Here is a 57,671-nt window from a genome sequence, read left to right as displayed (position 1 = left end):
ATCTGCTCCACCAGAAGCTTATTACGATATGGTTCCGGAGAGAGTGGGACATATTGATGAAGATATTAAAAAACTTCAGGAGTTAGGCATCCTTATTGATCATGATGAAGAAGGGTATTTACTACAGATCTTTACAAAACCTGTGGAAGACCGCCCTACTCTTTTCTTTGAAATTATTGAAAGACACGGTGCACAAAGCTTTGGCGCCGGAAACTTCAAAGCTTTATTCGAAGCATTGGAAAGAGAGCAGGAAAGAAGAGGAAATCTTTAAATTTAATAATAATATAAAGTTTTGTCAGGATGCACAATCCTGGCAAAACTTTTTTTTAAACACATCATTATGAGAAAAACATTTTTGGGAATTTTATTTGTCGGAGCAGTATTCGGAGTAAAAGCACAATACGGAACAATGGATATGATTCTCACCAGGCTTGAAGAAAAGTCCGGGATCAATCAGAATCTAGAATCTGTGAATATTGACAACAAGAAATTTGTTTTCATCAAAGATGAGGCAGACCACACAGAAAGGGATTTTATCGTCATTAAAGGAAACAAGGCTACTTACGTGGAAGTATTTGACGATAAGCAAACAGGACAAAGCAGTTCGAATGTATTCTCAGGAGATATTATCAGAAAAAAGAATATGATTTCGTTGAGAGCCGATATGCTTGAGAATAAAAAAATTCCAGTCCCTCTTACCAAAAACTTACTTTTAACCAGACAGGACAATATTTTGTACCTGATCGATGTCAATACCAAAGCCAGATGGATCGACGAAGATGCCATTAACAAGGCTAAGGCTAAAGCTAAAAAGTAATTTTTAGTTTAAATTAAAATCATAAATATCTCTCACAATTTAACTGTCCAATATTATATGCTCATCCCATAGATATCGGTTGAATTGTGTTTACATCTTACAAAATTAAATACTAAAATTATGAAATCATTTGTAGAATATTCAGCAGATTCAGATTTTTCAATACATAATATCCCTTTCGGTGTCGCCGTTTTCAACAAAGAATATATTGGCTGCTGTACGAGAATCGGGGATCAGGTTGTAGACCTTGCCACGCTTTACGACTACGGTTATTTTGAAGAAATCGAAGGCCTGATCGACAACGTATTTGAAGCATATACTTTAAACGAGTTTATCGAACTGGGAAAACCGGTAACCAATGCTGTCCGATTGAAAATTCAAGAACTGTTACAGGAAGATTCTATACTTTCCAAAGATGAAAAGACTATTGAAGAAGCCTTTTATGATCTGGATAAAGTAAAAATGATGATGCCGGTACACATCCCGAATTACACAGATTTCTACAGCAGCATTGAACATGCTACCAACGTAGGAAAAATGTTCAGAGATCCTGCCAATGCTTTATTGCCAAACTGGAAACATCTTCCTGTCGGCTACCATGGAAGAGCGTCATCGATCGTAGTTTCAGGAACGGAGATCAACCGTCCTAAAGGCCAGATGAAACCTGCAGATGTTGAAAAACCTGTTTTCGGACCTTGTAAACAACTGGATTTTGAACTGGAAATGGCGTTCATCATTAACAAAAATACAGAGATGGGCGAAAGTATTTCCACTAAAGATGCAGAAGATGCCATCTTCGGAATGGTCGTTTTCAATGACTGGTCTGCAAGAGATATCCAATCATGGGAATATGTACCATTAGGACCTTTTCTCGCTAAAAACTTTGGCTCATCCGTTTCACCATGGGTCGTTACCCTGGAAGCATTAGAGCCGTTCAGAACAGCTTCTCCAATACAGGATCCTGAAGTGTTGGAATATTTAAAATTCGAAGGAGATAAAAATTACGATATCAACCTCGAAGTTTACATTCAACCTGAAAATGGTGAACAAAACCTTATTTGTGAAAGCAATTACAAGCATATGTATTGGAATATGACCCAACAGTTGGCACATCATACCGTAAACGGATGCAACGTTGAAGTTGGAGATATGTATGCGAGTGGAACGATCTCAGGAAGTGATCCGAAGTCATTCGGTTCTATGCTCGAATTAACCTGGAGAGGCCAAAATCCTATCAAACTAAATAACGGAGAAGAAAGAAAATTCATTGACGACAACGATACCGTAACCATGAAAGCATGGGCTGAAAAAGACGGAATTCGTGTTGGCTTCGGTGAAGTTTCTGGTAAAATTATTCCAGCAAAATAGCTAAAACAATATTAAATTAACGCATAAGTCACATAGAGAATTTATTTAAGTACGTTTAAAAGAACACATGAGATAGAAAATCAAAGATTTTCATTTTTTAAACACAAACAGATGAAAAAACTTACAAAACAGTATATTAATGAACTTACATATAAAATAATCGGAGCTTGTATAGAGGTTCACAAATTGTTGGTCCAGGTCTTTATGAGGATACTTATCATAAATGTCTGAAAAGAGAATTCCAGTTATTAGGTATACAGTATCAAAGTGAACTTGAAATTCCTCTTATTTATAAGGATGTAAAGATTGACTGTATGGTTAAATGTGATTTTTTAATTGAAAACGCTATAGTTTTAGAAATAAAATCAGTTGCAGAAATCCACAATATCCACAGAGCACAAGCTCTGAATTATATGAATCTCTTAAAAATTCCAAAGGCAATATTGATAAACTTTAATGTTTATAACTTGTATAAAGAAGGAACCGAGACATTTGTAAGCAAAATTTTTGAAAAACTTGAATAATGAAAATCTTTGATTTTCTATCTAATGTGTTTTAAAATATTTTCAACATTTAATAATCTAAAATCTAATGTGACTCATGTGTTAAAAGAATAGAAAAATGAAAACACTCATCCCATCCGAAATAACTCCCGTACAGCTGCAGACTGTAATGCAGACCGCGATCTCACCGAGGCCAATTGCATTGGCGTCAACGGTTGATAAAAATGGCAACAGCAATTTGTCGCCGTTCAGTTTTTTTAATATGTTCAGCACAGTGCCGCCGATTTTGATTTTTTCACCGTCGAGAAGAGTACGCGACAATACGACAAAGCATACCTTAGAAAACATTCTGGAGATTCCTGAAGTCGTTATAGGAACTGTAAATTTCCCAATTGTACAGCAGATTTCATTAGCTTCTACGGAATATGGCGACGGCGTTAATGAATTCATCAAATCGGGGCTGACCATGAAAGATGCTGATCTTATTAAGCCTAAATTAATCGAAGAATGCCCTGTAAATTTTGAATGTAAAGTTTTAGAAGTAAAACCATTAGGCGATCAGGGCGGTGCAGGAAATCTAGTGATTTGTGAAGTGCAGAAAATTCATATCAGAGAAGAATACCTGAACGAAGACGAAAATCTGGATCAGGCAAAACTTGATATGGTCGCGCGCCTCGGAAGCAATTGGTATTCAAGAAATAATGAAAATAATCTTTTTGAAGTTCCCAAACCGTTAGTAACAAAAGGTATCGGATTCGATCTTCTTCCAGATAAGATTAAATATAGCAAAGTATTCACAGGAAATGATCTGGGAATGTTGGCCAATATTGAAGTACTGCCTGAAGGAGATTTTTATGCCGACGAAATTGTTCATCAGAGCGCACAAAAATTACTTCTTGAAAGCAAAATTGAAGAAGCCTGGAAGATTTTAATAAAATAAAAGTAAAGGAGCGAAAAATTTCGCTCCTTTATAATATCAAAGTTTTTAATAACAACATTGCCAACGTCCGTTAGCATCTTTGCTTTCTGTACCAAAATTAGGTGATGTACATGGAGGTACAATACATCTGCCTGATCCGTCACTCAGATAGTTTCTGTGACAGCCCGTTGCACATACAAAAATCAAATCTCCTCCAAGAATTTGTTTTTGAGATTCTCTGCTTAATTTCTGAGCATTTTTTAAATTTGAATTTTTCATAATAATTGATTTTTAGTGATTTATATTAATCACTAAGTTATGAAAAATATTATAAAAACATCTTTTCTTTAATAAAATTAATACATTTTTCTGTAACCTCTTTAAGATATATTGGTAATTCATCGTCTTCCCAAGGTTCTTTTGCTCCAAAGGTATGGTCTGCATTTTCTATTAAATAAAGCTCGGAATTCGGGTGTAAAAGATGAAGATGCTCTGCATTTTTCACACTTACGCTTTCATCATGCGTTCCATGAATAATGAGAAAATGGGCTTTGGCCATTTCCGTCGCTCTCTCGACATCAAAACGATGAATGTCCTTTTCATAATCTTCATAAAACTGATAATAATGGGGCATCTCCTGCTTCGTTCGTCCATTAACAACATAATAGACTCCTTCCTTTTTCCATTGCTCAAAAGCTTCATTTTTAGGAAAACGATCAAGAGAATCAACGCTTGCCAGTGTTATCAGGCCATTAATCCTCTCATCTTCGTACGTTTTAATGATAGAAATTCCACCTCCTCTGCTGTGTCCGATTACAATGATTTTATGATCATCAACTTTCTCGTGCTGACTAAAATGGTCAATCACTACACCAAGATCAGAAAGCTCTATTGAATAATTATTGCATCCGAATGCCTCCAGATCAGCAAAACTATTAGGCTCCGCTATCGTTGTTCCGTTGTGTGAAAAATTAAATTTAACAAAGAAAAATTCGGCTTCTGCAAATTTCTCTGCCATAAGGTTCCATGCTCCCCAGTCTTTATATCCTTTATAACCGTGGACAAAAATAACAAGAGGTAACTTTTCTCCTTCTTTAGGATAAAAAGCATCAGCAAGAAAATTTTTAGTTTCAGGGTTTGAAATGATAATATTTTGTTTTCTGATGATATTCATATTTACTTTTATTTAAAATCAAATCGATTTTAACTTAAAAATATCAAAAATAGAAATAAACACAAAGTAAAATCTTATTTTTGCTCTATGTTGGATTTAAGAACAGTAACTGTAATGCGTTACATTCTGCCCCTTCGTGAGGGAGGTTCTCTTCCTGCGCTGGCAGAGGCTGATGATGATTTTAAATATGTTTTAAAATTCCGTGGTGCCGGTCATGGAGTTAAAATGCTGATCTCTGAACTTTTAGGTGGAAAAATCGCCGAAGCTTTAGGATTAAAAATTCCTGAGCTGGTTTTTGTAAATCTTGATGTCGATTTCGGGAGAACTGAGGCCGATGAAGAAATCCAGGACCTGCTGAAATTTTCAGAAGGTTTGAATCTAGGGTTGCATTACCTTTCCGGATCAATTGCTTATGATCCGAGTGTAAAGATCGATCCGCTGCTGGCATCAAAAATTGTATGGCTGGATGCGTTTATCACCAATATTGACCGTACTTTTAAGAATACTAATCTTCTCATGTGGCACAAAGAATTGTGGATCATCGACAATGGAGCTTCATTCTACTTCCATCATTCGTGGCAAAATTTTGACACTGCTGCAAAAACGCCTTTCAAATATGTAAAAGACCATGTTCTTCTTCCGCAGGCTGCAAAGCTGGATGAAGCCGACCAATTTGCAAAAGAAGTTTTAAATGAAAATATTTTCAGGGAAATTGTTAACCTGATTCCCGAAGACTGGTTGCACTGGAACGATGCTGATGAAAACCCGCAAGAAATTCGCGACATCTATTTTAATTTCCTGAAAACAAGACTGGAAAATTCTGAAATCTTTTTAAACGAAGCCAAAAATGCAAGAGGATAAAATTTACGAATACGCTGTGATACGCTTGGTACCAAAGGTGGAAAGAGAAGAATTCTTCAACATCGGGCTGGTGATGTTTTCAAAGAAAGAAAAATTTATCAAAGTAGCTTTTTATTTGTGTCCTGATAAATTTAAGCTCATGAGGAGCAAGCTTGATTACGATGACATTATCCAGAATCTTGAAAGCTTTCAGAAAATTGCAAATGGCGATAAAGATGGTGGCCCCATTGCTCAGCTTGAAATTCCTGAACGTTTCCGTTGGCTTACTGCAGTCAGAAGTTCTGTGGTACAGACTTCCAGACCTCATCCGGGAAAATCGAAAGATCTGGAGAAAACTTTTGATAAGCTGTTTGAAGAGCTTATTCTTTAACCAATATAGAATGATCTGGGTTTGGTAAAGTTTTTGAGGGGTTTGAAAATGAAACTCAGCAAAAATTTATTTTATGAAATTTTCTACGAACAATAAATTAATGGACAGGTTTATGATAAACCTGTTTTTTGTTTTCTTTTTAAGCATTTATCATTTTGGATATTCCCAGGAATTACCGGAGATGAAGCTTCCCGTCAGTACACTGCTTCCGGAAAAAACAGCTTTTTCTGAAAATATTATTTATAAAACCAATTCAGCAGGCAGTCCGGTAAGACTGGATGTTTATAAACCTAAAAATTCCGTTGACGGAAAACTGCCGGTTGTCGTTTATGTTCATGGCGGAGCATGGGCTAAAGGCGATAAAACAGTAAGAGCCAATAATTATATTGAAAGTTTCATATTAAAATTAGTCGAAAAAAACTTCGCCGTCATCAGTATTGACTATACATTGGTCAGTGATAAAATTCATTTTCCATTGCCGATTGAAGACACCAAAGATGCCGTACGATGGGTACGTAAAAATGCAGAAAAATATAATTTTGATCCCAATAATATCGGATATTTCGGTGTTTCGTCGGGCGCCCACCTTTCGCTTCTTGCTGCGTATACGGGCGATAGCGAATATAAAGGAAGTCCGGATCTTTCCGCATATTCGGCTAAAGTAAACTATGTGGTAGATAATTTTGGACCGACGGATCTTAATAAACTTCTGCATACCAGACTAGGAAAAGTTCCGGTAGCAGTTGTCGGACTGTTCTTTAAACCTATCGTAGAGATCAGGGAAAAGCTGGTTTTCGGAGTTTCAGGCTACAGCATCAAAACAGAGAAAAGAAAAGCGATTGATTATCTTGAAACGGTTTCTCCCATCAATGATGTGGAAAATGGTGTTCCTACTTTTATTCTGCATGGAAATAAGGATAAAGTTGCGCCTTTAAAACATTCAAAAAAACTGGCAAGAAAACTCAAGAAAGAAAATGTAGAAGCAACATTAGTGGTTGTTGAAGACGGTACACATGGCTTCGGAACGACAGATAAGACATATTTAAATCAGCTGACTGATGAAATGGTAAATTTTATCATCTCAAAAAAGAAATAACCATTAATTATAAAGCCGATTCCATCATGCAGAATCGGCTTTTATGGTAAACAATTTTAATTAAAATTTATTTTTTTTAATTTCTCTACTCTTTTAATTTCATTGAGTAGTAATGGAAACGCAGGCTGTGCCATTCCACCATGATCGAAACCCTGAAGCTCGTACAACGTTGTATCTTTATGCCCTTTCAGCTTCATCATTCGGGCCATATAGGCATTTTCTTCATATCTTCCCAACAGTTCTTTTTCCCGATCCCCGGTAATTAATAACAATGGTGGAGCATCTGCTCTTATAAAATGAAGAGGTGCCATATCATCGATTCTTGCATCCAGCTCATCAATTCCTTTTTCCTTCCTTGCCGTAAAATGGGAAATCATCTGTCCGCTGAAAGGTACAATACCAGCCAATTGATTGGCATCGATTCCGTATTTTTTAAGGTACATTTTATTTAAACCAACCATAATTGCAAGATAACCTCCCGCAGAATGACCCGAAATAAATATCTTATTTTCATCTCCGCCGTATTTTTTAATATTGTTAAAAGCCCAGGCCGTAGCTGCTGCTGCATCTTCAATATATTTCGGGGCGTTTACTTTTGGAGAGAGTCTGTAATTAACGCCAATTACTGCAACACCTTTATTTTTTAAAGCCTCCGGAATTTCTTTTTGTCCACCCGTCAGGCCGCCACCATGAAACCAGATCACTGTCGGAAAATTCTTCACATTTTTTGGTACGTACATATCCAGAACACATCTTTCGTTAATGTAAGCATCTGATTTATTTGTCTTTTCATCGTAATAATGAATATTTTGGATGGTATTGTACTCCTGAGAAAATAATGGTAACGAGAATAATGTGATGATTAAAAATATGAGAATCCTTTTCATTGTAAAAACTTTTGCTTAAAGATACGAAATCTATATTTTCTCACGGATTACACGGATTTCACAGATCAGAATACAAAAATCGGCTCAATCTCCAAAATCTGCAAGCGTAAAAAGAACTCTCGCAGATTGTGCTAATGACGCAGATCAGATGCAAATCTGAAGGCTGCCTGTAAGAACCTTAAATCTTCGTCAGTTTAGCATATTTAAGAATGAGATTCTTTTCTCCTTCATGCTGGAAAACAACTTTCGCTTTGATATTCTGCGGATCGGTACCATCCAGAAAAGTCACTTCACCAACGCCGAAACGGTCGTGTCTCACTTTATCGCCCACTTCAATATCCTGCGAAGAAGCTCCGCTTGGATTAATGATTTTTGCCGTACTTACCGGTTTTAGCTTTCTTGGCTCGGCAATAGGTTTGGAATCTGAACCTCTTTCAATGGTTTTCTTTTCAACCTTTTTGAAGCTTCTCATTTCAGACGGATGTTCGTCGAAAATATTTGACTTTAATCCTGCATTATTAATAAAACGTTTTTCGATCGCAGGGTTTACAAATTCGATATATTGATCATCGATTTCACTTAAGAATCTTGATGGTTCTGCATCGGTAATTTTCCCCCACTGGAACCGTGAAATTGCATAGGAGAAAAATGCCTGCTTTTCGGCTCTCGTCAGCGCTACATAGAACAAACGTCTTTCTTCTTCAAGATCTTCTCTTGTAGCAGAACTCATAAAGCTCGGGAAAAGATTTTCTTCAAGTCCAACAAGATGTACAACCGGAAATTCAAGTCCTTTTGAAAGGTGAATGGTCATCAAAGAAACCATATCTTCCTCATTATTCTTGTCCTGTGTATCTGCCGAAAGCGCAATATTTTCAAGAAAGTTCGGTAAACTCGGATCTCCGTCTTCCAGCTGCATCTGCTCTTCAATAAATCCCTGCATCGAGTTCATTAATTCCTGAACGTTCTCTACACGGGAAATACCTTCCGGAGTCTGATCATCTTTTAAAAACTTAATCAACCCACTTCTTTTTGCCACTTCCATGGCTACATTATAAGCAGTTTCCGTTTTCAGCAATACCTGGAATGCCTTGATCATCGACCAGAAGTCATTCAATTTGTTTAAAACTCCATTGTTAAAGCCTAAATGAGGCGAATACATCGGAAGATTGTCTAATACTTTAGAAACCGAAACATTCTGAGTGTCGGCAAATACCACTAGCTTGTTCTGAGTTGTCTCTCCGATTCCTCTTGCAGGATAATTGATAATCCGCATCAGGGCTTCCGAATCGTTTTCATTCACCAAAAGTCGGAGGTAGGCGATCAGATCCTTTACTTCTTTTCTTTGATAGAAAGATAAACCTCCGTAAACTTTATACGGAATATTTTTTCTTCTTAATGCGTCTTCAAAGGCACGCGTTTGTGAGTTAGTTCGGTACAGAATCGCGAAATCACTATATTTTCTCTGTTCACGGTTTCTGGTTTCCCAGATATTTCCGGCGACAAAGTTGGCTTCATCTGCATCAGAAAGGGAACGGTAAACTTTGATCTTGTCCCCTTCTTCATTCTCACTGAAAACATTTTTCTTAAACTGCTGAAGGTTTTTTGCGATCACTACATTGGCCGCATTCACAATATTCTGTGTAGAACGGTAGTTTTGTTCCAGCGAAACCGTTACCGCATCCGGATAATCCTTTTTGAAATTTAAGATATTGTAAATATTGGCACCACGGAAAGAGTAGATCGATTGTGCATCATCTCCCACCACGCATATATTTTCAAATTTTGAAGCTAAAGCCTTTACAATAAGATACTGCGAATGGTTGGTATCCTGATACTCATCCACCAGAATATATCTGAATCGGTCCTGATATTTAGCCAGCACCTCAGGGAATCTGGTTAATAATTCATTGGTCTTTAACAACAAATCATCGAAATCCATAGATCCGTTTTTGAAGCACTGCTCGACGTACCGCTGGTAAATCTGCCCAATGAATTTCATATTGGCCTTTTCGTCGGCCTCCATAAGTTCCGGATTGGCATAATATGCCTTTACGGTAATGAGATTATTTTTATAGGTGGAAATTCTTGCCTGAACTTTTTTGGGTTTATAAAGGTCAGCATCGATATTCATGTCTTTCAGCACCTTTTTAATAACATTCAGGGCATCTTGCTGATCGTAGATCGTAAAATTGGAAGGATATCCCAGATAATGGGCCTCACTTCTGAGAATTCTTGCAAAAACCGAGTGAAAAGTTCCCATCCAAAGGCTTCTTGCATTGCTTTGCCCCACCACTTTAGCGATACGCTCCTTCATTTCTTTTGCCGCCTTGTTGGTAAAGGTTAAGGCTAAAATATTAAAAGGATCCACACCGTTTGTAATGAGGTGCGCGATACGCATGGTAAGTACACGTGTCTTCCCGGAACCCGCTCCTGCAAGAACCATTAATGGCCCCTGTAATGTGGTAACGGCTTCAAATTGTGATTCATTCAGTCCTTTCAAATAATCCTCCATGCTGCAAAAATTTTTGGGAACACAAAATTAGTGTATTATATGGAGAATTCAAACTTTGGTTTGCGTTGTTTGCTATTAAACAGTTTGTAGCTTCCCAGAAAGCTTCTCGCACCCCTGCAATGAGTTTTCTGGTAACCAAGAAAAGTCGTCGCACCCGTGCAACAGACTTTCTGGTGTTCCGGAAAGTTTGTTGCACCCTAGTAAATAAGTTTCCGGAAAGCAGGAAAAGTTGTTGCACCCTAGCATGAAGTTTTCCCGGAAAATATCTGTCTATTCTTAAAATAAAAAGAACCGGCAGAAAACTACCGGTTTATGTAAGATTATTTCAAATAATGCCTGATTCGATCAACCATATGCCCCAGATCAAAGGGTTTGGCGATAAACTCGTTTGCTCCGGCATCGAGTGCCGATTGCTCCAGTCCGCGACTCGCCGACATGATCAGTACAGGAATATCCTGAAAGTTTTCGTGCGCTTTGATGAGTTTGCAGAAATCTCTGCCGTCTTCACCGGAAAGCCACATATCCATTAATATAACATCAGGTTTCATATTGGGGTCCAGTGCACTATACATTTCTGAACCTTTATAAAATTTGGCAACTTCAAATCCCTCAAAATCCAACATCATTTCAATAGAATCAACAATCGCGGGACTGTCATCCACTACCATAATTTTTGCAGCATTAGACATGGTAAACTAATTATTTTTTATTCTTGGGGATTCTGAAGCAAAAATCAGACCCTTCTCCTTCTACAGACGTAACAAAAATTTTTCCGCCTGTTCTTTTTATGATTTCGGACGAGATGTACAAGCCCAGACCGAGCCCCGGAAAAGTATAGTCTCTGGATGCACTGATGCGGTAATACTGATCAAAAACTTTTGATTGCTGATCTTCCGGAATTCCAATGCCAAAATCTTTTACATTGAACCGGGCGTCATTCCCATCCAGACAGGTAGAAATATGTACCTGATCTGCTTCCGGTGAATATTTGATCGCATTGCTGATAAGATTGGCCATCACCTGCGAGATCCTGTGACGGTCTGCAAAAACTTCACCTACCTTATTGATTCTGCTTACAAAAAGTTTGTGCCTCGCCGTCATCTGCTGCTCTTCAACCACTTCATCTACCAGCTTATCAAAATCAAAGTACGATTCATTCAGCTGAATCTGGCCTTTCTGTATTTTGGTAACATCCAGCAGCTCGCTGATAAGACCTGTAAGAAGATCAATCTGGTAATCCATTCTTCTGGCAACTTCTGCATTTTTGGGATCACTTGCTTTCTCAAGATTTGTTTTGATGAACTGTGTATATAATTTAAGGCTGGTAAGCGGTGTTTTTAATTCATGGCTGGCAATTCCAAGGAAATTATCTTTTTGTGCTTCAAGCTGCTTGAATTCGTCGATATCGGTAAAAGTTCCTGTCCATTGTTTCACTTCTCCGTTTTCTGAAAAATTTGGTATGGCTCTTCCGAGAAACCAGCGATAATTTCCTTTGTGATGAGGATCTTCAAGCTCATATTCCATCACAAAAGGATTGTTTGTTCTGATACATTCATTCCACATGCTGTTAACGTTTTCGACAGCTTCCGGCCGCATCATCTTTTTAATAATTTCAGTTTGATTCTCACCTGCCGTTGTGCCTGTGTATTTGTACCAACTGTCATTCATATAGGTAATTTCTCCTTTATCATCACAAGTCCAGACAAACTGAGGCATTGAATTTGCGAGGTCACGAAATTTCTTTTCTCTTTCCTGAATTTCTTTCCTGGCGATCACAAGATCTGTAACGTCCACAGCCATATTGAGGATAGCATATACCTGACCATCAGAATTTTTAAGGGGTTTGTATGAAAAATTATAGTAGAAGGTCTGAAGCTTTCCGTCTACAACAAGATCTGCTCTATCTTCTTTTGCAGCATAAGTTTCACCGGTTTTAAAAATATTTTTAAGGATACCTATAAACGGCTGTCCCTCCAGCTCAGGAAGCGCATCTTCAAGTTTCATATTGATTACTGAAGCATTTTTACCCCATGTTTTCAGCATCTTTTCATTGGCAAATTCTATATAAAGGTCTTCTGTACGGTATATTGCAATAGAGTAGTCTGATTTTTTAATAAGATCTTCAAAACGGTATTCACTGTCTTTCCATCTTTTTTCTGAAACGATCTGATCCGTAACTTCAGTGGCCACAATACTTATTCCGATGATCTTTTTATCATCATTGTAAACAGGAGCATAAATAAAATTAAAGAAATGCTCTTCATAGTTGCCATATTTTTCAAGAAATACAGGCCATTTATTTCCTTTAAAAATTTCTCCGTCTTGATAAACCTTTTTAAAAATATCTAAAAAGCCCTGAGAAGTTATTTCAGGAATCACCTCAAACAGAGGCTTTCCGATAATGGAAGCATCCCTTCCCCAAAGTTCAAGCATTTGCGGATTGGCACTGTGAATGCGGTAATCATCACCAATAAGCAAAGAAACGGCTACAGGCGCCTGGCTAAAAAGAGTGATAAGAGAATCGTGGGAAATGTTTTGCTCTAAAAAGCTTTTCATTCTTTATTGTTTTATCATGTAAAAATAATTCATATTCCGAACAGAATAAAATTAAATAATACCACACAAACGGTATTTTCAATTAAATATACGACTTTTCATTTCGAAAAAAATTATGCTGAAGATTGTAACAATTAAAGTAAATTTGGCACTAATTGACAAAAACAATTTCTACTTTATGAAAAAGCGACTTCTTTCTGTTGCTGCAGCAGCTTTCTTCGGAATGGCACTGAATGCGCAACAAATTAAATTTGAAGAGTATGACTTACCAAACGGTCTTCACGTAATCCTTCATCAGGATAATTCAGCACCGGTTGTAACGACAGGGGTAATGTACCACGTTGGTGCGAAGGATGAGGTAAAGGGCAGAACCGGTTTCGCCCACTTCTTCGAACACCTTTTATTTGAAGGGACACCGAACATTAAAAGAGGTGACTGGTTTAAGATAGTTTCTTCAAACGGAGGACAAAATAATGCCAACACTACAAACGACAGAACGTATTATTATGAAACTTTCCCTTCTAATAATGAGCAGCTGGGACTTTGGATGGAAGCTGAAAGAATGCGTCATGCAGTAATCAATCAAGTTGGGGTTGATACTCAGAGAGAGGTTGTAAAAGAGGAGAAAAGATTAAGAATGGACAACCAGCCTTACGGAAATCTTTTTACTACTATTCAAAAGAATTTATTCACGAATCACCCGTACAACTGGCCTACGATCGGTTCTATGGAAGATCTGAACTCTGCAAAATTAGAAGAGTTCCAGGCTTTTTATAAAAAATATTACGTTCCGAACAACGCTACATTAGTGGTAGCAGGAGACATCAAGCCTGAGCAGACTAAGAAATGGATTCAGGAATATTACGGAGGAATTCCAAAAGGAACAGTGTATCCTAAAAATTTCCCGAAAGATGCTCCTATCACTCAGGAAAAAGAAGTAACGGCAACAGATCCGAACATTCAGCTTCCTGCTTATGTTTTTGCGTACAGAACTCCGGGTAACAAGGAGAAAGACGCTTATATTCTTGATATGCTTTCTTCTTACCTGAGCAACGGAAAATCATCTGTTTTATACAAAAAATTAGTAGATCAGGAGAAAAAAGCATTGCAGGTAGCAGCTTTCAACCAAGGTCTTGAAGATTACGGAATTTTTGCATTCTTCGCTATTCCGATGGGACAGACTACAAAAGCAACTTTACAGGCTGATATCGATGCTGAGATCAAGAAACTTCAGACTACTCTGATTTCTGAAGAAGATTATCAGAAACTTCAAAACCAGTTTGAAAACCAGTTTGTAAACTCGAACTCAAGCATCCAGGGAATCGCCGCATCATTGGCAACTAACCACGTGTTGATGGGTAATACAAATCTTATTAACAAGGAAATCGACATTTACAGATCTATCACAAGACAGGATCTTCAGAATGCTGCTAAAAAGTATCTTAATTCCAACCAAAGAATAATCATCAATTACGTACCTGAAAAAAAGTAAATAGCTGATCTTAGGTTATCATATTGATTATTAAAATTAAATTTTTACAAATGAAAAAGCAATTAACATATATAGCTGCAGCGTTTTTATTCGCAGGAACGATTTCAGCACAGAAAATTGACCTTAATGCAATGCCGAAACCGGGACCTACTCCGGCTATCAACATTGCAAAGCCAAAAACTTTCCAACTGAGCAACGGCCTTACCGTAATGGTTGTAGAAAACAACAAACTGCCAAGAGTAAGTGCAAACCTTACCATGGACAGACCTCCTTACTATGAAGGTCCTGTAGCAGGGGTAAGCGAAATCATGGCAGAACAGTTTGAAAACGGAACGACCAATATGAGCAAAGATGAATTCAACAAAAAAGTGGATTATCTTGGGGCTAATCTTGGATTCTCTTCAAACGGAGCTTCGGCAAATACCCTTTCGAAATATTTCCCACAGGTTTTAAATTTAATGGCTGATGCTATCATCAACCCTAAATTTTCCGCTAAAGAAATTGAAGATTCCAAGGAAAGAGCAATCGAAGGTTTAAAGTCTGAAGAAAAAAATGCATCTGCTATCGCATCAAGAGTTTCAAACGCTTTGATGTATGGTAAAAATACGTCAAGAGGAGAATTTGAAACCGTTGAATCTATCAGCAAAATCCAATTAGCTGATGTTCAAAATACATATAAAAAATACTACGCTCCTGACAATGCTTATCTGGTAATCGTAGGAGATGTAAAATTCGATAAGGTAAAACCTATGATCGAAAAAGCGTTCGGCGGATGGAAAAAAGCCAACACACCGATTACTCCTCTTGAGCCTGCTAATAATGTAGCTGCTACAGAAATTGACGTGGTAGACGTGCCTTCAGCTGTACAATCTGTTGTTTCCGTAAACAACCTGAATACTTTGAAAATGAAGGATCCGAACTACTTCCCTGCAACTATTGCCAACTACATCCTTGGAGGTGGTGGTGAAGCCAGACTTTTCATGAATCTTCGTGAGAAAAACGGATTTACATACGGTGCTTATTCCAGCATGGTAGCAAGCAAATATTCTCCGCAGTTCTCTGCAAGTGCAAGCGTAAGAAATGAGGTAACGGATAAAGCGGTTAAAGAATTTATGAACGAGCTTAATTCCATTTCTACCGTAAAACCTGAAGAGCTGGAAAATGCTAAAGCTAAACTGAAAGGATCTTTCATTATGTCTCTTGAGCAGCCTGCTACGATTGCAAGATTTGCATTAAATCAGAAAGTTCAGGATCTTCCGGATGATTTCTATACCAACTATCTTAAATCGATCGATAAAGTAACAGCCGCTGATGTTTCAAGTGCTGTAAGCTCTACCATTTATCCTACCAAGAGCAGAATTTTCATCGCCGGTAAAGCGTCTGACATTTCTGAAGGATTGGAAAAACTGGGTTATCCTGTAAAATATTACGATAAAGATGCAAATCCGGTAGCAAAACCGACTGCTCAGAAAGTAGACGCCAGCGTAACGGTAGCTTCTATCGCAGATAAATACATCAATGCCATCGGAGGAAAAGCCAATGTTGACAAGATCTCTTCTTACACAATGACAGCTTCAATGTCAATGCAGGGTCAGAATATCGATTTTAAAATCATAAAAGCTCAGGGTGGAAAGGAATTAACTACCGTTACCGCTATGGGACAAGTGGTTCAGAAGCAGGTATTTGATGGAAAAACAGGATATTCTGAGCAAATGGGGCAAAAAGTACCTATGAAAGCAGATGAGATTGCCGATAAACAAAAAAATACACAGCTTTTTGAAGAATTAGATTTTGCCAAGTCACCAGAATATAAACTTGCAGGAATTGAAAAAGTAGGTGGTGAAGATTCTTATGTGATAAAAGGAGGAGATACGACTTACTATTACAGCGTAAAAACAGGATTGAAAACCGGAGAAACAGAAACAATTAAGGCTCAGGGACAGGAAATGACGGTTCCTACCGTATATTCAGATTATAAAGATGTGGCAGGTGTGAAAATGCCTTACACCATCTCTGTAAACCAAATGGGAATGGATATGACCATGAAAGTGAAATCTTATGAAGTAAATCAGGCTAAAGATGCCGATTTTAAATAAGACTTTGTTACTTTATAAAGAAAACGGCAACAAAAGTTGTCGTTTTTTATTTTTATCAAATATTTGATGATGTCTTTCTTTGCCGTTCGGTAAAAAAAGATTAAATTTGCCCATTCAAAAAGATATCAAATTAATGGATTCTATATTTATACTATTGATGGTTCTTATTATGATCGCCAGTATCCTTCTGGTAATCATCGTTATGGCTCAAAATCCAAAAGGAGGAGGTCTTTCCAGTACATTCGGAGGTGCATCTTCTGCTCAGTTTGGGGTACAGAGAACCAATGACTTCATGGAAAAAGCAACATGGACTTTAGGGGGAACAATTATCGTTCTTATTCTTTTGAGTGTTGTTATTACAGGTAAACCTTCTGCGGCACCAGTACCGGTTCCTGCATCTAAAGAAGCACCGGCTAAGCAATCTGCTGCACCTGCGAATACCACAGTGCCTGCAACTACACCGGTTCAGACTCCTGCTCCGACAAAATAAGCAAATAATATTTTTACATAATGAAAAGCAGCTCAACATTGAGTTGCTTTTTTATTTTATCTATTCGTAAATGATGATTTGAATTTTATTGTTGTTTTCTGAATGAATTCCAGTATTCGTCCTGCGCATCGCCGAAAAGACATTCAATAAAAGAATCCAGGGACATTTTGTATAAAGTATCGGGATCTATTTTTTGAAAATCTGTTTTAAAAAAGCCCAGATCAAGATGTATGTTTTCCCGGTCGATTAATAAAACATTCTCAGGAGAATAAAAAGGATAATTAATAATATCCGAATTCGTAGTAATAAGTTTCCTTCCCGAAGCTAAAACCTCAAAAGTCCTGATCGTAAGTCCGTTTTGAAAGGGCTTGTTGATATCAATCACAGACTTTGCCTTTCTGTAAAAATCAATAATCTGCTGATGATTCAGTTTCTCGAAACTTACCTTAGCAAGATCAAACTGCTTCAGGTTTTTATCAATGATCTTTTTCAATCTGAAAGCTATTTTACCCATCGCATAATAATAAAAATAAGACCTCAGCATAAGCTTATCTGCAACAGCACGGATCTTCTCCCCCACGATATAGCGATCTGTATGGGCACTTCCGATAAATACCATATCGTAGAACTGTGGTTCAGAATTCTTATTCAGACTTTTATACTCATCAAGATAAAACAAAGGCCGGAAGCCCATATTATAAGTAAGTGAATCACTATATTCAAACGTAAACTTTTTATCAAAATATTTAAGATGATCTACCAGGCAGGGATATTCCGTCAGAGGATCAAAATTGTAATAGATCATCACTATTTCCGGATTAGTTTCTCTGATATTTTCCAGAAAAAAAGAAGGAGTAGCCTCACCTTTGATCAGGAAAAAATAATCATATTTTTTATTCCCGATTTCTTGTAAAATACGTTTGTAGTAAGTATTTATTTTAAAATGATAAAACTTTTTATTGAGGCGCACGATACCTTTTGAAAGATTGGAGTTGGAAGGCCTTTCATCATAAAAATCAACCTCAGCACCGAGATCAGAAAGTCTTTTTGCTATGGCTTTTTCATAATTAAAAAAACTTACTGATAAGAAAAGTATTTTTTTACCATTTAAATCGATCATTTTAAAAGTCCTTTTACTTTCATTTCATCCAGAGATTCTTTGAACTTCACATCCTGAATATTCTGCTGTAGTACCCAATTGGTAAATTTTGACATTCCTTCTTCAAAAGATATCCTCGGTCTGAAGTTCAGTTTTGATTTAATCTTACTGATATCCGCGAAATTATGCCTGATATCTCCCAGACGAAACTGCCCTGAGACATTGATCTCAAAATCTATATTATAAAACTTTTTCAGATTTTCTGCTACCGTTGTTACCGATGTTGAAACCCCTGTTCCTACATTGAAAATTTCTCCGTTTGCAGCATCACTTTCAATACACTTCACCGTAGCTTCCACCGCATCATCGACGTGAATAAAATCCCTGGATTCATTTCCGTCCTCGAAAACATTGATGTCATTTCCATTGAGAATCTGTGAGGAAAAAATTGACAAAATACCAGTGTAAGGATTCAACAGCGACTGTCCCTCGCCGTACACATTCTGAAATCTCACAGCAACCGGTGCAACGCCCATCGAAGAGCAGGCCGTCATTACCATTTGCTCCTGTGCATATTTTGTAATTCCGTAGATTGACGTAGGGTGTATTTTTGATTCTTCATCGGTCGGCAAAGCACGAAGCATCTGCCCGTCGGGATAAATGATCTCGAAAATACCATTGCGCATTTCTTCTACATTTCTTGGTTTAGGATAAATAAGTCCCAATTCCGGATGAAGATATTTCCCTTCACCATACACAGCCCGGGAAGAGGCAATCACCACTTTTTTCACGCTGTGCGGCTTATTTACGAGAAGATCAAGCATCATCGCCGTTCCGGAAACATTCACTTCTGTGTACTTTTCGATCTGGTACATCGATTGTCCCGTTCCCGTTTCGGCAGCAAGATGTACGATCACTTCCTGTCCTTCAATTGCTTTTTCCCAGTCCTGGAAATTGACAACATCACCTTTGATAAAATTTACCTTACCTAAAATACTTCTGTACAAGGGAGAGTCTTCTTCAGGATTGTCGCCGTGAATCTGGCAGGAGAGATTGTCCATGACCGTCACCTCATATCCTTTTCTTTTCAGTTCCAAAGACAATTTACTGCCGATAAACCCGGCTCCTCCCGTGATAAGTATTTTCATTTGATTTGTGGAAAATTATTTTTTTGTTGTGTACAAATTATGACAAAAAGTTCGGAAAAGCAAAAGTAAATATTTTGCTTTGTAAAAAAGCCTGAATGAAATATATTGGGATAAATTTATTCTTCCGGCATCATACATTTCTTTGAGATTTTTTTTAAATCCTTTAGCCATTTCAGGAAGGTTGGAAGAAAGGCCTGATACTCCGAAGCTTCTTTTGCCCTGTCCCATTATAATAAGACTTTCGTTGAGAATATACATCTTATTTTGCAGTGAGACTTTCATCCAATAATTTACATCTTCTGCATAACGCTGGTTATTATCGAAGTACCCAGTGTTCTCAATTACTTTCCTTCTGAACATTACTGTGGAAGGCTGAGCCTCATTTCTGATCAACAGCTTGGAAAAGGTAATTTCTGCAAGACCGTTTTTTATGTTATAAGGATAAAGAATTTTGTTATTATTTCTTGCTGTTGCCAGAAAGTCGATCTGTAGATTTCTGTTTTCAAAATACTGCATTTGCCGCTCGATCTTTTCCGGAGACCATTCATCATCAGCGTCAAGAAGAGCGATAAACTCTCCCTTTGCAATCTTCATCCCTGCATTTCTGGCAGCTGAAACGCCACCGTTATCCTGATTGATAATTTTTATATTAAGTCCAGAGTATGTATCCCTGTAGTTTTCCGCCAATGCTTTACTATTATCCGTTGAACCGTCATTAATGATGATAATCTCAAACTGCTTCAGATCGTAATCCTGATTTCTCACAGAATCCAAAGCTTTGATTATCGTATTTTCGGCATTAAACATGGGTATTATTACAGAGATCATATCAGAAGGCATCAGGATTTTTCTTCATTATAAGGCAGCCTGTTTACAATCGATCTTCCCAGAGATATTTCGTCGGCATATTCAAGTTCATCTCCTACGGAAATTCCTCTCGCTATGCTGGAAAAGCTGATATCAAAGTTTTTAAATTTCTTGTAAATATAATACGCCGTTGTATCCCCTTCCATTGTAGCACTTAGGGCAAAGATGAATTCCTTCACTCTGCCGTCATTAATTTTCTTTTCAATACTTGGGATATTGAGTTGGGCAGGACCAATACCTTCCATCGGGGAAATTTTCCCACCTAAGATCAGGTATTTTCCGGTATATTTTCCGGTATTTTCGATGGCGATCACGTCACGGACATCTTCTACGATACAGATCAGTTCATCATGTCTTTTCGGATTACTGCAGATCTCGCAGACCTCAAAGTCTGAAAAATTATGACATTCTTTACAGTATTTAATATCATTCACGAGGCTGATCAGGGAATTTCCAAGGCTCACAGCTCTGGAGGCCGGCTGCTTTAATAAATGCAATGCCAAACGCAACGCCGTTTTTCTTCCTATTCCCGGCAATCCGGAAATTTCATCTACCGCTTTTGCCAAAACTTTACTTGGGTAATCCATAACACAAAAATAAACAAAAAGATGCGGATTCAGAATATTTTTAAGAAGCTCCCAGAAGTTGAGATACCGATCGGAATATCTTTTCCGGAAAGTTTGTCGCACGGGTGTGAGAGACTTTCCTGGCTCCGGGAAAAGTTGTTACTAGGGTGCATGAAGCTTTCCCGGTCACCGGAAAGCTTGTTGCAAGGGTGCAGGAGACTTTCCCGCTATCGGGAAAACTTGTTGCGGGGGTGCAAGGAACTTTCTCTGTGTTGAAATAATTTAATTCTTAAATGTTCATAAAAACCTTACTTTTAGCTCAAATTGAAGTTAAGGTACCCTGTATTTTAAAACAAATAATATTATCTTTGAACCACTAAATATTAACTTGAAAAAATAAACTAAAATGGTACTTAACAATTTAAATTATCCTCTGGATTTTAAATTTAAGATTACAACATTAGCCAGTGATTTCAACATCACGGATAAAAACGGCAACTATGTGGCGTATGTGCGTCAGAAAATGTTTAAGCTGAAAGAAGACGTTATTGTCTTTAACGATGAAAGCAAATCCAAAGAACTTTTCAGAATCAAAGCCAACCAGTGGATCGATTTCAACGCTTCTTATTCTTTAACTGAAGTTGCTACGGGCAGAAATTTTGGAAGAATGGCCAGAAAAGGCATGCGTTCGATCTGGAAGGCCAGCTACGACATTCTGGATGCCAACGATCAGCCCAAATTCAAAATTCAGGAAGACAATGCCTGGGTACGTTTTTTTGACGGAATGGTCGGCGAGATTCCACTTATCGGGATGTTTACCGGATATTTCCTGAATCCTTCCTACACGGTGACCGGATTAGATGGAAAGGCCTATTTTAAACTAAAAAAAATGCCGTCATTCTTCGGAAGAAGATTCCAGCTTGACCGCCTCATCGATATTGATGATGAAGAGGAGAGCCTTGTAATCCTTTCGCTACTAATGATGACTCTGCTTGAAAGAGCAAGAGGATAACCCTTTAACAAACCATAACCCATGAGATACCTTATCATTTTCTTTTCTGCTTTTCTGCTGGTTGCCTGCAAAAAGGAACAACAGACCGCTCAGACTTCTGCTCCGGCAGATTCTGCTAAAATCGTTCAGGATACTGTAACAGCAACTGATATTCCTTCAGGAAAAATTGCCGTTGATACATTTCCCTTTCCGACAGAAATCAAGGAATGTTCGTGCTATTTTGCCAAAACTAAAGCAGACTTCCTTGCTGAGAAATATATTTATGCTGACGATGCGGGTAAAACTGCTTACATGAAACTCGACGGAAAAAGAATGGCTTTAAACCTGATTTCTTCCAGTGATATGGAAGCCGATGAAGAGCTGAGCAAAGAAATAGAAAATGATAATTATAAAATTTCCGTAAAAGGTAAAAAAATAAAAGGTGAAGAAGCCCTGTTGTTTGAAGGCACTTTAACGATCGAAAAGCCCGACGGAAGTATCGTAAAAATGCCAATCTACGGCGAATGTGGTTGTTAAACAGTTACTGGCTACTGCCAAAATTACTGCTTCCTGATTATCGGAAGCATTTTTTATTTTGTAATTTTGAGAAAAATAAATTTCAATGGAACTATCGAATATAGAACCGCAGATTATCTGGAAGAATTTTTCCAGACTTAATGCTGTTCCTAGACCGTCAAAAAAAGAAGAAAAAGTAATCGCATTCATTAAAGAATTCGGTGAAAATTTAGGATTGGAAACTACGGTTGATGAAGTAGGTAATGTTATCATCAAAAAACCGGCAACCCCTGGAATGGAAAACCGTAAATCGGTGGTGCTCCAGTCGCATCTTGATATGGTTTGCCAAAAGAACAACGATGTCAATTTCGATTTTGAAACGGAAGGCATCAAAATGGAAGTGGATGGTGATTGGGTAAAAGCGAAAGGCACAACCCTGGGAGCTGACAACGGTTTGGGAGTGGCTACAATCATGTCAATTTTAGAAAGCACCGATATTCCGCATCCTGATCTGGAAGCACTTTTCACCATCGATGAAGAAACCGGAATGACAGGTGCGTTAGGTTTAAAACCCGGACAGCTTACCGGACAGATCCTTCTTAATCTCGACACGGAAGAGGATGATGAAATCGATATCGGCTGTGCCGGCGGGATTGATGTAACCATTTCGCAGGATTATAATACGGAAGTGGCGAAAGGACAGATCATCAGGATCGAAGTTAAAGGCCTGCAGGGCGGTCATTCGGGAATGGATATCCATAAAGGCTTCGGAAATGCCAATGTGATTCTGGGCAGAATACTTTATAAAGGTTTGGAAAAGGAAAATATTCAGTTGATTTCTATCGATGGTGGCGGATTGAGAAATGCCATTCCAAGAGAAGGAGTTGCTGTAGTTTCTGTACGAAACGCTCAGGAATTCATTGACGAGGTAACAAACGGACTTAAAAAAGATATCCTGGAAGAGTTTGCAACAATAGAACCTAATCTTCATATCAATATTGAAAGTTCTACCACTTCAGAGAAAGCACTTTCCGAAGAAGATTCGAGAAAAATCATTCTTACCTTGAAATCTCTTCACAATGGTGTTTACAGAATGAGTCCTGATGTAAAAGATCTTGTGGAATCTTCCAATAATGTTGCAAGAGTAGAATTAAAAGAGGGGGAATTAAAAATTTTAAATCTTTCAAGATCGTCTGTAGAATCGTCAAAAGATTCTGTAGCAGAGCAATTAAAATCTGTAGCAGAATTGGCAGGAATGAAAACAGTTTTCAGTGGTTCTTACCCTGGCTGGAAACCGAAACCCGGTTCTGAAATTGTAAAGCTGATGGAAAATCTTTATACCGAGAAATTTGGTGATAGCCCCCATGTAGTAGCCTGCCACGCCGGTCTGGAATGCGGAATTATCGGAGCAAACTATCCGGAAATGGAAATGGTTAGCTTTGGACCAACAATCCGTGGTGCCCACTCACCGGATGAAAAGGCCAATATTCCTTCTACCCAAAAGTTCTGGAGCTTTACGAAGGATATTTTAGCGAATATTCCTTCAAAATAGGATTATAAAATAAATTATATGAGTATCCAAAATCGTTTTGATTTTGGATATTTTTTGTTTTTGAATCTTTGCACATTGTTATATAAAATTATAAATTTGAATAAATAATACCAGTTATGAATACACAGACTCTCAATGAAAAACTTGAATTAATTCAATGGTTATCCACATTGGAGGATGCTTCTATCATTAAAAAACTGATTCAATTCAGGAAAGAGGAAACCAAAGACTGGTGGAATTCAATTTCTGAAGAAGAAAAAAAATCGATTGAAAAGGGAATATCACAAGCGGATAATGAAGAACTAAAGCCACATTCCGAAGCCAGACGGTTATATGGAAAGTGGTTATAAAATTTTTTGGTCAAAATAATTTTACAGATAAAGAGATCAGAAAACTTGTTCATAAAATTGAAAATTCAATAGAAATTATATCTCAAAATCCTTTTATATTTCCTGTATCCGAAAGCAAAGATGTTCACAAGGCAATTATTCTGCAATTTAACACTATGTATTATCGTGTAAATGATAGCAATGTGGAAATTTTATCTTTCTTTTCAAACAGACAATCCCCTCAAAAAAGAAAAATTTAATTCTAATTTAATCGTGAAAAGCATCACCGTATTCTGCGGATCAAGTTTCGGTTCGGAAGACATTTATAAAGAACAGGCAATACTGCTTGGTCAAACATTGGCAAAAAATAATATACAATTGATTTATGGCGGCGCAGACGTTGGTTTAATGGGAGCTGTAGCAGATGAAGCCTTACATGCAGGCGGAAAAGTAATTGGTGTCCTTCCCTACTTTTTACAGTCAAAAGAGATTGCCCATAAGCAACTGACAGAATTAATTCTGGTGCAAACCATGCATGAAAGAAAAACCAAAATGAATGAGCTCTGCGATGGTGTCATCGTACTTCCGGGAGGTTATGGAACACTGGAAGAATTCTTTGAAATGATTACATGGGCTCAACTCGGGCTTCATCAAAAACCGATTGGCATTCTGAATATTGACGGATTTTATAATGATTTGATTAAACTGGTTCAAACAATGGTTGACAAAGGTTTTTTAAAGCAAATTAACCGTGATATGTTGTTGATAAGTAATGATATTGATGATCTTCTGGAGATGATGAAAAATTATGAAGCTCCGACGGTTGGGAAGTGGATTTCGAAGGATGGAGTCTAATTGATTTATAACAATTATATTTATCACATGGAAGATTACATTTATCATTACACTTCAATTGAAACTCTCGCATTAATTCTTCAAAGCAAAAAAATCAGATTTAATAGTTTGAAAAATGTTGATGATATTAATGAAACTCAATTCTCGATGAAAACGATTTAAATTTATCATCATATAAACTAGTTTCTTGTTGGACAAGCAATCAAGATGAAAATTTAGCATTTTGGAATATGTATACACCTAATATGAGAGCAGTAAGAATTAAAATTTCACGTAATTTATTTCAACTATATAGTTTTATGAGTGATGAAGTTGTAGGAATTGATGAAAATAGTTTTATTGAAAATTCCTTAGTTCCTAAAGACGAATGTTTTCATGAAAAATATTGGATATTACCATTCACAGAGCATTTTCATAAAATAGAATATACGGATGATGAAAGTTTGTTAAAAACGAAAATTTTTCGAACCGAAAACGAAAATTTCACAATTAAAATAGGTGAAATTGGGAAATATAAATCTAGAATTTGGGAATTTCAGCAAGAAGTCAGATTTACATTTTTCGTTCTTCCAACGAAAGATATCTATGGAAAAACACTTCACCCATTAAATGATTTTCAAAAAATTTTCACAAAAAAGATTCCTGTTCCAATTGAAAATTATTTTATGCCAATTAGTGATTTTGCATTCGAAAATATGGAACTAACTTTAGGACCTAAATGTACTTTTGCAGAAGAAATTATCGTTGAATCACTAGTCCAAAAATATAATCCAAAAGCAAAAATTTTAAAGAATCCATTTACGGGATTAATTAGATAGTCTACAAAACAACTCCCGAAGAAAATCTTCGGGAGTTGTTATATTTCGGATTAAAATTTAATTTTCTAAGGATAAGGAGCAATTTCCACTTCAAGTCCTTCCATTTCAGGAACAATATGCAACTGGCATCCCAGCCTGCTGTTATCCTGCACATGGAAAGCTTCTCCAAGCATGGCATCTTCTTCGGCACCCATTTCTTCAAGTCCGGGATCATTAACCACATAAACCTGACAGGAAGCGCACATGGCCATTCCTCCGCACACCCCGATGGTGCCTTCTTCTGCCAGTTCATATGAACGAATGATTTCCATTAAGTTCATAGACATATCCGTAGGGGCTACAATATCGTGGGTTACACCTTCTCTGTCGGTGATTTTTATATTTATATCGCTCATATTAGTTGATCGTTCTTTTGTTGAGGTTGATAGTGATCCATCGTTTTCAAACAACAGACCGGCAACCGGCAACTAAATTAGTCAATTTTTTTCACAACCGCCTTCTCAGCTTCTTTTCTGCTTCCGTCGAATCCGTCTACTCCACTTACTGTTGTGTATTTTAAGACATATTTTTTTCCAGGATTCAATCGGTTGTAAACGCTTTGACACATAAGCGTTGCTTCGTGGAATCCACAAAGGATAAGCTTAAGCTTTCCGGGATATGTATTGATATCTCCGATGGCGTAGATTCCTTCGATATTGGTCTGATAATCCAGCGCATTGTTTACCACAATTGCATTTTTGTCGATATTCAGTCCCCAGTTTCCGATTTCACCCAGTTTTGGCGTCAATCCGAATAATGGAATAAAATAATCTGTTTCAATATCATAAGGATCTTCACCGTCTACAGCTACTGTAATGGCTTCTACTTTTCCGTCACCTTTGATAGCGGTAACTTCAGCAGGGGTAATCAATTTAATTTTCCCTTCGTTTTTAAGATCCTGAACTTTTTCTACTGAATCTAACGCACCACGGAATTCATTTCTTCTGTGGATTAACGTCACTTCACTTGCAACATTAGAAAGGAAAATACTCCAATCCAGCGCAGAATCTCCCCCACCAGCAATGGCCACCTTCTTATTTCTGAAATGCTCAGGCTCTTTCACGAAATATTCAAGCCCTTTTTCTTCGTAATCAGCAATGTTATCAATGGTTGGTTTTCTTGGCTCAAAAGTTCCCAAACCTCCTGCGATCGCAATGGCTTTGGCTCTGTGAACTGTTCCTTTATTGGTAATTACCTCAAACCATTCGTCATCAACTTTGGTGTATGAAACGGCGGTTTCTCCCAGCGTAAAGCCAGGCTGAAACTGCTTGATCTGTTCCATAAGGTTATCGATAAGCTCTCCGGCATTTACAGACGGATAACCCGGAATATCGAAAATAGGTTTTTTAGGATAAAGCTCAGCCAATTGTCCTCCCGGTTGAGGAAGTGCATCAATAATATGACACTTCATTTTTAGTAAACCTGCTTCAAATACAGCAAAAAGCCCGGTTGGCCCGGCTCCTATGATCAATATATCGGTCGTTATCATAATAATAAGATAATTTAATTATACTTGTGGTTGCAAATTTACTAATTTTAACGCGAAGCATATTTAATTCGGTCTAAATAAAAAACTGAGATTTATCAAATATCCACCAAATTTTGAAGTTATAATATTTGGCAACGTTTTTGTAAAATTTTGATTATGAAGAAATTTTTAAGTTCATTTCTGCTGTTTCTGTTTACGTTAAGTTTCAGTCAGATTACCAATATTTCAGATGGTGAGTCTATCACATTAAGAATTCATTATGGGTTTCTTAATGCCGGGACAGCCAATTTAACAGCAAAAAAAACGACGTACAAAGGCGTTCCCCATTTATATGTAAAAGGAACCGGACAAACTACAGGGGCTGTAAGAGCATTTTTTAAAGTTGATGATCTTTATGAAAGTTATATCAATATGAATACTGAGCTTCCCAGCTTCTATGTAAGGAATGTAAGAGAAGGAAGTTATACGCAACATCTTGAAACAGTCTTTAATCATGACAATAATACTTTAGTTCTGACAGATAAAAAAACTCCTGCTAATGGTTCTAAAGTAATAAAATCGGTAAAAGGTGTCCAGGATATGCTTTCGTGCTTTTATTATTTAAGAAGTAAAAGTCCGGCAGAGCTTCGGGTAGGGACTGTAATTAATATGAATGTCTGGATTGACGATGAAATGTTTCCTTTTCAGCTTAAAGTAACCGGAACCGAAAATCTCAAGACAAAATTTGGGACAATAAATTGTCTAAAAATAATCCCTTCTGTAAAAAGCGGAAGAGTTTTTAAAGAAAAGGAAGGTGTTACGATGTGGGTATCTAATGATGCCAATCATGTACCGATGCTTTTGAAAGCAGAACTGGCAGTAGGATCTTTAAAAGCCAGTATCGATGGATATCAAAACGTGAAATATCCTTTGAAATTTTCAAAATAATTAAATATTATCAATAATAGAAAGTCTGTAGGTTTACAGACTTTTTGCTTTTTATGTAATGAACGGATAAGTATAATTGTCTTTTAAATAGACGCTGAAAGGAAACCGTTGTAAATTTATATCATCGTTTTTAATTACGTTTTGTTTCTAGGTCAGTAATTAAAAACAAAAAACCTCCGAAAATTTCGGAGGTTTAATTTTGCAATCTCAGATCTTTTGTAAGTAGATTCTGCTTCCCCAGTATGCCCCTCACTTATAATATCGTCGATTGCGTTTTTTTTGATCTTTGACTCTTTTTTATATTCATCATTTGTGTTCTTAGAATCAAAGATCGTTTTTTAATCGGGGCTATAATAATTAATTATTATGGTACAAAGATATTGCTCTATGAATATAAAATCATCACGAATATTGTAGATATATATCGACAGAGTTGTAGATATTTATCTACAAGAACTACGAATTATTTTTAAGTAATTCAACCAATTCTAATAAATTATCAATTTTCAGCTTTTTAAATATCCTTTTTTTTATGGTGCTGATTGTATTTTGCTTAACACTTAAAACATTGGCAATTTCCAGATTTCCATAACCTTCAGCATACATTTGGGCAATCTCAAGTTCCCTTTCTGTCAAAGAAAACAATGGATTAAGGAGATCTCTGTTTTTCAAAGAATTCATTAATAAACTTTTTGTTACTGAAGAAGTATATTCTCCTTCTTTTATGATGGAATAGAGCGCTTTTTGTATCTCTTCCTCTTCATTAAGTTTGCTTAAGAAACCGTCAGCTCCTGCATTCAGGAACTTTAAAGAATGTATATTTTCATCAATTCCGGAAAAAATAAGAATTTTAATTTCTGGTTGGCATTTTTTGATATCAGGTATAAGCTGAAGGCTGCTTCCTTCAGGAAAGTAAGCATCTACAATGGCGATATCTATAAGATGGGAATTTATGCATTCCATGATCTGCTGAAAATTTGATGCATGAAAAGCTTGATAATTAATACCCATATCATCCAGGATAAAAATCATTCCCTGACGGATAAGACTATGATCATCTGCCAATAAAAAATAAAACTGCTCGTCGTCTTTATACTTCATTATTAATTTTTAAGTTAAGATAAAAACTAACTGTTGTTCCTTTTCTTATCTCGCTCTGTACAGATATTTCTCCGTCATATAACGCTATCAGCTCTTTACATAAGCTGAGGCCCAACCCCGCGCCGATATTTTCTACATCTTCTGATAAAACACCCTGATAATAAGGCTCAAAAATCTTTTTAAGATCAGATTCTTTGATCCCAAGCCCGGTGTCACTGATCTCAGTAATTAACGTAACTGTTTCAGAATCTTTTTTTTCTGTTTTTATTTTGACTGTTATTTGTCCGTTTTCCGTAAACTTATTAGCATTTCCCAAAATATTCATAAAAATCTGATTGATCTTTGCGTTATCCGAAAAAACTACCAAGGCTGGATCTATTTCAATTTCAACAATCAATTTATTATTTCTTGTTTTTATATACGTTTCGATAGAATTCAGTATCGATTGGATCTGATTATTAAGATTGAAACTGACAGGAATTAATTTATTTTTAACTTTTTGATTTTTGGCATATTCTAATATCTGGTTAGACTGTATCAGTAAAGCATTACTTGTAAAATCAAATGATTTCAGATATTCTTTTATTTCATCATCATTAGTTTTTTCCCTGATTCTGTTAATAAGTATGCCCATAATTTTCAACGGAGATCTCATTTCATGGCTTAACATACCTAAAATCCTGTTTTTAAATTCAAGGTTAGCAACCGCCTGACTGTTAGCTGTTTTCAGTTTTTTCTCGTAGGAAAAAGCTATTCTTGTGAGCATCATGATTAATATAGATATGACAAGCATAATAATCATTGCGCCAAAAATAAGATTCATCCTAATTCTGTTGTTGATTGAATTTTGCTTGTAGTATTCTTTTTCAAGATCGGCTCGGGAGTCCTTGATTGCATATTCATAAATATTCAAAACGCTGTTTCCATACATCAGCAGATTACTGAAGATCTTGTAGAATGAAGTTTTGTCATTCTGTCTTTGAGTAACATTAACCTGTATTTTCCTGATTTGTCCGGTATAATGATTATTAACAACATTCAATATACTGTCAAACTCTGCTTTTATAAAAGCTGTATCAGGAATTTTGCCTTGCTTTACAGTAACGATCGTGCTTTCTTTACGTACATTTTCCCTCCCGGATATTGCATCACCCAGACGACCGAAAAGTCCTTTTTTCTTTATCTTATCAGTGAACGTTTTAGTTTCAATATCAAACTTATTGAAATTATAATCAAGATTGTATTTTTTGAGCTTGGGAAAATCGTTTTTAGTTGTCAAATTCGTTTTTGTAGAATATTCATAGGTAGAATCAATAAGAGATTTTAACTTTCTTACTTCTTTCGGATTATCATTCTCTAAAATTTCAACCTGTTTTAATCTCGGATATTTATTTTCATATTTTCCAATACGAATGAGATTCTTATCAAGTTCACTTAAAGATTCAAAGTATGATTTCAGATATTTTTTATCATTATTTAAAAGATATTTCCTAAAATCAACCTGTGCATTTATCAGGTGTTTTTTAGATTCGTCTGTAAGATTTTCCAATGAATGAATCTCTTTCAGCTGTCCTTCAATAAATTTTAAATTTTTCTTGGTAACGAACTCGTTGTAAAAAAATCCTCCAATCAAAAATTGTATCAGTAGTATGCATACAATTAATGAATAATGAACAATTCTCCTTGACCTAAAACTTAATTTTTCAAACATTAGTGTAAATTAGAATGTAAAATTAATAAAAAATCCTGTAAAATAATTTACAGGATTTTTCAAATTTTGTTTAATATATTAAATAATTACAGACTTTTGAATTGCTCAAGCGTTCTGATATCATTTTCAAAAAACATTCTGATATCACTCATCTGATAAAGAAGCATTACGATTCTTTCAATTCCCATCCCAAAAGCATACCCTGAATATTTTTCAGCATCAATACTTACATTTTTAAGAACTGCCGGATCAACCATTCCACAGCCCATAATTTCAAGCCATCCGGTGCCTTTCGTAATTCGGTAATCCGTTTCGGAGTTTAAACCCCAATAAACATCGATCTCAGCACTAGGCTCCGTGAAAGGAAAATAAGAAGGTCTTAATCTGATTTTAGACTTTCCGAAAAGTTCCGTAGTGAAAAACTGAATGGTCTGTTTAAGGTCTGCAAAACTCACATTTTCATCAATATACAAACCTTCGATCTGGTGGAAAATACAGTGTGAACGTGAAGATACAGCCTCATTTCTAAAAACTCTTCCAGGAGAAAGGATTCTGATAGGTGGTTGATTTTCCTCCATGTAACGGATTTGTACCGAAGAGGTGTGTGTTCTCAACAAAATATCAGGATTCTGCTCAATGAAAAAGGTATCCTGCATGTCCCTTGCCGGGTGGTATTCCGGAAGATTCAATGCAGTGAAGTTGTGCCAGTCGTCCTCGATTTCAGGTCCGTCTGCCACGGCAAAACCAATAGATTTAAAAATCTCAATGATTCTGTTTTTTACCAGATTGATAGGATGTCTTGACCCCAGTTCCAGAGGAAATGCAGGCCTTGTAAGATCTTCTTTTTCCACTATAACAGAAGACGCTGAAGCATTTTTCAAATCCTCCAGTTTTACGTTAACTGCCTGCTTTAGAGTATTGATCTTCTGTCCGAAATCTTTCTTCTGGTCGTTAGGAACTTCTTTAAACTTTTCAAAAAAATCATTCAGAATTCCTTTTTTTCCATTATACTTGATACGGAAGTTTTCAATCTCCTCTTTTGATGTGGCATTGAAGCTGTTTACCTCAACCAGTAACTCTTCTATCTTTTCTATCATTGTTTTACCCTTTCAAAATGTTTTGCAAAAATACGGTTTTTCAGCGAAATATTTTTCCTTAAATTGTTAAAAAAATCTGCCCCGTGCGGAGGCAGACTTCAATCACTTATTTCACTTAAATAAAAAAATTATTTTTTCTCTAAAGCTTTAACGTTGATCTGGAGTGTTATTTCATCCTTGATCACTCCATTTTCGACCGGGCTCTGGAATGTAACGCCGAATTCTTCCCTGCTGATATCTTTAGGCTCTGTAGCAATGCTTACCACACCATCATTTACAGAAACATTAGCTTTGAACTGAACAGGTTTTGTAATTCCTTTTATCGTCAAATTACCATCCAGAATTGTATTATAATCACCTTCAGCAGAAGGAGTTACCTTTGTAATTTCAAAAGATGCCGTCGGGAATTTTTCAACTTCAAAAAAATCATTGCTTTTCAGATGATGATTAAGTTTTTCGAGCTGAGAAGCATTATTTTTAAGGTCTTCTGAAGTAAGGGAAGCCATATCTGCAACAAATTTCCCGCTTTCCAACCTGGAATCTTTCACGGTAACGTCGCCGCTTTCAAATTTAATGGTTCCGAAGTGGCCGGTATTTTCAGATTTAAAAATTTTATATCCCTTCCACTCTACCTTGCTGTTTAAAGTATCTACTGTAAATTGGGTGCCATCTTTAGAAGTAACGGCTTCGTCACTTCCGCCGGAAACAGGTTTCTCCTTTTTACAGGAAATCATGACCAATGCCCCCAAAAACATAGAAAAAACTATCGAAAATAGCCTTTTTTTCATAATTTTTAAATTTTTAATACTTCTGCTAAAATAATAAAAAAAACGGTTCTTTCCTAAAAACATTTCAATTCATTACATTTGTAATATGCTATTAGAAATAAACAATTTATACTTTTCATATTCCAAGGAAAAACCTTTATTTGAGAACCTTAACCTAAGGTTTGAAGAAGGTAAGATTATTGCACTTGCCGGAGAAAGCGGCTGCGGGAAGTCGACTTTGTTAAGCCTTATTTACGGGCTTCTCGACTGGCAGAGTGGCGATATTATTTTTGACGGTGAAAAATTGCTTGGTCCGAAAGGAAATCTTGTTCCCGGGGAAGCCAAAATGAAATTCGTCGCTCAGAATTTTGATCTGATGCCTTACGCAACGGTAGCTGAAAATGTAGGTAAATTTATTTCCAATATTAATTTGACAAAAAAGAAAGAAACTGTTTCTGAATTACTGGAAGTTGTCGGTCTGGAAGAATTTGCCAATGTTCTGCCAAAATACCTGAGTGGTGGCCAGCAGCAGAGGGTTGCTATTGCCAGAGCACTTTCTGTGCTTCCAAAACTCCTGATTCTCGATGAGCCATTCAGCAACCTGGATTTCCCAAGAAAAATTGAACTGCGCGAAAAATTATTCAGATATGTTAAGCAGCAGCATATTTCACTAATCATTTCTACTCATGAGCTTCAGGATATTATTCCGTGGCTGGATCAGATCGTGGTACTGCAGAACGGGAGATTGATTCAGAATGAAAAGCCGGAAGAAACATTCAGAAATCCTTATAATTCTTATGTAGCCAAACTTTTTGGGGAAGTAAATATTTTTAGCGAAACTGAAATGGCGGATTTTGGTATCCGGAAATTTTCATATTATCCCAAGGAAATAAAAGTTGCGGAAAACGGTATTGAAGCTGAAGTTCTGGAAAGCCGGTTCGCCGGAAATCATTATTGGAATAAAATAATGGCTAAAAATAAAGAGCTGATCATATACACCGATCAGCGAATTGAAAAATCAGTGAATATTACATTTGATTAGTACTTTTCCTTCCATTTCGGAGAACGACAAAAACCCTAGTCCCGATTGAGCGGCATGTCTGAGCTCTTTCCGGGTTTTGGTTTCTGCGGCGGCTTCGCCGCCGCAGAAACCAAAACCCGGAAAAGCGAGTAGCGAAAGCGGGAAATAACTCCAAAAAAAATAGTAAGAATAAAATTTTACAGAATCAAAAAAGGCTCTTAAAAATATTTCATAAAACATTTTGGCTTTCGCCTTTTACAGCTATAAGCTTCACGTTTTCCAATACTTATTGTGAAATTGTGTATAAAAAAATACAAATGCAAGAATCCGGTTTAAAAGTTTTTCTTACATTTGTACTTCCACAGCATAAGGAAATTTTTGGTTAATTCTCTTTCTGCCTCCTAAAACGAAAATTAGCAGTTCTGCAATCTAGTTTTTTGAAAGATTACACTGTCCAATTCTTTCCTTTTTTTATGCCTTTTTCACAAATTCCGATTTCAGAGCCATCGCGCCAAAACCATCAATTTTACAATCGATATTATGATCGCTGCCTGGTCTCAAGCGAATATTTTTAACTTTTGTTCCGGCTTTTACAGGCTTTGGAGCACCTTTCACCGGAAGATCTTTAATGACAACAACAGAATCTCCGTCCTGAAGCTCATTACCATTTGAATCTAAAATTTTCCCAGAATCGGAGGTTTCTGCAGCAGCCTCCTCAGGATTCCACTCGTAGAAACATTGGGAACAAACCATCATATTATCGCTTGGATAGGTAAATTCTGAGCCGCATTTCGGACAAAGTACAGTATCACTCATATGTATTAATTTTTTGCAAAGGTAGGATTAAAATCAGGCATTTAAAAATTGAATGATAGAAAGGATTAAAAGATGACTCAATGAATTACTCCTTGCTTATCAATTAAAAGTCGTATTTTTGCAGATTCAAAATAGCAGAACCAATTTTATGGAACTTATTCACAGAAACTTAGCCATCGGTATTCACGATGCTTTACAGGAAACATTTTTTGAGAAAAATAAATATGCCGATAAAGTAATCGAAAGACTTTTAAAAGCAAACAAGAAATGGGGAAGCCAGGACAGAGCCGTTGTTTCTGAGATTTTCTACAACATCATCCGTTGGAAAAAACGTCTTGAATATTATATGGGCGAAGGCGTAAAACCCAATAATGTCTACAAGCTGATTATTGCCTATCTTCTGTGGAGTAAAACCAATTATAAAAAGTTTGAAGAATTTGACGGAATAAAAATTGCCGATATTCTTACCAAGCTCAAGAAAGGAACTGTCCCTACAAAAGCTATTGAATATTCTATTCCTGACTGGCTTGCTGAAACCCTGGAAAAGGAGCTGGGCGAAAAATGGGAAAAAGAAATGCACGCATTAAATGAGCAGGCACCGACTGTATTGAGAACCAACTCTTTAAGAACCACAACAAAAGAGCTTATTTCAGATCTTGCTGATGAAAATATTACGTCATATCCTATAAAAAATTATCCGGATGCTGTTCAACTGGAAGAGAAGAAAAATGTTTTCCTAACGACAGCATTTAAAGAAGGATTATTTGAAGTACAGGACGCTTCTTCACAGAAAATCGGCTATTTCCTTGATGTAAAGGAAGGTCAGAGAGTTGTTGATGCCTGTGCTGGTGCTGGTGGAAAAACCCTTCACCTTGCAGCTTTGATGGGAAATAAAGGACAGATCATTGCGCTGGATATTTTTGATTGGAAACTGGCCGAACTGAAACGCCGCGCCAAAAGAGCCGGAGCCCATAACATCGAAACACGGCTGATCACTGACAATAAAGTAATCAAAAGGCTTCACGACAAGGCTGACAGACTATTAATTGATGCTCCCTGTTCTGGACTCGGTGTTTTAAAGAGAAACCCGGACAGCAAATGGAAAATCGATCAGGATTTTATAGACAGGATTAAAGGAGAGCAGCAGCAGATCCTTCAGGATTATTCTAAAATGCTTAAAAAAGGGGGAAAAATGGTGTATGCAACGTGTTCTATTTTACCTTCTGAAAATAATGAGCAGGTAGAAGAATTTCTGAAAAACAATCCGAATTTCAAAATGATTAAGGATGAAAAAGTAATGCCTAGCCAGGGATACGACGGATTTTATATGGCTCTTATTGAAAGAGTTTCATAAAATTATAATTTTCATAAAAAGTACAAACTACTCTGATGTCAGGGTAGTTTTTTTATTTAAAATCTAAAATCACCTTGTTAATTATTTAGATAAAGAAATTAATATTAAAATATATCTTTGTGAAAACCATTAATTAACATGTATCAAAGAATTTCATTCATTTTCTTTAGCCTTTTTTCATTATTTATCTTCGCACAAACATATGAAGTTCAGTATGTAAGCTCGTACAACGGAAAAATAACAGCGGATCAGCCGCTCACTTTAGTCTTGGCCAGTGAAAAGGAAAATTTTATCCTGAACACCAAAATCAGGGAACAAAAAGCCGAATTTCCTTATGAAATAACGAAAATTGAGAAGCCTTCGAACACGGTAATTTCTTACGCCTTTTTAAAAAACAACGAAATAATTTCAACTTCCGATCCGGAAACTGTTGGAAAGCAAACATTTGAATTTACCAATGAATCGAAGAAAATTTTGGGATACAACTGTAAAAAAGCGGTAACCAAAATCAATTCCAATACTATTGAAATCTGGTATACCAATGACCTTAAAATTCAAGGCGGGCCTTCGGTATTAGGTCAAAGTTTAGGATTTGTCTTAGAAATCGAAAGAAATAAGAACTCACTCATCACCGCCACATCAGTCAAAAAAATAAAGAAAACTGATATTGATAAAATTCTTGACAAAAATGTCACTTCTACCGACCAGCTCGGTTACAGAGATATGGTCTGGAAAAGCAGATTTACAACCTTAAAAATTTTCAGCAATGAAACCATCAATTTTTCAGATGATTCGAAATCCGGTAATGATATTAAAAGATTCGCTAAAGGAACCATTATCCTGAAAAAAATTACGTTCCCGGAAATTTCGGAAGGTGAAAATATTTTCGTGGAATTAAAACAGCAATCCAATGGTGATGCCTATGACAGAACCGGAACGGTATTTTTTATTCCCCAGGACAAAAAAGAATCTTTCCTTGACGGACTGGAAAATGGTGTAAAAACGCTACCGATGTATGATAATGGAAATGGAAAACAATATTTCGGGGTTACCGCAACGAAAAATTATAATCCGGCAGTTGAAATGATGCGTTTTTTTACCGCTTTCGGAATCAATAAATTTAACAATCTTCAACTGAAAGATAAAACCTGGCAGACCACCAGTCCGTACCGTCAGGATATTACGGAGCTGAAGCCTTCTTTAAGCGGAAAAGAACTTTGGGTGGGGACATTTATAGGAAATTATGATAAAGGCGGACATACAGTAAGTCTGGAAATCACCATCCATAAAAGTGATCAGAACATTCATAAAAACAACGCTGTTATTCCTTTATTCAATACGCTGAATATTATGGAAATGGCGGACCAGGATTATTCAACGATGTTTAATCAGGACAAAGGTTTATTTGTAGAATTTACCCTGAAAAAAGATCTGAAAAACGCACAGCTCAGATATACTACGACCGGCCATGGCGGTTGGGAAAATGGCGACGAGTTTATTCCAAAATTAAACTCAATCTTTTTAGACGGAAAAATGGCTTTTTCATTTATTCCCTGGCGTTCAGACTGCGGTTCGTACCGTCTTTACAATCCTGCTTCGGGAAATTTTGGTGACGGGCTTTCTTCATCAGACCTGAGCCGCTCTAACTGGTGCCCGGGAACAGTGACGAATCCCAATTTTATTCCTCTTGGTGATTTAAAAGCAGGAAAGCATATGATTCAGGTTAAAATTCCCCAGGGACCTACTGAAGGTACGAGCTTCAGCTCATGGAATGTTTCAGGCGTTCTGCTGGGTACTGAATAAAAAAAACCTTCTCGCAAATTGGATCTGCAAGAAGGTAAAAACACAAATGATGAAAAAAAATTATTTCGAGCCACAAAGTAAAGGCAAAATTTCCTGTAATAAATTATCATAGATTAATGATTTTTTAGTTTTTATTTTGTATATGAATTGTCGCCAATGAAAAAAATCAACTAAAATCCTATTAATCAAAGCTTATAATTAATTTTTTTCGCTATAATCAATCATTAAGTTAAAAATATTCACTTAATGATTTTTTTTATTGTTTATTATAAACTACACTTATACATTTGTCTCAAATTAAATGATAAAAAATGTGTGGAATTGTATGTTTGTTTGATGCAAAACAAAAAACCGAAATATTAAGACCTCAAATTCTGGAAATGTCAAAAAAAATCCGTCACAGAGGTCCGGACTGGAGCGGTGTATTTCAGGATGAAAAAGTAGTTTTCTCCCACGAAAGATTAGCTATTGTAGATCCTACCTCAGGAAAGCAGCCTCTTTTCACTAAAGACGGAAAAGTAGTATTGGCTGTAAACGGAGAAATTTATAACCATCGGGAATTAAAGGAAGAATTTCCCGATTATGAATTTCAGACCCAATCAGACTGTGAAGTTATTTTAGCACTTTACAGAAAATACGGTAAAGATTTTATTGAAAAACTGAATGGTATTTTTGCCTTTTCCTTATATGATACAGAAAATGACATTTACCTTATCGCCAGAGATCATATGGGAATCTGCCCGCTGTATCAGGGATGGGATAAAAACGGAAATTATTACGTTGCCTCAGAATTAAAGGCACTGGAGGGAATATGCAAAAAGATTGAAACGTTTCTGCCCGGCCATTTTGTGTACAGCAAAGACGGAAGCGAGCTTCAGCAATGGTACAAAAGAGACTGGGAAAGTTATGATTCGGTAAAAGATAACGAAACGGATATTGATAAATTAAGAAAAGGACTGGAAGACGCCGTTCACAGACAGCTGATGAGTGATGTTCCTTACGGAGTTCTGCTTTCCGGAGGTTTGGATTCTTCGGTGATTTCTGCCGTAACCGCAAAATTTGCGAGACAGAGAGTAGAAAGCGGAGATACCCAGGAAGCATGGTATCCAAGGCTTCACAGTTTTGCGGTAGGGCTTGTGGGATCTCCGGATCTTGCGGCGGCCAAAAAAGCTGCCGATTATATAGGATCTGTGCATCATGAAGTTAATTTTACCGTTCAGGAAGGTCTCGATGCCATTCGTGATGTAATTTACCATCTGGAAACTTATGATGTTACCACGGTAAGAGCTTCGACTCCTATGTATCTTCTGGCAAGAGTGATTAAATCGATGGGAATCAAAATGGTGCTTTCAGGTGAAGGTTCTGATGAATTGTTCGGAGGATATTTATACTTCCATAAGGCACCAAATGCAAAAGAATTCCATGATGAAACAGTGAGAAAATTAGGAAAGCTTCACCTTTACGACTGCCTGAGAGCCAATAAAGCGTTAATGAGCTGGGGCATTGAAGGCCGCGTTCCTTTTTTAGACAAAGAATTTATGGATATTGCCATGGCCATCAATCCTCAAGATAAAATGGTAAATGCAAAAGAAGGAAAAATTGAAAAATGGGTATTGCGGAAAGCTTTTGAAGACCTCCTTCCTGAATCGATCGCATGGAGACAGAAAGAACAGTTTTCAGATGGTGTCGGCTATTCATGGATTGACACATTAAAAGCTGTTGCTGAAAAAGAAGTGACCGATGAAATGATGGACAATGCCAGATTCAGATTTCCTTTAAACACGCCGCAGAATAAAGAGGAATACCGCTACAGAACCATCTTTGAAGAGCACTTTCCAAGTGAAACTGCCGCGGCTACTGTGCCATCCGTTCCTTCCGTTGCCTGCTCTACTCCCATTGCGTTGGAATGGGATGAAGCATTCAAAAATATGAATGATCCGAGCGGAAGAGCTGTGAAGGTACACGAAACGTCATATAGTGAAAGTGCAGAAACAGCCAAGATGTAAAAGTGAATTGTCAATGGTGAATTGTGAATTGAAATTCGTGGATAATTATTATTTACCATTTACCAGCTAAAAAGTCTTTTATGAAAAGTTTGTCTTTGGCTGGGGCCGGATATTCAAAATTTATTAATCCTGTAGCGATACAGGATTTTTTTTTGAATTAACCTTAATAATATTGTCAGAATTTAACCGTTAATCAAAAATATTATCTAATAAATAATTATATTTGGAAAACGAAAAATCAATTATAAAAAAATGAGAAGAAACATTACTCTCTTATTTGCTTTATTATCCATGACTTTGGCTTTCGGGCAGGGAAAATATGGCAAATATCTTAGCTCCAAAAAACTTGCAATGGTGTATAAAAGTGTTAAGGATGCTGATAAAGACGACTTTTATCAACAGTACTATTGGCTGGTAAAAGCGGAGCAGCTGAAAACATATCCTCACCTTAAAGACATAAAGCCTAAAGTTTTATACGAATTCGTAAAAAAAGTAAACCCTCAGAACCCTACTAAAAAACTGGATGCACGAGGAAAAGAACTAAGAGAAACAGCAGAATTATCTCTGAATCAATATTTTAAAAATAAAAATCTTGAGAATAATTCTGTTTTGATGTATAACCTTGAGACATACGTTGATCCTTCAAAAGGACAGTATTATACAAAAGTAGATGCCGAAAAGATCAAAGAACTGGTACCGAAAGAGCTTTTCGCTTTCAATTCTACCAACAGAAATACAGGTGAAGACAAAACCTATTATCTTTGGATCGACAAAAAGAAAGACAGCTTCAATATTGTAGACATCATCCCTGATGAGAAAGAGAATAAAGCTTTTTACGCAAGAGTTAAGCAATATCTTCCGAGCTATAAATTCTCTAAATATGTACCTTCTGTAAAAAAAGGCACCAAAACAGACAGAACCGATGCAGATTACTACTACATCATGCCGTTTGAGCAAAATACAGACAACATTGAGTATAAAACAAAAGATTTCAAAACTTTCGAACTGAGCCAGTACAGAAAAGCCGGCGACGAATGGAAAGGTGTTGAAAAACCAAGAAGATAAATTTTAAGGTCCTGCGAAACTCGCGGGACTTTTTATTATAATATCAGAATTACAATCACATAACAATCCAATCTCCGTCAATTTTTTTAGATTAAAGATCTAAAGGAACAAATATTGCTTCACATAACATTATTTATTCTCGAACTAAATAAACCTGGATAATGATTTCCAGTACTCAGAAAAATGTCAGAAGTAGTTTCACAACCCAATTCAATAAAAAAAACATTACCACTCATTCTGGCAACCGCGATCTTTATGCAGATGCTGGATTCTACCATTCTTAACACTTCACTTCCTGCGATCGCCCGTGACCTGAAGGAATCACCGCTCAATATGCAGAATGCGATCATCAGTTATGTATTGACGTTAGCAGTATTCATGCCCGCCAGCGGATTTTTGGCAGACCGGTTTGGTACAAAAAAAGTTTTTATAGTATCTATTGTATTGTTCAGTCTCGGATCGCTGTTCTGTGCTATCTCACAAAACCTTACACACCTTGTTATTTCGAGGGTTCTTCAGGGGATCGGTGGCAGCCTTATGACCCCTGTGGGTAAATTAGCCCTGATCAAAACATTTGATAAAAACGAATTGCTGAAAGCGATGAACTTTGCCATTATTCCTGCTCTGATTGGTCCTGTATTGGGTCCGTTGGTCGGAGGATATATGGTTGACTATCTTTCCTGGCACTGGATTTTCCTCATCAATATTCCCATCGGGATTTTAGGAATAACATTAGGTCTAAAATTCATGCCTAATTATAAATCTGCAGATGTCGATTTTGACCTCAAAGGATTTTTGATTTTTGCCGCTGCATCTCTTTTGCTTTCAATTTCTCTCGAACTTTTCGGAGATCTTCAGAATACAACGCCGGTTCTCATTGTTTTCATTTTGGGATTCCTGTTTATGTATTATTATTACCGTCATGCAAAAAGAGATGAAAGTCCTATTTTTCCTTTAAACCTATTCCAGGTGAGAACTTTCCGGGTAGGAATTGTAGGAAACCTGGCCACAAGACTGGGAATCAGTTCCGTTCCGTTATTGCTGCCACTGATGATACAGATTGCTTACAAGCAATCAGCAGTGACTTCCGGTTGGATCATCGCTCCTATGGCCCTTACAGCCATCTTCGGAAAATCGTATGTGATCAAAATTTTAGATAAATTCGGTTACCGCCAGACCCTCATGATTAATACATTTATCATAGGAACCCTGATTTGTTTATTAGCCATTCCTGACATCAATACTTCTTTATATTGGTTTGTACCGATCATTGCCATATTGGGATTTTTTAATTCTATCCAGTTCACCTCGATGAACACAATTTCTATTGCCGATCTGCGAAATTTCCAGACCAGCAGTGGAAACTCTCTTTTATCAGTCAATCAGCAGCTGGCGATCGGTTTCGGAATTGCATTTGGATTGATCGTGCTAAAGATTTTTGAAAATACCGATCTAATCCACGGCGAACCTCACAATGCTTTTCGATATACATTTCTGACCATTGGTATTCTCACCATTATTTCCGGTTTCGTTTTCCGCAGGCTCCATATTTCGGATGGAAAAAATATGAAATCTAAAGAATCGTAATTGGATAGGTAGGTACCGATCCAACCAAATTACCAGTCAAACATTCTCGGACTAAGACGGATGACTAAGATCACGCTTAATAGCAGAAGAAATCTGCCATCTTTGCTTTCTTAAACAATTTAATCTGAAAAATGAAAACTTAGCGTTTATGATTTTCATGAAATAATTAAAAAATTAATAACGAATCTTTTTACCATGGTTTGTTGTTAAATTTAATCATACTGTTAAAATCTTTCACGGTTTATCATTGATTCTTTTATCAAATGTGCCGGGCCGATATTATCACAGATCAATGTATCCGTTTTTTACTTGATTTACCTTTGCTTTATAATACCAACAATATTATGGCAACCAAAACAGTAGAAAAGATCGTATCTCCGAAACCGGCTCACTTTGTGGGTGATGGCTTCAGAGTTCACAACTTTATTCCGGGAATTCAGGGGATGGATATGAAAAGAATGGATCCTTTCATTATGCTTGACTATAATGCAAAATTCCATTTTAACGGAACAGAACAGCCTCGTGGTGTGGGAGTACATCCTCACAGGGGTTTTGAAACCGTTACGATAGCGTATAAAGGAAAAGTTCAGCATCACGACAGCGCAGGCGGCGGTGGAATTATCGGAGAAGGCGATGTACAATGGATGACTGCCGCAAAAGGAGTACTCCATAAAGAATATCATGAGACCGAATGGGCAAAGACAGGAGGAATTTTTCAGATGGTTCAGTTATGGGTCAATCTTCCGGCAGTATATAAAATGAGTTGCCCGAAATATCAGGCTATTCCGAATGAAGCTATGACAAAAGTTGATCTTGGCAATGATGGTTTTATTGAAATTATTGCCGGAACATACAATGGCAAGAAAGGCCCGGCTTTTACTTTCAGTCCTGTTCATGTGATGAATGCAAAACTTAACAAAGGCGGAAAAGCGGAATTTAATTTCCCTTCCGATTTCAATACAGCAGCACTGGTTATCGAAGGAAGCATCCTTGTAAATGACAACGAAAGAGCCTCTGTCAATCATTTAGTTTTATTTAAAAACGAAGGGGACACGTTTACCATAGAAGCTCAGGAAGACAGCATTATACTTATTATCAGCGGCATGCCATTGAATGAACCGATCTATGCGCACGGACCTTTTGTAATGAATTCAAGGGAAGAAATCATGCAGGCTTTTGAAGATTATAACATCGGAAGATTTGGATATCTGGCGGATTAATTTAGCCTTAATTTAAATCCAGTTTATTATTTTTCCTTATTTTTATGGAAAATGTTTATAAAGTTTTGTCATAAAAACAGATATCGGAAAATTGTTTTAAATGATGATATTCTTTATATTAAACAACAAAACTATGAGGTCAGAATTCGAAAATATTCCTTTACAAAATACCGGAGAACGGTTTGAAATAGAATTCAACGGCAGCTCTGCATTCATTGATTACCGCCAGATGGGAAGCCAAATTGCTCTGAATCATACAGAATCCGATCTCCTGATTGCCGGTACCGGTGCTGCTGAAGCAGTTGTAGAAAAAACGCTTCAGTACATTGAAGATCATAAAAAGAAAGCACTCCCCTTTTGTCCCTATATACAATCCTACATCAGGAAAAATCCTGAATGGAAACGTGTGGTAGATGAAAGATTCCACGGATACGACCAACTATAAAGCAGTTGAAATACAAACATTTAAATCATATCAGCTTAAATTAAATCATGTCAAATATCGGACTTATTATAGAAGAAAAATCTGCCGACATCGGTAACTTTCTGGTAGGAAGACTTTTACCTTTCCGCGAAAAAAGAGCGGTTGGCCCTTTTGTTTTTATCGACCACATGGGACCTGCCGAACTTAAAGATTATCAGAATCTTGAGGTTCCGCCGCATCCACATATTGGGCTTTCGACTTTAACGTATCTTCTGGAAGGCTCAATTTTTCACAGAGACAGCCTCGGAAGCGCAGTGGAAATTCAGCCGGGAGCTGTTAACTGGATGACCGCCGGAAAAGGAGTGGTACATTCCGAGAGAACACCTGAGTATCTTAAGCATACCGACAAAAGACTGCACGGCTTCCAGATCTGGGTAGGCCTTCCGAAACACCTTGAACAGTCGGAGCCTACATTTCATCACACTGAAGCGGATGAAATACCTGTCTGGGAAGAGGATGGAATTCAGTATAAACTTATTGCAGGCGAGGCATTCGGCAGAAAATCACCGGTTCCGGTGCACAGCAAACTGTTCTTTATTGAAATTAAAACAAAAGACGCTAAAAAGATCAGCATCGGAAAAGATCTTTATGGTGAAGCCGCCATGTACGTGCTGGATGGAACGGTAACGACAGATGGAAATTCTTACGGATCAAAGCAACTGATGATCGCCAAAGATACCAAGCTTTGCGAGTTTGATATGAGCGAAAACGGAACGGTTTATCTTTTCGGAGGCGAGCCTTTCGATGAAGAACGCTTTATATTCTGGAATTTTGTAAATTCAGACAGGGAACTGATTGAGCAGGCCAAAATAAACTGGAACGATCAGAATCATGAAGCTTTTCCTCTTGTTCCTGGGGATGAAGAAGAATATGTACCGCTTCCAAAAGCTATTTTAAACCGAAAACCTTAGGGAGAAATACAATAGACTATGAAAATATTAGCATTTGCAGGAAGCACCTCTTCCACTTCCATCAACAGAGAACTGGTAAAGTTTGTTTTAAAAGATTTTCAGAATGAGGAGATTAATTTAATTGATTTAAATGATTTCGACATGCCTGTATTTTCCGTAGACCGAGAAAAGAAAGGATTTCCGGATCAGGCCCATCATTTTTTGAAAGTGATTGATGAATGTGATGTAATCATCTGCTCTCTTGCGGAACACAACAGATCTTACAGTGTAGCATTTAAAAATGTTTTTGACTGGGCTTCAAGAATCAATGTTAAAGTCTTTCAGAATAAACCTATGTTTCTCATGTCTACTTCTCCCGGTGGATATGGTGGCGGAAATGTGATGAATACAGCAAAAACGTTTTTTCCACAATTCGGGGCAGATGTAAAAGAAACCTTTTCACTTCCTAAGTTCTATGAGAATTTTGATCTGGAAGCCGGTGTCATTGAGCCTGAAATGCTAAAGGAGTTGAAAGATAAAATATTGAATTTTAAAAATCAAATTACAACCTGATCTCCAAAGGAAGGTTAAAAGCTTTAAGCGATGCCTTATTTGTATCCCTTAAAGAAGAATAAAAAACTTTAAACGAAATTGATATGGAAACACATGAATATGCAGCAGGAGAAATAACAGTCATCTGGCAACCCAAAAAATGTATTCACGCAGGAGTTTGCGTAAAAACACTTCCTAAAGTGTATAATCCTAAAGAAAGACCCTGGCTGAAACCTGAAAACGCAACAGCAGAAGAACTCAAAAATCAAATTAACCTTTGCCCTTCCGGAGCATTAAGTTATAAATTCAATACAGCAATATAATGGCTATAACCGTAAAAGCCAGTTTAGGCAAAGAGAAATATTACACTGAAGTTGTCGCCGGTGAAAATATCCTGATCACCGATGAACCGGTAGATAAAGGCGGAGAAAACAAAGGCTTTAACCCTTTCGAAATTCTGGCAACTTCGCTGGCAAGCTGCACGGCAGCAACACTCAGAATGTATATCGACAGAAAAGAATGGAATATAGATATAATCAATGTGGAAGTGGAGCTTGAAAATTTTCCGCTGACCAAAAGGGCTATTTTTAAGAGAAACATTACTTTTGAAGGCACAGTTCTTGACGAAGAACAGATCAAAAGACTGCGAAACATCGCAGACGCATGCCCGATTCATAAAATTCTGACCAACGATATTGAAATACTAACCAAATTTTCATAACATGATTGAAGTAAAACAAAAAAACAACGAAAAAAACGGAGATTTTGAAGCGTTCATAGACGGAAACCATGCTGGTCTTATGACCTATACCTGGGCAGGAGACGGGCGGTTCATTATTGATCATACTGAAGTGGAAGAAGCATACAACGGTAAAGGTGTTGGCAAAGAAATGCTTTTGGCTGCGGTAGATTTTGCAAGAAAAAACAATAAAACCATCATTCCGCTGTGTCCTTTTGCAAAAGCTACTTTCCAGAAACATGAGGAGCTTCAGGATGTTTTGGTAAATCAGACACAGGCCTAAGTTGAGGTTGAAGCTAAAATAGATAAGATTTAATATCAACCTTAATTTTTCAAAAAGACAACCTTTCGGTACGGATCCGGAAGGTTTTTTTATTTTTTGAACAGCGTATAAAAAAACTATATTTGCTAAAATTTTAATTTAACAGAACATGTCTCCGATTATTTTATTATCCATTATCATTGTCTATTTCGCATTGCTGCTCTGGGTAGCCTACAAAACCGGAAAAGGAAGTGATAATGAAAGTTTCTTTATCGGAAACAGAAAAAGTAACTGGATGCTCGTTGCCTTTGGCATGATCGGAACATCCTTATCGGGTGTTACTTTCGTGAGCGTTCCGGGCGCCGTAGGAAATGATAAGTTTTCCTATTTACAGATCACCTTAGGTTATCTGATAGGTTACATTGTTGTTGCTTACATTCTCCTTCCTCTGTATTACAGACTGAAACTTACGTCCATTTACGGCTATCTTCAGCAGAGACTGGGACAGCTTTCCTATAAATCAGGGGCATGGATTTTTATTGTTTCAAGGCTCGTTGGTGCCACTGCAAGATTATACCTTGTTGTCAATATCCTGCAGGTTTCCATTCTTGACAGTCTTGGCGTGCCTTTTATTGTTACGACTTTGATTATTCTGGCGATGATCATTCTTTATACTTATGAAGGAGGTGTAAAAACCATTGTCTGGACAGATACCCTGCAAACCTCATGTATGCTGCTGGGACTGATCATTTGCACCGTATATATGTTAAATCACCTTGGCCTGAACCTGGGCGACAGCTTTACGGCAATGAATGAAAAGGGGTACACTAAAATTTTTGATTTCGATCCTAATCAGAAAAGTTTCTTCCTCAAACAAATCCTTGCTGGAGCTTTCATCACCATCACCATGACAGGAATCGACCAGGAAATGATGCAAAAAAGTCTTTCGGTAACAAGATTGAAAGATTCTCAGAAAAACATGGTTACGCTTGGATTTATTCTGCTAGGTGTTATCTCATTGTTCCTTTATATGGGAGGACTTTTGCATCTTTACGGTGCACAGGAAAGTGTTTCCAGTGCGGGTGATCAACTGTTTCCGGATATTGCTTTACATCATATGCCGCCGTTTATCTCAATCATTTTTATCATTGCATTGATTTCAGCTTTATTTCCAAGTGCAGACGGTGCAATGACAGCACTTACCTCATCTCTATGTATTGACATTTTCGGAATGCGAGAAAAAACACATTGGGATGACGGGAAAAAGGAAAAATTCAGAAAAAACATTCACCTTTTGGTTGCGCTGTCTTTCTTAATAATGGTCATTATTTTTAAAGTGATCAATGACAATTCGATGATCGGGTTAATCCTTAAGCTTGCAGGATTTACTTACGGACCACTTTTAGGTTTATTTGCTTTTGGAATTTTCACGAAATATAAAGTGAAGGATAAACTGGTTCCTTTTGTATGTATTGCAGCACCGTTGATCTCTTTCTTTATCGACAAATACCAGGAAACACTTTTCGGAGAATTTAAAATAGGATTGGAACTGTTAATTATTAATGGTTTACTGACATTTGTCGGACTTTGGCTGATCAGGAGAAAATAATTTACGTTTTATACACGCTTATTACATTTTACTTATCATTTCCAAATGAAAAATATCGTAATGATAAAAATCTGATTACATTTAACTCATGCTTCATCAGATTATTAAATATAAAATCAAATTACCTTAAAATTAAAAATACTTATCATTAAAAATACACCAAAAGATTAAAATCCGGGTACAAATCCGGGTTTTTACATTTCCGTAAGCCGTTAAAAAATTGTAGATTTGTGTGCATATAAATTCTAAGCAATGAGTAAAAGCATCGAAGAGTTAAAATCTCTTACTACGCAAATCAGAAGAGACATTTTAAGAATGGTTCACGCTGTGAATTCCGGTCACCCAGGTGGAAGCTTAGGCTGTACTGAATTCTTTACAGCGCTTTACGGGAAGGTAATGAACTATAAACTTCCTTTCTCCATGGAGGGTAAGAATGAAGATCATTTTTATCTTTCAAACGGGCATATTTCTCCGGTATTCTATTCTACTTTAGCCAGATTCGGATTTTTCCCGGTGGACGAACTGAGAACTTTCAGAAAATTAGATTCCAGATTACAAGGACACCCGACAACTCACGAAGGACTTCCGGGAATCAGAGTGGCTTCTGGATCTTTGGGTCAGGGTCTTTCGGTTGCTTTAGGTGCAGCTCAGGGCAAGAAATTAGACGGAGATACTTCTTTGGTATATACTTTACAGGGAGACGGTGAATTGCAGGAAGGCCAGAACTGGGAGGCTTTCATGTATGCCGCATCTAAAAAAGTTGACAATATTATTTCTACAATCGATTACAACGGACAGCAAATCGACGGAAGTACAGACAATGTACTTTCTTTAGGAAATCTTCATGCAAAGCTTGAGGCTTTCGGATGGACGGTTCTTGAAGAGAAAAACGGTAACGATCTTGAAGCGGTCATTGCGATCCTTGAAAAAGCAAAAACTGAAACCGGAAAAGAAAAGCCGGTAGCGATCATTCTGCATACTCAGATGGGTAATGGCGTTGACTTCATGATGGGATCTCACGCCTGGCATGGTAAAGCTCCTAATGATGAGCAACTGGACACAGCCTTCAAACAATTGTATTTAGAAGCTCCTGCTGATTATTAATAATAAATGATAAGTGATAATTGATGAATAATTTCCAAATCAATTATCACTCATCATTAATCAATTATAAAATTTAAAATCCTCATGAAATTTACATATACAGAAAAAAAAGATACACGTTCAGGATTCGGAGCCGGACTTGCTGAACTTGCAGATACTCATCCAAATGTTGTAGCACTATGTGCAGACCTTATCGGATCTTTAAAAATGGAGAAATTCATTGAAAAAGCTCCTGAAAGGTTCTTTCAGACGGGTATTGCAGAAGCGAATATGATGGGTCTTGCTGCAGGATTAAGCATTACCGGTAAAATTCCTTTTACAGGAACTTTTGCCAACTTCTCTACATCGAGAGTGTATGATCAGATTCGTCAGTCTATCGCTTATTCCAATAAAAATGTAAAAATATGTGCTTCCCACGCAGGTCTTACTTTAGGGGAAGACGGAGCTACCCACCAGGTATTGGAAGACATCGGTATGATGAAAATGCTTCCGGGAATGACGGTAATCAACCCTTGCGACTACAACCAAACAAAAGCCGCAACATTGGCAATCGCTGATTTTGAAGGTCCTGTTTATTTAAGATTCGGGAGACCGGTAGTTCCTGTTTTTATTCCTGAAGATATGCCTTTCGAGATCGGAAAAGGGATCATGTTACAGGAAGGAACTGATGTGACAATCGTTGCAACAGGCCATTTGGTTTGGGAATCTTTAGTGGCAGCTGATGAGCTTGAAAAAGAAGGAATTTCTTGCGAAGTGATCAATATCCATACAATTAAGCCTTTGGATGAAGAAATCATCTTAAAATCGGTTGAAAAGACAGGAAAGATTGTAACGGCTGAAGAACATAATTATTTAGGAGGACTTGGAGAATCTATTGCCGGAATGCTGGCAAGAAGAAAACCCACAAGACAGGAATTCGTTGCGGTGAATGATACATTCGGAGAGTCTGCAACGCCTGCTGAACTGATGAAGAAATATAAAATTGATTCAGCTGCGGTAAAAGAAGCAGTAAAAAGAATTTTAGCTTAATTACATAAGATTCAAATATATTTAAGTCTCCATTTTGGAGACTTTTTTTGTTATAAGGATTAAATTAATTTATAAAGTTTGGCTAAAGCCTTAATATATTGAAACAAGAAAGCTAAAGCCCGCTTCTATTGATATTATTAAAAATTATCTTTAATCTCTTTATCTTTTAGTATTTACAAAAATCATCTGAAAAACTTCCATTTCGGAATAATCGCCAACATCCCAAAACCTGTAAAAAGGAAAAGATTGGTCACATCTGTGTAAAGGAATGTAGACAAATAATAATTGTGCATAAAGAAATGTAAAACCAATAACGTGGGAAAGGCAAAAATCCCTATTTTACGGTAGAAAAACATTAAGACCAGACTTATAGCCATTAAGGCATCAACGGCAAAAATTACAAAGAAATACCATCTGGGGATGTGAAGATATTCGTGCTGCAAATATTCATCAAGATCGATTCCGAATCCCATTAAAGTAAACAGCATCAACGCTGCAAATGCCAGAATAAATCCCCATCCTTTTTTAGGATTTTCGTCAAAATAGCTGTATTCTTCCATAAGTACAAAAATAAAGAACTTATGAGAGATTTCATAAGTTCTTTTATATAATTCTTTTGAAAAATCAGATTATACAGAGATTGCGTTGATCAGTCTGTTTTTATCACTTAGGTATTCTTCCATAGAAATCATACTTTCCGTTCTCATTACATCCTGAATATCATCAATCTGATAGATAATTCTCTTGGCATCATCCGTATTTTTAGCTCTCACTTTGCAGAAAATATTATATTTTCCGGAAATAACGCTTGCTTCGATCACATTTGGAATAGTTGACAATTCTTTCAAAACCTCTTGTGTTCTGTTTGATTTTGTTAAAAGAATTCCGATAAAAGCCGTGAAATGATAGTCCAGCTTTCCGTAATCGATGTTAAGAGATGATCCCAAAATAATACCTGCATCCTCCATCTTTTTCACTCTTACATGAATTGTACCTGCAGAAACATCCATCTGCTTGGCAATTTCTGTAAAAGGCATTCTTGTGTTTTCTACTAAGAAATCAAGAATTTTCTTGTCTATTTCGTCCAGTTGATAGTTCATATTAGTTAAATTACAATTTTCTTAAAAAAACAATGTATTTTTTGCAAATTTATAAAAAATAATTTAACTAAAAAAATTATATCAAATATTAACAATAATTAACACGTATGAGAAAAATCATTATAGAATAAGGATTATTTTGTGGCTGATTTTGTGGAATCTGTTTTTATTTCTGTCTTATCCTCAGATGGTTTTTTATCTTTTTTCTTCTTTTTGAAAAAAGAATTAAAGCTCTTGCTCCAGACAATACCCCCTCCATAGGCCTGATTAGCAGTTCCGTTGGATCCGGCGCCATTAATGACACCAATATTTGACGGTTTTGAATAGCCTCTCAAAATAAGACTTCCGTCATTTTTTTTGGAAATATCGTATTCAATAGTTCCCTCTCCGGAGAGATAGTTGGTCTCAGTATTTTCAGTTTTGGTAAGAGGAATTCCCAAGCCGGTCTTTACTTTTACTCTCGGTGAAAGCGCAAAACTTACCCCCGCATTTGCACGGTCTCCGGTGTTGGAATACTGGTCACCTTTTACATAATTAAGGTCAATCTGGAACTCATTACTCATGGTATTAAGAACAGACCCTAATTGCTTTAAAAGCATATTGTATCCGGAAGATTCGGCAACACCTGCAACATCTACATCTACTCCACCGGTTTTAGAAACATTAAAGCTGTTTAGGAGCAATATAGACCCGAACTGCAGTACTTTTTCACCTTCCTGGCTCATTTTGGCTGCCAGTGTTTCTTTTACCTGACTGGAAACATCCAATGCCGTCACATCGAGATCAACTTTAGGATCTACAAGAGACTGTGTAATATTAGCCTGAAGCAGAATACTGATTGGCTGCAGGCTTCCCATATTCAGGTATTCACCTGCATTGGAAACCATTCTTACATAATTTGCCGTAATATCCAGCGCAGGCTTCATCGCATCACCATCCCATCTGATGCTGCTGCCTTTTTCGATCTGGAAAGTCTTGTTAAGGATTGCCTTAGAGACAAACGTTCCGTTTTCGACTTTATACGTTCCGTTCATGGCTATATTACCCTGACGACTCATCTGGAAACGCAGTTTTTCAGCAGCACCTTTTACCGTAATATTTCCAACATCATCGCCTATCAATACATTCACTGTAGTTCCTTTATCAACATCGAGGGCAAAATCAATATTCATATTGGCCCCGGATTTTTTCTTTTCTTCTAAAGTTACAAGACCATCTTTCCCTTCTTTAAGGAATCTCAGCATTTTAAACTCTTCTACATTGGACGTTGAACCAGAATTGAAAGTGAAAGTACTACCGCTAAGCGCTTTCATATTCGGAGTGGAAAGACTTAAGCCCGAAACCGGACCGTCAACATACAGATCTCCCTGTCCGTACACTCTTCCCCAGAAAAGATCATAGTCTTTCTGAGTTGTATTTAAGATTAATAAATTATCAGCACGCATCACCAGGTTGACGCCCAATGAAGAAAGGGTTTCAAACTGTATCGCTCCTGAAATATTTCCTTTTGAATTGGTTCTTCCGTCGTGAACTTCGATATTATTGAGAATAGCCAGACCTTTAGTTAAGGGAATTACCGTATCATCAAATGAATAATCTACACCTGTAAACAGGAGCTTAAGCCCGAATCCTTTCAAGGCAATATCCCCGCTATAATCCAAATCACTGAACTTTCCGGTAATTTTAAGATCTCCTGTTGCCTTACCTCTTAAATTATCAAAAACGGTAGTTACAAACTGTTGAGCGAAAGCAACATCAAAATCTTTCATTTCAGCCGTAAGATCAATTGTCGGTGAAGAAGTATTGTTATTCACCGTACCGGTCACATGAAGGCTGTTATTTCCGATAACACCAGCGGAGTTTACTTTAATATCTATATCGTATACATTTAATGAGAAACTGTTGGTTGCGGAAATCGTGATATCTCCCATGTCATTTCCGTTCATCATAATATTGTCGATCGTCATATCCACTAATGGCTGAAGCGTACTTTTATCCATCCTGATTTTCACATTTCCCTTGGCCAGACCTTTTATATTCATTGAATTTCCTCCCGGCTGCATTTCCATGAGTTTTTCAATGGCAAAATCGTTGACTTCCGCATCAAGATAAAAATCTTTGGCCGATTTGAACTGGGCTTCTTTTACAAACAATGCGCTTTTATCGGAATAGATTCTCAGATTTCTGATATCAAAATCTTTTTCCTTTTTACGGTAAGTGATAGAATGATTAAGCTCGGGACTCGTATCAATAGCCCAGGTCACATCATTGAATTTCACTTCCGTAGGTTCAAAACGGAAAACAAAATCACCTCCTGCATTGGTAGACTGATTGATATTGATAGCATATTCTTTCAGATTATCATCCAGTTCATCTTCGGGGCTTCCATGTTTAAATTTCGTTGCCAGATGAAGAATGGTATTATTTTCATTGCGGCCGCTCAATGTAAGATCTTTGATAATGTTTTTATTGTATTGCAGCCTATTGATCTTAGCAAAAATCTGCTCATTGAGATTTGCCGTATTGATTCTTACCATGACACTGTCTACCATCGCACTGTCTCTGGTGATATTGTCTCTCTCATTGATGGTATATGCAGGATTTGCGGCGGCCAGCGCTTTATCGGCCTCGGTGATTTCCTGTTTTTTTGTCATGATATATTTTAATGAGGCAGCATCCAGATTTAAAATAAGATTATTAGAATTTCCGTCGTACTGACCTTCAATTTTTGCGCCCTGCGGCAATTTAAGATCCGGAAGGAAATAACTTACTAAACCTTGCTGAACATCAAAGTTCATGGCAAAGCTCTGTCCTCTGTACATTCTTCTAGGAGCTGGTCCCACCAGGATTTTATTTAATCCGTTCTCAACCATTCCGGCGAGATCGCCAAGATTATATCTCCCTGAAATTTTACCGTTGGCAGCTCCCGGTGCATCAACATCGATGACGCGACCACCATTCTCAATAAAAGTTTTCAGCTTGGCACTTGGAATTGAATATTTCTGAGTCGCCGTAGCAAAATTTATCCCATTGGCTTCAACATCTAAAGTCAAATCATTGATTGACGACATGGCCATTTTTCCGTTTACTCTTCCGCTTAACACCTGGGTTCCGGGAGTATTGGTAAAGTAATTCATATTGAGATAATTGACATCCGCATTCACATTCATCGAAATTCTTGAAGTGCTGAAATCAATTAATCCCTTAATATTTGCTTTTGCCTGTTCATCATTGACTGTGATGAGTCCGCTATATTTTTTATGATCCAGAAGACCCTCCAGGTACACATTATTGATCTCTTTATTCATGATCTCAATACTGGTAATCCTGGATTTGGTGTTAATCCTCATGGTATTCACATCGAAGCTTTGACCATTGACATCAAATCTTCCCGAAATTAAACCTACTGATTTATTTTTTGTAATAACGGAAGTATTTAAATCTTTAACCTCAGCAATTCCGACATATTTAGGCATTGAGGAGCTGTAATCCGTTAAAGAAAACTGGGTGATTTTTGCCTGCCCGATACCTGTCATCAAATTTCCGCTTGCCACGTACACCCGATTAGGATTCACGCTTGCGGTTCCGTTATATTTTAATTTTCCAAAATCATCAGCAAAATTTTTCATCTTCTGGGAAATGAATGTAGGCATCATTGCTTTCAGATCTTTATAGGTAAAATCTGCAGAAAGATCATTGGTTTCAATTAAAAAATTACCTTTTAACAGCTTGTTGACCTTCATTGATTTTGTGGCAATATTCACATCAGGATTTCTGATCAGGAAATTATCAAGTTTAAAATCATTCAGAGGACCCGCCATTTTTCCGGAGATGTTAAACGGCTTAAAATTATCCCAGTTGGTCACAAAATAACTGATATCGTAGCCGCTCAACTGGCTTCCCTGGATCAGATTCATTTCCCATTTCACTTTATCGGCAAAATCTGACCATGATCCGTCGTCCTGAAGGTTAAATTTAATATCTCCCTGTAAAAGCGAATGATCTGTATTTAAAGTAAGGTCTTTTAAAGCAAGATATTCCGGAGTCATGGAGAATTCCGTTGAAAACGTGTCTACGAAATGGGATTTCCCCCATCTTTTTGTCGTAAAAGACATATTGTTAATAATTGCGGAAATATTTCTACCATTAACTTTTACGTTAGGCGCTTTAAGACTAAAATTAGTCGCTGTCAGCCATTTTCCTTTTTCACCGGGAGAATTTAAATTAACAATGGAAACTTTAGAATCCAGAATCTGCAGTCTCGAATCCAGCTGAAAAGGAGGTTTATTGGGATCTCTTTTCTTTCCGCTGTCGAATAATTGCGTGAAACGGATAAAGTTTGAAATACTGTCTCCTTTATAGGTAATGACTTTTACATCAGCATTTTTTAAGGTTAATGAATTAAAGCTTAACGAATTATTTTTAGTGATATTTCTAAACAGAGAAAGCCAGTTTGAATTGGCAATAAATTCTTTTGACTGAATAAAATCGTATCCCTTGTAGTCTTTGATTTTTAACCCTTTAACCTTTACATTTCCGAAAAAATTGACCTCAACACTTTCTGTTGACATCTGCGCTTTGAAATCCCGGTTTACAACCTGCAAAGCCTGATCTGCGGCCCATTGCTTGGTGACAGGAAGATTTATCGCAATAAAAATGGAAACCACAAGTCCGAGTCCAAGCCAGAACAGAATCAAAAGCAGACGCGCCCACCATGAGTAACTGGTAACATCTTTTACAGCCTGTTTTCCGAATTCTTCAGCAGTTTCCACAGGATGTTTAATGGCATCAGAAGCAAGTTCAGAAGCCTCTTTCACGGTCTCCTTTACTTTGTCTCCGGCATTTTCAACCACCTTTTGTACCTGATTACCTAAGTTTTCAGCTACCGATTTTTTGTTCTCATTCTCGTTATTATTCTCTAACTTTGCCATTATTATGAGCGACTCTATAATTTTAGGTATTGAATCGTCTTGCGACGACACATCAGCAGCTATCATCAAGGGAAATTCTATTCTGTCGAACATTGCTGCAAATCAGGCGATCCATAAAGAATATGGCGGTGTTGTTCCTGAGCTTGCATCACGTGCTCATCAGCAAAATATCATTCCGGTTGTTGAAAAATCTCTAACTAAAGCAAATATACAACAAAATGCAATTTCCGCGATAGGCTTTACCCGCGGACCCGGACTTTTGGGATCTCTTCTGGTAGGAACTTCCTTTGCTAAGTCTTTGGCAATGAGCTTAGATGTTCCTTTAATTGAAGTAAATCACCTCCAGGCGCATATTTTAGCGCATTTCATTGAGGATGCAAATCCTATGCCGCCGAAATTCCCTTTTTTATGCCTTACGGTAAGCGGTGGACACACAATGATCGTCCTGGTAAAGGACTATTTTGACATGGAAATTATCGGAAAAACAACCGACGATGCCGCCGGAGAAGCTTTCGACAAAATCGGAAAGATCTTTGACCTTGATTATCCTGCCGGGCCTATCATTGACAGGCTCGCGAAAGAAGGTAATCCCGATGCTTTTAAGTTCAATAAGCCGAAGCTTGAAAATTACGATTATTCTTTCAGCGGAATCAAAACCTCCGTATTGTATTTCATCCAGAAAGAAGTAAGAAAAGATCCGGACTTTATTAAAAATAATCTGAATGACCTGTGTGCTTCCGTTCAGAAATCAATCATTGAAATCCTGATGAATAAACTGGAAAAAGCAGCAAAAGATTTAGATATTAAAGAAGTTGCCATTGCCGGTGGCGTTTCGGCCAATTCAGCATTAAGGAAAGCCATGGAAGACAATCACGAAAAACTCGGCTGGAATATCTACATTCCAAAATTTGAATACACGACCGATAATGCCGCAATGATTGCCATGGTGGCTCAACTCAAATTTGAACGGGGAGAATTTACGGATTTAAGAACCAGTGCAACGGCAAAATACGATTTGTAATGAAACTATTCTACGGAGAGATTGAAGGAAATCAAGTAACGATCAATGATGAAGAACAACAACAC

The 57,671-nt window shown here is 37.1% G+C and carries 56 protein-coding genes (2 of these 56 only partly in view); 36 read left to right on the top strand and 20 right to left on the bottom strand.

The features are described 5' to 3' along the window. The 5 genes from hppD to AC3WV0_RS08865 form a co-directional block, all read left to right on the top strand. Nucleotides 1-271 carry the 3' end of a 4-hydroxyphenylpyruvate dioxygenase gene (gene hppD / locus AC3WV0_RS08885; protein ID WP_488845771.1) on the top strand. Its footprint begins 860 nt before the window's first position, so only the last 271 of its 1,131 coding nucleotides appear in the window; its start codon lies off the left edge, out of view; it ends in the stop codon at nt 269-271. A gap of 69 nt (nt 272-340) precedes the next feature. Next, nucleotides 341-817, top strand: a complete 477-nt coding sequence (locus AC3WV0_RS08880) for a hypothetical protein (RefSeq protein WP_488845770.1) — start codon at nt 341-343, stop codon at nt 815-817. Between the two features lie 120 nt (nt 818-937). Beyond that, nucleotides 938-2,185, top strand: a complete 1,248-nt coding sequence (fahA, locus tag AC3WV0_RS08875; RefSeq protein WP_488845769.1) for a fumarylacetoacetase — start codon at nt 938-940, stop codon at nt 2,183-2,185. 167 nt (nt 2,186-2,352) lie between these two features. Continuing rightward, on the top strand, nt 2,353-2,709 hold the full coding sequence (locus AC3WV0_RS08870) for a GxxExxY protein (RefSeq protein WP_488845768.1): 357 nt from the start codon (nt 2,353-2,355) through the stop codon (nt 2,707-2,709). A gap of 97 nt (nt 2,710-2,806) precedes the next feature. Continuing rightward, the gene (locus AC3WV0_RS08865) at nt 2,807-3,628 is read left to right on the top strand and encodes a flavin reductase family protein (protein WP_488845767.1); all 822 of its coding nucleotides are present in this window, start codon (nt 2,807-2,809) and stop codon (nt 3,626-3,628) included. A gap of 45 nt (nt 3,629-3,673) precedes the next feature. On the opposite strand, the gene AC3WV0_RS08860 is transcribed toward AC3WV0_RS08865, so the two are convergent. Beyond that, a complete protein-coding gene (locus AC3WV0_RS08860; RefSeq protein ID WP_488845766.1) occupies nt 3,674-3,886 on the bottom strand; it encodes a hypothetical protein in 213 nt (70 codons plus the stop codon). 49 nt (nt 3,887-3,935) lie between these two features. Further along, nucleotides 3,936-4,781 carry an alpha/beta hydrolase family protein gene (locus AC3WV0_RS08855; RefSeq protein WP_488845765.1) on the bottom strand — a complete coding sequence of 282 codons (846 nt, stop codon included), beginning with the start codon at nt 4,779-4,781 and terminating at the stop codon, nt 3,936-3,938. 87 nt (nt 4,782-4,868) lie between these two features. Here AC3WV0_RS08855 and AC3WV0_RS08850 point away from each other — a divergent pair, with 87 nt between their 5' ends. The 3 genes from AC3WV0_RS08850 (at nt 4,869) to AC3WV0_RS08840 (ending at nt 7,108) form a co-directional block, all read left to right on the top strand. Beyond that, on the top strand, nt 4,869-5,642 hold the full coding sequence (locus AC3WV0_RS08850) for a HipA family kinase (RefSeq protein ID WP_488845764.1): 774 nt from the start codon (nt 4,869-4,871) through the stop codon (nt 5,640-5,642). Beyond that, entirely contained in the window at nt 5,629-6,012 is a 384-nt protein-coding gene (locus tag AC3WV0_RS08845; protein WP_488845763.1) for a DUF3037 domain-containing protein, read from the top strand. Before AC3WV0_RS08850 ends, AC3WV0_RS08845 begins: the two co-directional genes overlap by 14 nt. Nucleotides 6,013-6,085: 73 nt before the next feature. After that, entirely contained in the window at nt 6,086-7,108 is a 1,023-nt protein-coding gene (locus AC3WV0_RS08840; RefSeq protein ID WP_488845762.1) for an alpha/beta hydrolase fold domain-containing protein, read from the top strand. A 56-nt stretch (nt 7,109-7,164) separates the two neighbouring features. Here AC3WV0_RS08840 and AC3WV0_RS08835 read toward each other — a convergent pair whose 3' ends face one another. From AC3WV0_RS08835 to AC3WV0_RS08820, 4 genes are all read right to left on the bottom strand, one after another. Next, nucleotides 7,165-7,995 carry an alpha/beta hydrolase gene (locus AC3WV0_RS08835; RefSeq protein ID WP_488845761.1) on the bottom strand — a complete coding sequence of 277 codons (831 nt, stop codon included), beginning with the start codon at nt 7,993-7,995 and terminating at the stop codon, nt 7,165-7,167. A gap of 178 nt (nt 7,996-8,173) precedes the next feature. Then, nucleotides 8,174-10,507, bottom strand: a complete 2,334-nt coding sequence (locus AC3WV0_RS08830) for an ATP-dependent helicase (RefSeq protein WP_488845760.1) — start codon at nt 10,505-10,507, stop codon at nt 8,174-8,176. A 320-nt stretch (nt 10,508-10,827) separates the two neighbouring features. Beyond that, on the bottom strand, nt 10,828-11,196 hold the full coding sequence (locus AC3WV0_RS08825; RefSeq protein WP_090000402.1) for a response regulator transcription factor: 369 nt from the start codon (nt 11,194-11,196) through the stop codon (nt 10,828-10,830). 10 nt (nt 11,197-11,206) lie between these two features. After that, on the bottom strand, nt 11,207-13,063 hold the full coding sequence (locus AC3WV0_RS08820) for a PAS domain-containing protein (protein ID WP_488845759.1): 1,857 nt from the start codon (nt 13,061-13,063) through the stop codon (nt 11,207-11,209). Between the two features lie 178 nt (nt 13,064-13,241). Between AC3WV0_RS08820 and AC3WV0_RS08815 the strand changes: the two genes are divergently transcribed. The 3 genes from AC3WV0_RS08815 to secG all read left to right on the top strand — a co-directional run bounded on the left by AC3WV0_RS08815 (nt 13,242) and on the right by secG (nt 17,141). Further along, nucleotides 13,242-14,555 (top strand): M16 family metallopeptidase, encoded by a 1,314-nt coding sequence (locus AC3WV0_RS08815; protein ID WP_090000400.1) that lies wholly within the window; start codon nt 13,242-13,244, stop codon nt 14,553-14,555. 50 nt (nt 14,556-14,605) lie between these two features. Further along, nucleotides 14,606-16,651: a M16 family metallopeptidase gene (locus AC3WV0_RS08810; protein ID WP_488845758.1), complete on the top strand. Its 2,046-nt coding sequence runs from the start codon at nt 14,606-14,608 to the stop codon at nt 16,649-16,651. 133 nt (nt 16,652-16,784) lie between these two features. Beyond that, nucleotides 16,785-17,141 carry a preprotein translocase subunit SecG gene (secG, locus tag AC3WV0_RS08805; protein ID WP_488845757.1) on the top strand — a complete coding sequence of 119 codons (357 nt, stop codon included), beginning with the start codon at nt 16,785-16,787 and terminating at the stop codon, nt 17,139-17,141. A gap of 85 nt (nt 17,142-17,226) precedes the next feature. On the opposite strand, the gene AC3WV0_RS08800 is transcribed toward secG, so the two are convergent. Genes AC3WV0_RS08800 through recR form a run of 4 tightly spaced genes read right to left on the bottom strand, consistent with a single transcriptional unit; the run spans nt 17,227 to nt 20,842 of the window. Beyond that, nucleotides 17,227-18,261, bottom strand: coding sequence for a WaaS/CpsH family glycosyltransferase (locus AC3WV0_RS08800; protein ID WP_488845756.1), 1,035 nt, complete (start codon nt 18,259-18,261; stop codon nt 17,227-17,229). After that, nucleotides 18,258-19,388, bottom strand: a complete 1,131-nt coding sequence (locus tag AC3WV0_RS08795; RefSeq protein ID WP_488845755.1) for an NAD-dependent epimerase/dehydratase family protein — start codon at nt 19,386-19,388, stop codon at nt 18,258-18,260. Before AC3WV0_RS08795 ends, AC3WV0_RS08800 begins: the two co-directional genes overlap by 4 nt. Nucleotides 19,389-19,403: 15 nt before the next feature. After that, the gene (locus AC3WV0_RS08790; protein ID WP_488845796.1) at nt 19,404-20,216 is read right to left on the bottom strand and encodes a glycosyltransferase family 2 protein; all 813 of its coding nucleotides are present in this window, start codon (nt 20,214-20,216) and stop codon (nt 19,404-19,406) included. A gap of 11 nt (nt 20,217-20,227) precedes the next feature. Then, the gene (gene recR / locus AC3WV0_RS08785) at nt 20,228-20,842 is read right to left on the bottom strand and encodes a recombination mediator RecR (protein WP_488845754.1); all 615 of its coding nucleotides are present in this window, start codon (nt 20,840-20,842) and stop codon (nt 20,228-20,230) included. 385 nt (nt 20,843-21,227) lie between these two features. Between recR and AC3WV0_RS08780 the strand changes: the two genes are divergently transcribed. From AC3WV0_RS08780 to AC3WV0_RS08755, 6 genes are all read left to right on the top strand, one after another. After that, nucleotides 21,228-21,833 carry an LURP-one-related family protein gene (locus AC3WV0_RS08780; RefSeq protein ID WP_488845753.1) on the top strand — a complete coding sequence of 202 codons (606 nt, stop codon included), beginning with the start codon at nt 21,228-21,230 and terminating at the stop codon, nt 21,831-21,833. A 21-nt stretch (nt 21,834-21,854) separates the two neighbouring features. Beyond that, nucleotides 21,855-22,349 carry a hypothetical protein gene (locus tag AC3WV0_RS08775; protein WP_488845752.1) on the top strand — a complete coding sequence of 165 codons (495 nt, stop codon included), beginning with the start codon at nt 21,855-21,857 and terminating at the stop codon, nt 22,347-22,349. A gap of 85 nt (nt 22,350-22,434) precedes the next feature. Next, entirely contained in the window at nt 22,435-23,880 is a 1,446-nt protein-coding gene (locus AC3WV0_RS08770) for an aminoacyl-histidine dipeptidase (RefSeq protein ID WP_488845751.1), read from the top strand. A 116-nt stretch (nt 23,881-23,996) separates the two neighbouring features. Continuing rightward, a complete protein-coding gene (locus AC3WV0_RS08765) occupies nt 23,997-24,230 on the top strand; it encodes a hypothetical protein (protein ID WP_488845750.1) in 234 nt (77 codons plus the stop codon). Nucleotides 24,231-24,482: 252 nt separating this feature from the next. Beyond that, nucleotides 24,483-25,064 carry an LOG family protein gene (locus AC3WV0_RS08760; RefSeq protein ID WP_488845795.1) on the top strand — a complete coding sequence of 194 codons (582 nt, stop codon included), beginning with the start codon at nt 24,483-24,485 and terminating at the stop codon, nt 25,062-25,064. Between the two features lie 245 nt (nt 25,065-25,309). After that, complete coding sequence (locus tag AC3WV0_RS08755) at nt 25,310-25,882, top strand: hypothetical protein (protein ID WP_488845749.1); 573 nt, start codon at nt 25,310-25,312, stop codon at nt 25,880-25,882. Nucleotides 25,883-25,947: 65 nt separating this feature from the next. Here the strand turns inward: AC3WV0_RS08755 and AC3WV0_RS08750 are convergent, their stop codons facing one another. Both AC3WV0_RS08750 and AC3WV0_RS08745 read right to left on the bottom strand, forming a co-directional pair. Continuing rightward, entirely contained in the window at nt 25,948-26,277 is a 330-nt protein-coding gene (locus AC3WV0_RS08750) for a 2Fe-2S iron-sulfur cluster-binding family protein (protein WP_409792566.1), read from the bottom strand. Nucleotides 26,278-26,354: 77 nt separating this feature from the next. Next, entirely contained in the window at nt 26,355-27,410 is a 1,056-nt protein-coding gene (locus AC3WV0_RS08745; protein ID WP_488845748.1) for an NAD(P)/FAD-dependent oxidoreductase, read from the bottom strand. Between the two features lie 156 nt (nt 27,411-27,566). On the opposite strand from AC3WV0_RS08745, the gene AC3WV0_RS08740 reads away from it, so the two are divergent. Continuing rightward, nucleotides 27,567-28,337 (top strand): DUF3108 domain-containing protein, encoded by a 771-nt coding sequence (locus tag AC3WV0_RS08740; RefSeq protein WP_488845747.1) that lies wholly within the window; start codon nt 27,567-27,569, stop codon nt 28,335-28,337. A 456-nt stretch (nt 28,338-28,793) separates the two neighbouring features. Here AC3WV0_RS08740 and AC3WV0_RS08735 read toward each other — a convergent pair whose 3' ends face one another. The 4 genes from AC3WV0_RS08735 to AC3WV0_RS08720 all read right to left on the bottom strand — a co-directional run bounded on the left by AC3WV0_RS08735 (nt 28,794) and on the right by AC3WV0_RS08720 (nt 33,034). Further along, nucleotides 28,794-29,438: a response regulator gene (locus tag AC3WV0_RS08735; RefSeq protein WP_488845746.1), complete on the bottom strand. Its 645-nt coding sequence runs from the start codon at nt 29,436-29,438 to the stop codon at nt 28,794-28,796. Then, nucleotides 29,428-31,071: a sensor histidine kinase gene (locus AC3WV0_RS08730; RefSeq protein WP_488845745.1), complete on the bottom strand. Its 1,644-nt coding sequence runs from the start codon at nt 31,069-31,071 to the stop codon at nt 29,428-29,430. Before AC3WV0_RS08730 ends, AC3WV0_RS08735 begins: the two co-directional genes overlap by 11 nt. A gap of 164 nt (nt 31,072-31,235) precedes the next feature. Beyond that, entirely contained in the window at nt 31,236-32,246 is a 1,011-nt protein-coding gene (gene pheS / locus AC3WV0_RS08725; RefSeq protein ID WP_488845744.1) for a phenylalanine--tRNA ligase subunit alpha, read from the bottom strand. Nucleotides 32,247-32,374: 128 nt separating this feature from the next. After that, the gene (locus AC3WV0_RS08720; RefSeq protein ID WP_488845743.1) at nt 32,375-33,034 is read right to left on the bottom strand and encodes a YceI family protein; all 660 of its coding nucleotides are present in this window, start codon (nt 33,032-33,034) and stop codon (nt 32,375-32,377) included. A gap of 85 nt (nt 33,035-33,119) precedes the next feature. Here AC3WV0_RS08720 and AC3WV0_RS08715 point away from each other — a divergent pair, with 85 nt between their 5' ends. After that, the gene (locus AC3WV0_RS08715) at nt 33,120-34,055 is read left to right on the top strand and encodes a sulfate/molybdate ABC transporter ATP-binding protein (RefSeq protein WP_488845742.1); all 936 of its coding nucleotides are present in this window, start codon (nt 33,120-33,122) and stop codon (nt 34,053-34,055) included. Nucleotides 34,056-34,505: 450 nt separating this feature from the next. Here the strand turns inward: AC3WV0_RS08715 and AC3WV0_RS08710 are convergent, their stop codons facing one another. Further along, nucleotides 34,506-34,850 (bottom strand): zinc ribbon domain-containing protein YjdM, encoded by a 345-nt coding sequence (locus AC3WV0_RS08710; RefSeq protein WP_488845741.1) that lies wholly within the window; start codon nt 34,848-34,850, stop codon nt 34,506-34,508. Between the two features lie 148 nt (nt 34,851-34,998). Here AC3WV0_RS08710 and AC3WV0_RS08705 point away from each other — a divergent pair, with 148 nt between their 5' ends. The 15 genes from AC3WV0_RS08705 (at nt 34,999) to AC3WV0_RS08635 (ending at nt 50,554) form a co-directional block, all read left to right on the top strand. After that, entirely contained in the window at nt 34,999-36,204 is a 1,206-nt protein-coding gene (locus tag AC3WV0_RS08705; protein WP_488845794.1) for an RsmB/NOP family class I SAM-dependent RNA methyltransferase, read from the top strand. Between the two features lie 138 nt (nt 36,205-36,342). Beyond that, nucleotides 36,343-38,007, top strand: a complete 1,665-nt coding sequence (locus AC3WV0_RS08700) for a GLPGLI family protein (protein WP_488845740.1) — start codon at nt 36,343-36,345, stop codon at nt 38,005-38,007. A gap of 311 nt (nt 38,008-38,318) precedes the next feature. Continuing rightward, nucleotides 38,319-40,013 carry an asparagine synthase B gene (gene asnB, locus AC3WV0_RS08695; RefSeq protein ID WP_488845739.1) on the top strand — a complete coding sequence of 565 codons (1,695 nt, stop codon included), beginning with the start codon at nt 38,319-38,321 and terminating at the stop codon, nt 40,011-40,013. A 252-nt stretch (nt 40,014-40,265) separates the two neighbouring features. Further along, on the top strand, nt 40,266-41,078 hold the full coding sequence (locus AC3WV0_RS08690; RefSeq protein ID WP_488845738.1) for a hypothetical protein: 813 nt from the start codon (nt 40,266-40,268) through the stop codon (nt 41,076-41,078). A gap of 183 nt (nt 41,079-41,261) precedes the next feature. Further along, the gene (locus AC3WV0_RS08685; RefSeq protein ID WP_488845737.1) at nt 41,262-42,665 is read left to right on the top strand and encodes a DHA2 family efflux MFS transporter permease subunit; all 1,404 of its coding nucleotides are present in this window, start codon (nt 41,262-41,264) and stop codon (nt 42,663-42,665) included. A gap of 344 nt (nt 42,666-43,009) precedes the next feature. Next, nucleotides 43,010-43,885 carry a pirin family protein gene (locus tag AC3WV0_RS08680; RefSeq protein ID WP_488845736.1) on the top strand — a complete coding sequence of 292 codons (876 nt, stop codon included), beginning with the start codon at nt 43,010-43,012 and terminating at the stop codon, nt 43,883-43,885. A gap of 133 nt (nt 43,886-44,018) precedes the next feature. Beyond that, nucleotides 44,019-44,330 (top strand): GNAT family N-acetyltransferase, encoded by a 312-nt coding sequence (locus tag AC3WV0_RS08675; RefSeq protein WP_488845735.1) that lies wholly within the window; start codon nt 44,019-44,021, stop codon nt 44,328-44,330. 47 nt (nt 44,331-44,377) lie between these two features. After that, nucleotides 44,378-45,280, top strand: a complete 903-nt coding sequence (locus tag AC3WV0_RS08670) for a pirin family protein (RefSeq protein WP_488845734.1) — start codon at nt 44,378-44,380, stop codon at nt 45,278-45,280. An 18-nt stretch (nt 45,281-45,298) separates the two neighbouring features. After that, nucleotides 45,299-45,832: an NADPH-dependent FMN reductase gene (locus AC3WV0_RS08665; RefSeq protein WP_488845733.1), complete on the top strand. Its 534-nt coding sequence runs from the start codon at nt 45,299-45,301 to the stop codon at nt 45,830-45,832. 83 nt (nt 45,833-45,915) lie between these two features. Then, nucleotides 45,916-46,134: a (4Fe-4S)-binding protein gene (locus AC3WV0_RS08660; protein ID WP_312902293.1), complete on the top strand. Its 219-nt coding sequence runs from the start codon at nt 45,916-45,918 to the stop codon at nt 46,132-46,134. Then, complete coding sequence (locus tag AC3WV0_RS08655; RefSeq protein ID WP_488845732.1) at nt 46,134-46,532, top strand: OsmC family protein; 399 nt, start codon at nt 46,134-46,136, stop codon at nt 46,530-46,532. The genes AC3WV0_RS08660 and AC3WV0_RS08655 overlap by 1 nt, the downstream gene beginning before the upstream one ends. 1 nt (nt 46,533) lies before the next feature. Then, nucleotides 46,534-46,833 carry a GNAT family N-acetyltransferase gene (locus AC3WV0_RS08650; RefSeq protein ID WP_488845730.1) on the top strand — a complete coding sequence of 100 codons (300 nt, stop codon included), beginning with the start codon at nt 46,534-46,536 and terminating at the stop codon, nt 46,831-46,833. A 148-nt stretch (nt 46,834-46,981) separates the two neighbouring features. Next, nucleotides 46,982-48,421: a sodium:solute symporter gene (locus AC3WV0_RS08645; RefSeq protein ID WP_488845728.1), complete on the top strand. Its 1,440-nt coding sequence runs from the start codon at nt 46,982-46,984 to the stop codon at nt 48,419-48,421. A 252-nt stretch (nt 48,422-48,673) separates the two neighbouring features. Further along, nucleotides 48,674-49,525, top strand: coding sequence for a transketolase (locus AC3WV0_RS08640; protein WP_488845726.1), 852 nt, complete (start codon nt 48,674-48,676; stop codon nt 49,523-49,525). Nucleotides 49,526-49,609: 84 nt separating this feature from the next. Next, nucleotides 49,610-50,554: a transketolase family protein gene (locus tag AC3WV0_RS08635; protein ID WP_488845724.1), complete on the top strand. Its 945-nt coding sequence runs from the start codon at nt 49,610-49,612 to the stop codon at nt 50,552-50,554. Between the two features lie 182 nt (nt 50,555-50,736). On the opposite strand, the gene AC3WV0_RS08630 is transcribed toward AC3WV0_RS08635, so the two are convergent. The 3 genes from AC3WV0_RS08630 to AC3WV0_RS08620 all read right to left on the bottom strand — a co-directional run bounded on the left by AC3WV0_RS08630 (nt 50,737) and on the right by AC3WV0_RS08620 (nt 56,585). Beyond that, entirely contained in the window at nt 50,737-51,114 is a 378-nt protein-coding gene (locus AC3WV0_RS08630; protein ID WP_488845722.1) for a hypothetical protein, read from the bottom strand. Nucleotides 51,115-51,183: 69 nt separating this feature from the next. Next, complete coding sequence (locus AC3WV0_RS08625) at nt 51,184-51,654, bottom strand: Lrp/AsnC family transcriptional regulator (protein WP_029298841.1); 471 nt, start codon at nt 51,652-51,654, stop codon at nt 51,184-51,186. A gap of 134 nt (nt 51,655-51,788) precedes the next feature. After that, on the bottom strand, nt 51,789-56,585 hold the full coding sequence (locus AC3WV0_RS08620; RefSeq protein ID WP_488845720.1) for a translocation/assembly module TamB domain-containing protein: 4,797 nt from the start codon (nt 56,583-56,585) through the stop codon (nt 51,789-51,791). A 4-nt stretch (nt 56,586-56,589) separates the two neighbouring features. Here AC3WV0_RS08620 and tsaD point away from each other — a divergent pair, with 4 nt between their 5' ends. Next, on the top strand, nt 56,590-57,606 hold the full coding sequence (gene tsaD, locus AC3WV0_RS08615) for a tRNA (adenosine(37)-N6)-threonylcarbamoyltransferase complex transferase subunit TsaD (protein ID WP_488845718.1): 1,017 nt from the start codon (nt 56,590-56,592) through the stop codon (nt 57,604-57,606). Continuing rightward, nucleotides 57,606-57,671: the beginning of an RsmE family RNA methyltransferase gene (locus AC3WV0_RS08610; protein WP_488845716.1), read on the top strand. The gene runs 642 nt beyond the window's last position; the window shows 66 of its 708 coding nt (coding positions 1-66); the start codon lies at nt 57,606-57,608; its stop codon lies off the right edge, out of view. The genes tsaD and AC3WV0_RS08610 overlap by 1 nt, the downstream gene beginning before the upstream one ends.

The sequence above is a fragment of the Chryseobacterium sp. 27AL genome (assembly GCF_057815395.1).
Note: the sequence above shows the minus strand (reverse complement) of the source record. Positions and strands in the feature narration are given on the sequence as shown.

What these genes read in the sequence shown, in the direction of transcription:
- AC3WV0_RS08880 (WP_488845770.1), top strand. Translation starts at nt 341, where the DNA reads ATGAGAAAAACATTTTTGGGAATTTTATTTGTCGGAGCAGTATTCGGA.
- fahA (WP_488845769.1), top strand. Translation starts at nt 938, where the DNA reads ATGAAATCATTTGTAGAATATTCAGCAGATTCAGATTTTTCAATACAT.
- AC3WV0_RS08865 (WP_488845767.1), top strand. Translation starts at nt 2,807, where the DNA reads ATGAAAACACTCATCCCATCCGAAATAACTCCCGTACAGCTGCAGACT.
- AC3WV0_RS08860 (WP_488845766.1), bottom strand. Translation starts at nt 3,886, where the DNA reads ATGAAAAATTCAAATTTAAAAAATGCTCAGAAATTAAGCAGAGAATCT.
- AC3WV0_RS08855 (WP_488845765.1), bottom strand. Translation starts at nt 4,781, where the DNA reads ATGAATATCATCAGAAAACAAAATATTATCATTTCAAACCCTGAAACT.
- AC3WV0_RS08850 (WP_488845764.1), top strand. Translation starts at nt 4,869, where the DNA reads ATGTTGGATTTAAGAACAGTAACTGTAATGCGTTACATTCTGCCCCTT.
- AC3WV0_RS08845 (WP_488845763.1), top strand. Translation starts at nt 5,629, where the DNA reads ATGCAAGAGGATAAAATTTACGAATACGCTGTGATACGCTTGGTACCA.
- AC3WV0_RS08840 (WP_488845762.1), top strand. Translation starts at nt 6,086, where the DNA reads ATGAAATTTTCTACGAACAATAAATTAATGGACAGGTTTATGATAAAC.
- AC3WV0_RS08835 (WP_488845761.1), bottom strand. Translation starts at nt 7,995, where the DNA reads ATGAAAAGGATTCTCATATTTTTAATCATCACATTATTCTCGTTACCA.
- AC3WV0_RS08830 (WP_488845760.1), bottom strand. Translation starts at nt 10,507, where the DNA reads ATGGAGGATTATTTGAAAGGACTGAATGAATCACAATTTGAAGCCGTT.
- AC3WV0_RS08825 (WP_090000402.1), bottom strand. Translation starts at nt 11,196, where the DNA reads ATGTCTAATGCTGCAAAAATTATGGTAGTGGATGACAGTCCCGCGATT.
- AC3WV0_RS08820 (WP_488845759.1), bottom strand. Translation starts at nt 13,063, where the DNA reads ATGAAAAGCTTTTTAGAGCAAAACATTTCCCACGATTCTCTTATCACT.
- AC3WV0_RS08815 (WP_090000400.1), top strand. Translation starts at nt 13,242, where the DNA reads ATGAAAAAGCGACTTCTTTCTGTTGCTGCAGCAGCTTTCTTCGGAATG.
- AC3WV0_RS08810 (WP_488845758.1), top strand. Translation starts at nt 14,606, where the DNA reads ATGAAAAAGCAATTAACATATATAGCTGCAGCGTTTTTATTCGCAGGA.
- secG (WP_488845757.1), top strand. Translation starts at nt 16,785, where the DNA reads ATGGATTCTATATTTATACTATTGATGGTTCTTATTATGATCGCCAGT.
- AC3WV0_RS08800 (WP_488845756.1), bottom strand. Translation starts at nt 18,261, where the DNA reads ATGATCGATTTAAATGGTAAAAAAATACTTTTCTTATCAGTAAGTTTT.
- AC3WV0_RS08795 (WP_488845755.1), bottom strand. Translation starts at nt 19,388, where the DNA reads ATGAAAATACTTATCACGGGAGGAGCCGGGTTTATCGGCAGTAAATTG.
- AC3WV0_RS08790 (WP_488845796.1), bottom strand. Translation starts at nt 20,216, where the DNA reads ATGATCTCTGTAATAATACCCATGTTTAATGCCGAAAATACGATAATC.
- recR (WP_488845754.1), bottom strand. Translation starts at nt 20,842, where the DNA reads ATGGATTACCCAAGTAAAGTTTTGGCAAAAGCGGTAGATGAAATTTCC.
- AC3WV0_RS08780 (WP_488845753.1), top strand. Translation starts at nt 21,228, where the DNA reads ATGGTACTTAACAATTTAAATTATCCTCTGGATTTTAAATTTAAGATT.
- AC3WV0_RS08775 (WP_488845752.1), top strand. Translation starts at nt 21,855, where the DNA reads ATGAGATACCTTATCATTTTCTTTTCTGCTTTTCTGCTGGTTGCCTGC.
- AC3WV0_RS08770 (WP_488845751.1), top strand. Translation starts at nt 22,435, where the DNA reads ATGGAACTATCGAATATAGAACCGCAGATTATCTGGAAGAATTTTTCC.
- AC3WV0_RS08765 (WP_488845750.1), top strand. Translation starts at nt 23,997, where the DNA reads ATGAATACACAGACTCTCAATGAAAAACTTGAATTAATTCAATGGTTA.
- AC3WV0_RS08755 (WP_488845749.1), top strand. Translation starts at nt 25,310, where the DNA reads ATGAGAGCAGTAAGAATTAAAATTTCACGTAATTTATTTCAACTATAT.
- AC3WV0_RS08750 (WP_409792566.1), bottom strand. Translation starts at nt 26,277, where the DNA reads ATGAGCGATATAAATATAAAAATCACCGACAGAGAAGGTGTAACCCAC.
- AC3WV0_RS08745 (WP_488845748.1), bottom strand. Translation starts at nt 27,410, where the DNA reads ATGATAACGACCGATATATTGATCATAGGAGCCGGGCCAACCGGGCTT.
- AC3WV0_RS08740 (WP_488845747.1), top strand. Translation starts at nt 27,567, where the DNA reads ATGAAGAAATTTTTAAGTTCATTTCTGCTGTTTCTGTTTACGTTAAGT.
- AC3WV0_RS08735 (WP_488845746.1), bottom strand. Translation starts at nt 29,438, where the DNA reads ATGAAGTATAAAGACGACGAGCAGTTTTATTTTTTATTGGCAGATGAT.
- pheS (WP_488845744.1), bottom strand. Translation starts at nt 32,246, where the DNA reads ATGATAGAAAAGATAGAAGAGTTACTGGTTGAGGTAAACAGCTTCAAT.
- AC3WV0_RS08720 (WP_488845743.1), bottom strand. Translation starts at nt 33,034, where the DNA reads ATGAAAAAAAGGCTATTTTCGATAGTTTTTTCTATGTTTTTGGGGGCA.
- AC3WV0_RS08715 (WP_488845742.1), top strand. Translation starts at nt 33,120, where the DNA reads ATGCTATTAGAAATAAACAATTTATACTTTTCATATTCCAAGGAAAAA.
- AC3WV0_RS08710 (WP_488845741.1), bottom strand. Translation starts at nt 34,850, where the DNA reads ATGAGTGATACTGTACTTTGTCCGAAATGCGGCTCAGAATTTACCTAT.
- AC3WV0_RS08705 (WP_488845794.1), top strand. Translation starts at nt 34,999, where the DNA reads ATGGAACTTATTCACAGAAACTTAGCCATCGGTATTCACGATGCTTTA.
- AC3WV0_RS08700 (WP_488845740.1), top strand. Translation starts at nt 36,343, where the DNA reads ATGTATCAAAGAATTTCATTCATTTTCTTTAGCCTTTTTTCATTATTT.
- asnB (WP_488845739.1), top strand. Translation starts at nt 38,319, where the DNA reads ATGTGTGGAATTGTATGTTTGTTTGATGCAAAACAAAAAACCGAAATA.
- AC3WV0_RS08690 (WP_488845738.1), top strand. Translation starts at nt 40,266, where the DNA reads ATGAGAAGAAACATTACTCTCTTATTTGCTTTATTATCCATGACTTTG.
- AC3WV0_RS08685 (WP_488845737.1), top strand. Translation starts at nt 41,262, where the DNA reads ATGTCAGAAGTAGTTTCACAACCCAATTCAATAAAAAAAACATTACCA.
- AC3WV0_RS08680 (WP_488845736.1), top strand. Translation starts at nt 43,010, where the DNA reads ATGGCAACCAAAACAGTAGAAAAGATCGTATCTCCGAAACCGGCTCAC.
- AC3WV0_RS08675 (WP_488845735.1), top strand. Translation starts at nt 44,019, where the DNA reads ATGAGGTCAGAATTCGAAAATATTCCTTTACAAAATACCGGAGAACGG.
- AC3WV0_RS08670 (WP_488845734.1), top strand. Translation starts at nt 44,378, where the DNA reads ATGTCAAATATCGGACTTATTATAGAAGAAAAATCTGCCGACATCGGT.
- AC3WV0_RS08665 (WP_488845733.1), top strand. Translation starts at nt 45,299, where the DNA reads ATGAAAATATTAGCATTTGCAGGAAGCACCTCTTCCACTTCCATCAAC.
- AC3WV0_RS08660 (WP_312902293.1), top strand. Translation starts at nt 45,916, where the DNA reads ATGGAAACACATGAATATGCAGCAGGAGAAATAACAGTCATCTGGCAA.
- AC3WV0_RS08655 (WP_488845732.1), top strand. Translation starts at nt 46,134, where the DNA reads ATGGCTATAACCGTAAAAGCCAGTTTAGGCAAAGAGAAATATTACACT.
- AC3WV0_RS08650 (WP_488845730.1), top strand. Translation starts at nt 46,534, where the DNA reads ATGATTGAAGTAAAACAAAAAAACAACGAAAAAAACGGAGATTTTGAA.
- AC3WV0_RS08645 (WP_488845728.1), top strand. Translation starts at nt 46,982, where the DNA reads ATGTCTCCGATTATTTTATTATCCATTATCATTGTCTATTTCGCATTG.
- AC3WV0_RS08640 (WP_488845726.1), top strand. Translation starts at nt 48,674, where the DNA reads ATGAGTAAAAGCATCGAAGAGTTAAAATCTCTTACTACGCAAATCAGA.
- AC3WV0_RS08635 (WP_488845724.1), top strand. Translation starts at nt 49,610, where the DNA reads ATGAAATTTACATATACAGAAAAAAAAGATACACGTTCAGGATTCGGA.
- AC3WV0_RS08630 (WP_488845722.1), bottom strand. Translation starts at nt 51,114, where the DNA reads ATGGAAGAATACAGCTATTTTGACGAAAATCCTAAAAAAGGATGGGGA.
- AC3WV0_RS08625 (WP_029298841.1), bottom strand. Translation starts at nt 51,654, where the DNA reads ATGAACTATCAACTGGACGAAATAGACAAGAAAATTCTTGATTTCTTA.
- AC3WV0_RS08620 (WP_488845720.1), bottom strand. Translation starts at nt 56,585, where the DNA reads ATGGCAAAGTTAGAGAATAATAACGAGAATGAGAACAAAAAATCGGTA.
- tsaD (WP_488845718.1), top strand. Translation starts at nt 56,590, where the DNA reads ATGAGCGACTCTATAATTTTAGGTATTGAATCGTCTTGCGACGACACA.